The sequence below is a fragment of the Peribacillus sp. P4_C12 genome (genome assembly GCF_056402095.1).
On the sequence record NZ_JBFUIB010000001.1, the window covers coordinates 173,015 to 227,872 of the forward strand.

At 37.9% G+C, this 54,858-nt stretch carries 33 protein-coding genes and 3 pseudogenes (1 of these 36 running past the window's edge); 23 read left to right on the forward strand and 13 right to left on the reverse strand.

What is annotated here, in order from left to right:
* Positions 1–1,660, forward strand: the final stretch of a protein-coding gene (locus AC1DUW_RS00885) for a S8 family serine peptidase (protein WP_477641804.1). 2,075 nt of this gene lie to the left of the window's left edge; only the last 1,660 of its 3,735 coding nucleotides appear in the window; the start codon falls outside the window, past its left edge; it ends in the stop codon at positions 1,658–1,660.
* 253 nt (positions 1,661–1,913) lie between these two features.
* Positions 1,914–2,333, forward strand: a complete 420-nt coding sequence (locus tag AC1DUW_RS00890) for a hypothetical protein (protein ID WP_477641805.1) — start codon at positions 1,914–1,916, stop codon at positions 2,331–2,333.
* Between the two features lie 175 nt (positions 2,334–2,508).
* Here AC1DUW_RS00890 and AC1DUW_RS00895 read toward each other — a convergent pair whose 3' ends face one another.
* Entirely contained in the window at positions 2,509–3,954 is a 1,446-nt protein-coding gene (locus tag AC1DUW_RS00895; protein WP_053348520.1) for an aminotransferase-like domain-containing protein, read from the reverse strand.
* A gap of 125 nt (positions 3,955–4,079) precedes the next feature.
* On the opposite strand from AC1DUW_RS00895, the gene AC1DUW_RS00900 reads away from it, so the two are divergent.
* Positions 4,080–4,688, forward strand: coding sequence for a LysE/ArgO family amino acid transporter (locus AC1DUW_RS00900; RefSeq protein WP_477641806.1), 609 nt, complete (start codon positions 4,080–4,082; stop codon positions 4,686–4,688).
* A 260-nt stretch (positions 4,689–4,948) separates the two neighbouring features.
* Positions 4,949–5,086: pseudogene (locus tag AC1DUW_RS00905) on the forward strand (LysR family transcriptional regulator); the annotation flags it as partial.
* Positions 5,087–5,324: 238 nt separating this feature from the next.
* Here the strand turns inward: AC1DUW_RS00905 and AC1DUW_RS00910 are convergent.
* Together AC1DUW_RS00910 and AC1DUW_RS00915 are read right to left on the reverse strand one after the other, a co-directional pair.
* Positions 5,325–8,297 (reverse strand): DEAD/DEAH box helicase, encoded by a 2,973-nt coding sequence (locus tag AC1DUW_RS00910; RefSeq protein WP_328114406.1) that lies wholly within the window; start codon positions 8,295–8,297, stop codon positions 5,325–5,327.
* The gene (locus tag AC1DUW_RS00915; protein WP_053348523.1) at positions 8,290–9,915 is read right to left on the reverse strand and encodes a hypothetical protein; all 1,626 of its coding nucleotides are present in this window, start codon (positions 9,913–9,915) and stop codon (positions 8,290–8,292) included. Before AC1DUW_RS00915 ends, AC1DUW_RS00910 begins: the two co-directional genes overlap by 8 nt.
* Positions 9,916–10,047: 132 nt before the next feature.
* On the opposite strand from AC1DUW_RS00915, the gene AC1DUW_RS00920 reads away from it, so the two are divergent.
* Positions 10,048–10,596 (forward strand): REP-associated tyrosine transposase, encoded by a 549-nt coding sequence (locus AC1DUW_RS00920; protein WP_477641807.1) that lies wholly within the window; start codon positions 10,048–10,050, stop codon positions 10,594–10,596.
* Positions 10,597–10,831: 235 nt separating this feature from the next.
* Here AC1DUW_RS00920 and AC1DUW_RS00925 read toward each other — a convergent pair whose 3' ends face one another.
* Positions 10,832–11,725: a helix-turn-helix domain-containing protein gene (locus AC1DUW_RS00925; protein ID WP_053348525.1), complete on the reverse strand. Its 894-nt coding sequence runs from the start codon at positions 11,723–11,725 to the stop codon at positions 10,832–10,834.
* A 541-nt stretch (positions 11,726–12,266) separates the two neighbouring features.
* On the opposite strand from AC1DUW_RS00925, the gene AC1DUW_RS00930 reads away from it, so the two are divergent.
* From AC1DUW_RS00930 to AC1DUW_RS00955, 6 genes are all read left to right on the forward strand, one after another.
* On the forward strand, positions 12,267–12,584 hold the full coding sequence (locus AC1DUW_RS00930) for a hypothetical protein (protein ID WP_053348526.1): 318 nt from the start codon (positions 12,267–12,269) through the stop codon (positions 12,582–12,584).
* A 619-nt stretch (positions 12,585–13,203) separates the two neighbouring features.
* Complete coding sequence (locus tag AC1DUW_RS00935) at positions 13,204–14,646, forward strand: hypothetical protein (protein WP_477641808.1); 1,443 nt, start codon at positions 13,204–13,206, stop codon at positions 14,644–14,646.
* A gap of 155 nt (positions 14,647–14,801) precedes the next feature.
* Positions 14,802–16,808: a penicillin-binding transpeptidase domain-containing protein gene (locus AC1DUW_RS00940; protein ID WP_477641809.1), complete on the forward strand. Its 2,007-nt coding sequence runs from the start codon at positions 14,802–14,804 to the stop codon at positions 16,806–16,808.
* A 429-nt stretch (positions 16,809–17,237) separates the two neighbouring features.
* Entirely contained in the window at positions 17,238–20,534 is a 3,297-nt protein-coding gene (locus tag AC1DUW_RS00945) for a 5'-nucleotidase C-terminal domain-containing protein (protein WP_477641810.1), read from the forward strand.
* A 77-nt stretch (positions 20,535–20,611) separates the two neighbouring features.
* Entirely contained in the window at positions 20,612–25,150 is a 4,539-nt protein-coding gene (locus AC1DUW_RS00950) for an endonuclease (RefSeq protein WP_477641811.1), read from the forward strand.
* 415 nt (positions 25,151–25,565) lie between these two features.
* Positions 25,566–27,653: a SpoIID/LytB domain-containing protein gene (locus AC1DUW_RS00955; RefSeq protein ID WP_477641812.1), complete on the forward strand. Its 2,088-nt coding sequence runs from the start codon at positions 25,566–25,568 to the stop codon at positions 27,651–27,653.
* A gap of 310 nt (positions 27,654–27,963) precedes the next feature.
* Here AC1DUW_RS00955 and AC1DUW_RS00960 read toward each other — a convergent pair whose 3' ends face one another.
* Entirely contained in the window at positions 27,964–29,394 is a 1,431-nt protein-coding gene (locus AC1DUW_RS00960) for an alkaline phosphatase (protein ID WP_053348533.1), read from the reverse strand.
* Positions 29,395–29,711: 317 nt separating this feature from the next.
* On the opposite strand from AC1DUW_RS00960, the gene secA2 reads away from it, so the two are divergent.
* From secA2 to AC1DUW_RS00975, 3 genes are all read left to right on the forward strand, one after another.
* On the forward strand, positions 29,712–32,102 hold the full coding sequence (gene secA2, locus AC1DUW_RS00965) for an accessory Sec system translocase SecA2 (RefSeq protein WP_477641813.1): 2,391 nt from the start codon (positions 29,712–29,714) through the stop codon (positions 32,100–32,102).
* The gene (locus AC1DUW_RS00970) at positions 32,102–32,986 is read left to right on the forward strand and encodes an accessory Sec system S-layer assembly protein (RefSeq protein ID WP_053348535.1); all 885 of its coding nucleotides are present in this window, start codon (positions 32,102–32,104) and stop codon (positions 32,984–32,986) included. The genes secA2 and AC1DUW_RS00970 overlap by 1 nt, the downstream gene beginning before the upstream one ends.
* Positions 32,987–33,350: 364 nt before the next feature.
* Positions 33,351–35,114: an LTA synthase family protein gene (locus tag AC1DUW_RS00975; RefSeq protein ID WP_477641814.1), complete on the forward strand. Its 1,764-nt coding sequence runs from the start codon at positions 33,351–33,353 to the stop codon at positions 35,112–35,114.
* 74 nt (positions 35,115–35,188) lie between these two features.
* On the opposite strand, the gene AC1DUW_RS00980 is transcribed toward AC1DUW_RS00975, so the two are convergent.
* The 5 genes from AC1DUW_RS00980 to tagD all read right to left on the reverse strand — a co-directional run bounded on the left by AC1DUW_RS00980 (position 35,189) and on the right by tagD (position 41,319).
* Positions 35,189–36,115: an LCP family glycopolymer transferase gene (locus AC1DUW_RS00980; protein ID WP_477641815.1), complete on the reverse strand. Its 927-nt coding sequence runs from the start codon at positions 36,113–36,115 to the stop codon at positions 35,189–35,191.
* A 198-nt stretch (positions 36,116–36,313) separates the two neighbouring features.
* Entirely contained in the window at positions 36,314–38,080 is a 1,767-nt protein-coding gene (locus AC1DUW_RS00985) for a M14 family zinc carboxypeptidase (RefSeq protein ID WP_477641816.1), read from the reverse strand.
* 103 nt (positions 38,081–38,183) lie between these two features.
* The gene (locus tag AC1DUW_RS00990) at positions 38,184–39,233 is read right to left on the reverse strand and encodes a C40 family peptidase (protein ID WP_379146303.1); all 1,050 of its coding nucleotides are present in this window, start codon (positions 39,231–39,233) and stop codon (positions 38,184–38,186) included.
* A gap of 522 nt (positions 39,234–39,755) precedes the next feature.
* Positions 39,756–40,928, reverse strand: a complete 1,173-nt coding sequence (locus AC1DUW_RS00995) for a CDP-glycerol glycerophosphotransferase family protein (protein ID WP_053348540.1) — start codon at positions 40,926–40,928, stop codon at positions 39,756–39,758.
* A complete protein-coding gene (tagD, locus tag AC1DUW_RS01000) occupies positions 40,921–41,319 on the reverse strand; it encodes a glycerol-3-phosphate cytidylyltransferase (RefSeq protein ID WP_053348541.1) in 399 nt (132 codons plus the stop codon). Before tagD ends, AC1DUW_RS00995 begins: the two co-directional genes overlap by 8 nt.
* A 404-nt stretch (positions 41,320–41,723) precedes the next feature.
* On the opposite strand from tagD, the gene AC1DUW_RS01005 reads away from it, so the two are divergent.
* The 5 genes and pseudogenes from AC1DUW_RS01005 to tagH all read left to right on the forward strand — a co-directional run bounded on the left by AC1DUW_RS01005 (position 41,724) and on the right by tagH (position 46,750).
* On the forward strand, positions 41,724–42,155 hold the full coding sequence (locus AC1DUW_RS01005) for a hypothetical protein (RefSeq protein ID WP_477641817.1): 432 nt from the start codon (positions 41,724–41,726) through the stop codon (positions 42,153–42,155).
* A 387-nt stretch (positions 42,156–42,542) separates the two neighbouring features.
* Positions 42,543–43,843, forward strand: a pseudogene (locus AC1DUW_RS01010) (CDP-glycerol glycerophosphotransferase family protein); the annotation flags it as partial.
* A 127-nt stretch (positions 43,844–43,970) separates the two neighbouring features.
* Positions 43,971–45,131, forward strand: a pseudogene (locus AC1DUW_RS01015) (CDP-glycerol glycerophosphotransferase family protein); the annotation flags it as partial.
* Positions 45,132–45,134: 3 nt separating this feature from the next.
* On the forward strand, positions 45,135–45,935 hold the full coding sequence (locus tag AC1DUW_RS01020; RefSeq protein WP_477641818.1) for an ABC transporter permease: 801 nt from the start codon (positions 45,135–45,137) through the stop codon (positions 45,933–45,935).
* 17 nt (positions 45,936–45,952) lie between these two features.
* On the forward strand, positions 45,953–46,750 hold the full coding sequence (tagH, locus tag AC1DUW_RS01025) for a teichoic acids export ABC transporter ATP-binding subunit TagH (RefSeq protein WP_053348544.1): 798 nt from the start codon (positions 45,953–45,955) through the stop codon (positions 46,748–46,750).
* 15 nt (positions 46,751–46,765) lie between these two features.
* Here tagH and AC1DUW_RS01030 read toward each other — a convergent pair whose 3' ends face one another.
* From AC1DUW_RS01030 to AC1DUW_RS01040, 3 genes are read right to left on the reverse strand one after another with little or no spacing between them, the layout of a single operon-like run.
* Positions 46,766–47,956: a glycosyltransferase family 4 protein gene (locus AC1DUW_RS01030; protein WP_477641819.1), complete on the reverse strand. Its 1,191-nt coding sequence runs from the start codon at positions 47,954–47,956 to the stop codon at positions 46,766–46,768.
* Positions 47,957–47,981: 25 nt separating this feature from the next.
* The gene (murJ, locus tag AC1DUW_RS01035) at positions 47,982–49,505 is read right to left on the reverse strand and encodes a murein biosynthesis integral membrane protein MurJ (protein WP_477641820.1); all 1,524 of its coding nucleotides are present in this window, start codon (positions 49,503–49,505) and stop codon (positions 47,982–47,984) included.
* Positions 49,506–49,509: 4 nt separating this feature from the next.
* Positions 49,510–50,940, reverse strand: a complete 1,431-nt coding sequence (locus AC1DUW_RS01040) for an O-antigen ligase family protein (protein WP_477641821.1) — start codon at positions 50,938–50,940, stop codon at positions 49,510–49,512.
* A 110-nt stretch (positions 50,941–51,050) separates the two neighbouring features.
* Here AC1DUW_RS01040 and AC1DUW_RS01045 point away from each other — a divergent pair, with 110 nt between their 5' ends.
* The 4 genes from AC1DUW_RS01045 to AC1DUW_RS01060 form a co-directional block, all read left to right on the forward strand.
* A complete protein-coding gene (locus AC1DUW_RS01045; protein WP_477641822.1) occupies positions 51,051–51,794 on the forward strand; it encodes a WecB/TagA/CpsF family glycosyltransferase in 744 nt (247 codons plus the stop codon).
* Between the two features lie 27 nt (positions 51,795–51,821).
* Positions 51,822–52,916 (forward strand): glycosyltransferase family 4 protein, encoded by a 1,095-nt coding sequence (locus AC1DUW_RS01050; RefSeq protein WP_236695045.1) that lies wholly within the window; start codon positions 51,822–51,824, stop codon positions 52,914–52,916.
* 74 nt (positions 52,917–52,990) lie between these two features.
* On the forward strand, positions 52,991–54,040 hold the full coding sequence (locus AC1DUW_RS01055) for a glycosyltransferase family 4 protein (protein WP_053348550.1): 1,050 nt from the start codon (positions 52,991–52,993) through the stop codon (positions 54,038–54,040).
* A gap of 228 nt (positions 54,041–54,268) precedes the next feature.
* Positions 54,269–54,858 (forward strand): hypothetical protein (locus tag AC1DUW_RS01060; protein ID WP_477641823.1); only part of this gene is annotated, 590 nt, incomplete at its 3' end.

A 54,858-nucleotide genomic window follows, 5' to 3' on the forward strand; every position in this document is an offset into this window, starting at 1 on the left:
CTTCAGTAACAAAGCAGTCAAATATGATGTAAAAGGAAATATCCAAACAGACTATGCTATCCAGGGTCAACTGGGTTATTCCGCTAACCAATTAGAGGCACAGGAAATTCAGAACGCTTCGATTAAAATTAATAATAAAAATACAAACAAGATTACCGTACCTGCAAAAAAATCGGTTACATTTGAAGTGAAAGTGGACATATCCAATGCAAAAGTACTTGGCGATGATCTTCAGACACTTGTAGACATTGACAAGGTCTTCCCAAATGGATATTTTGTTGAAGGGTTCGTGACACTGAAGGATCCAACTGACACAAAACCAGAACTCCATGTTCCGTATGTAGGTTTTAAAGGAGAATGGGACAAGGCCCCGATCCTAGATGGAACTAAGTATGATAAAGAGTCGTTCTATGGCATGGCAGGAGGAGTCTCGACAGCAGATGAAGATTTCACATATCTTGGGTACGACCCTGCAGGAAAAACATTTAATAGTAAATATATTGCGATTTCCCCGAACGGTGATGGAGCACAGGATGACTTCGTGCCGATCCTATCATTCTTAAGGAATGCGAAAAAGGTAGAATTCAATATATTGAATGGTGAAAACAAATCAGTTCGGAAACTTCGAACTGAGAATAATGTGCGTAAGGACTATTATGATGGCGGAGAAGGGTCCTATTACTCTCTTGATCCTGCCCGTAAATGGGATGGTAAAATTAATAATGCACTCGCTAAAGATGGAGTCTATTATTTTGAAATCAAAGCGATGATAGATTACGAGGGTGCAAAATGGCAGACGTATAAAATGCCTATCAAAGTAGATACCTTAGAGCCGACAGTTAAGATTTCGAAAATAGGTAAGGTGTTAACCATCCAAGGTAAGGATAATTTAAATGGTTCAGGAATTGCCTATTACGATGTACAAATCGATGGTGAATCTATCCTTAAAGAGCCCCTTGCAGCGAATACGAAAAAATTCACTCTACCTGATGTAAGAGGGGAAAAGGTACAGGTCGTGGCAATAGACTTCGCTGGTAATGAAAAAGCAGCTGACACCGAATTGGCCACTGATTCAGCTCCAATCGATAATAATGCACCAGCAGTTAAGATCAAAAGTCCTGAAGCCTTAAGCGTGAACAATAAAAATAAAATCAAAATAACAGGTGAAATTGAAGAAGCGTCGGAAATAAAGGAATTTACAATCGACAATAAAAGGGTCCCTGTAACGTATAACAAAACGAAGAATAAGTATGAATTCTCTATTGAAAAGAAATTTGGGGATGGCGTCCAAAGCTTTACTGTTAAAGCAACAGACAAATGGGATAACACGGTTTCCTTTAAGCGGACGATAATGGTTGATGCGACAAAACCAGGTTTAAAGGTTAAAGGTGTGCCAGCAACTGTGGGAGTCAAAGGGTCAAATCCAAAAGTGGACGTGACAGTAGAGGATAATTTCGATGAGATCCGCCTTTATTTGAACGGAAGCGAAGTATTCTATAACGAATTCAAGGAACCATACAAAATGCGTTCCTATAAGAAGAAGATAGAGGATTTGGAACTACCGCTTAAACCAGGCAACAATAAGTTTGAATTTAAGATAACCGATCTTGCCGGAAATGAATCGAAGAAAGTATTCAACATTCAAAAAGCCAAAAAATAAACGTAAGGCAGCCCTCTTATCCAAGGGGGCTGTTTTTTCGTATTAGACCTATGATAAAAATTTCTGTGGAATTTTCAAAAGGTGAAGTTTGAGCAGCTTATTTCTTCGACAAGCTTTCAGTAGCTTTATGGTATTTTCACCATGCCAATAACGAAATCTATGAGAGAAAATATTTATTTTCGGGTTCTGGCAGGAATATAATAGAAGATAAAGGAATTAGGTATAAAGAACCAATCTAAATAGGAGGGTATCTATGAATTATAAAAAGGGTTTGAACAAAAAGGTATATAGTCGCGGAATTACCATTAAATTTGAAAAAAGAGCAAGTGACCAGTTATCAATTACAAAACCGAGTTTCTTTGATACACTTCAACATGTTAATTCTCCATTTGAAAAAGTACCCCGCACAGATTTAGCCTATCACGATTATCCGCTTTGTCAGGAGGTTACCCTTTCGCTATTTGAAAAGGGTATTGTTAAAACATCAATCAAATATGACCCTCATCAAGAAAAAATCACCATTGAGGAAATTTCAGAGGATTATCAGCTGAATAAGGGAGAGGCGCTTACTACAATTCTAGAGCATATAATGATCAATCATGGAAATTACCATTCTTTTTTCATAGTCAGGCCGAAAGAGTGGGACGCAAAAAGGAAAGCCACTACTCCATGATATCCTCTTCTTTAACTTTCTTAGTAAGCAGTGAAAGGTTAGTGACTTTCGAGAAGTAATTCGATAAGATTCCTTACCACTGCCTGTTGATTGTTCAGTCAATAAGAATGGGGCTGCAGGCAGCTCCCATTTATGTCTCAACATGATGAGTCGGCTTTCTGAATCCTTCAAGAATTTAAATCAACCGCCGAATGATCTTTGAGAGGGTTTGAATACCATAAGCTAATTGTTCCTCCGAGGCGTAAGAATATGAAAGCCGTAAATGTGTATTGTTATTTGGTTCATATATGTACCCCGGATTAAGGAGTATGTTCTCCTTTAGCGCTTGCTTGAAAAGGTTTGGATTCACAATTGGTTTACATAATTTTAACCATATATAAAATCCGCCTTGAGGTATTTGCCATTCAGCCAGTCCCTTAAAATATTGATTGAGAAGAGTTAATGTAAAATCTCTACGTACTATCAACTCATGCCTTAGCCACTCTAAATGCTTAGAATATTGATCACTTGCTAACCATTCTGCCACAAGGTGTTGGGAAAGAGCACTGGACCCGTAATCCATTTGCATTTTAATATCTGCTAAACGTTCAATCACAGTTATTGGACCAGCAATCCATCCGATGCGCAATCCGGGGCTTAATGTTTTGGACATACTGCCAATGTGCAATACAAGGCCATCTGTATCAAGGGATTTAATAGGTAGCGGCGGTTCCTTTTCAAACCACAAGTCACTATATACGTCATCTTCAATAATCGGAATCTGTTCTTTTTTACACATGGATAAGAGGTTTAGTCTTTCCTCTTTTGTCCATGTAGTATTGGTTGGATTGTTAAACGTTGGAACAGTATAAAACAGTGACGCTTTCTTCCTTCCATTGATGCGCTTTATTTGTGTGGGAATACTTTCTCGGCCTTGTTTTGATAAGCCTACTAAGTGCATACCCGCAGATTGAAAAGGATGAACAGAATTTATATAGGAAGGGGATTCATGTAAAACCATTGATCCCTTTTGAAGTAAACCAACTGAAATCAATTGGAGTGCTTGAAGCCCACCAGAAACGATCATGAGGGAGCTGGGGCTTGCGTTGACCCCTTTTGTTTCTAAATAAACACTTATACATTGGCGAAGCCTTTTATCACCCTTGGGTTCAGAATAACCTAATGAGTGGGCATCAAAAGAAGTGGATTGCAACGTCTTTTCGATTTTTTTTGTAGGCAATAGAGATGGAGAAAGTTCGCCTGTGCCTAATCTGATGATGGCAATGTCTGTTTCATACTGATTAATGTCCTGAATCGTTTTTAAATTAGGTTCATGAAGGCCATTCCGGACATAGTTTTTCCAGTCGGGCTGTTTGCTGGAGACGAGCACATTCCATGTGTTATTCGAAACGAATGTGCCAGACCCAACCTTAGTTTCTAATAGTCCGTCTGCAATCAACTCATCTATAGCTGTAATGATGGTACTTCGGTTTACGCCAAAAGAATCGGCCAATGAGCGTTGTGATGGAAGCTTGGTAGCAACTGGCCATTCCCCTCGTGTAATTTGTTGTTTCATCCAATCTACTATTTGTTGGTGAAGAGATTGGTTGGACGGCCGGTTTGGTCTCCATTCGATAAACATACGAAAACCACTCCTTTCATGTTCTATATTCATTATAAATTGGTTGGATTGAAAACCAACCAAATGGATGGTCAATCCCCTTGTTTTTTTCATTATACTGAATATGAATGGAGGGAGGTATTCGTATGGGACCATTTTTTCATGGATTGTTATTGGCATTAGGGCTGATACTGCCATTAGGAGTGCAAAATATATTTATTTTTAATCAAGGAGCAACCCAACTTACCTTAAAAAAAGCATTGCCTGCAACGATCACAGCTGCCATTTGTGATACAGTACTCATTCTGTTAGCTATTCTAGGTGTTTCGTTGATTGTCATGCAATATGATTGGTTGCGTCTTACATTAATCATAATCGGAGTTATATTTTTATTGTATATGGGTTTTCAGATTTGGTTCGCCAAAGCGAACTCACGGTCAGATGCTCAAACTATACAGATGTCCACCAAAAAACAAATTGTATTTGCTTTATCCGTATCACTACTGAATCCACATGCAATCTTAGATACGATAGGTGTAATCGGTTCGAGTTCACTTGTTTATTCCGGAACGGATAAAATGATTTTCACGGCAACATGCATCGTGGTATCATGGTGCTGGTTCCATGGATTATGTCTTGCGGGACGATTGCTAAAAAAGGTTGATACATCTGGAAAATTCCTTGAAATATTAAATAAAACCTCTGCAATCATCATCTGGATTACGGCTCTCTATATGGTGAAATCGATGTTTTGAAACAGATAAATGGCATCTGAATTCGAACTTAACTAATCTGGAAAAGAAGTAGATTACCCAGTTGGATAATCTATATTTAAGTAGGAAATGCAATTTCCCTTTCTTATTTGCAGTTAAAACTATGCAAATTCATGTATTAGCCTTACATGATAGTTTTGATCTGTTTTCATTATCTCCCTTTCCATTTCTGGTGATAACTCAAGCTCTTCTTTTTAAACGATATTCTTCTCTAGCCTTCGTGTTGCGAAAGAGAATTGTAAAAAAACCAATTTGCGTTCAAGCCAATCGAAGTACCAGGATTTATAAAGAGTCATGCTATCTATCATAGATCCAGATGTGTATATTCCGTGTTGCAATCATTCCTTACGCTATTAGGAGAAGGGTTCTTTGATGAATGAACAGGGTTAAAGCAAGGATTGCTTTAAATAAACTGGATCCGAGAAAGTTATAGACTAGTTTGCTAGCTATGAAAGGTTTTTAAGAGTTAAAAATTGCAGTATTAATCGGCGCTTTTTGAATGAAAAAGGAGAATACATCTCGAATATGTATTCTCCCTTTTTTTTATGTCTTAATAAGCTAACACCCTGCCCTCATTCATTCTTCGTATCGTGAGAGGTTTTTTTGAGTGTGAGTACATTATTGAAGTGCAACTAAGTCCTTTATTTCCTCTGTGGAAAGTTCAGTGATCCAGTTGTCACTACTGATAATTTCGTCGTTTAGTGCTTGCTTTTTATCAAGCATCTGGTCGATTTTTTCTTCCAGTGTCCCTGTGCATATTAACTTATGAACATGAACGAACCGCTGTTGTCCAATTCGATAGGCACGGTCTGTAGCTTGATTTTCAACAGCTGGATTCCACCAGCGATCATAGTGAATGACGTGGTTTGCTTCTGTTAAATTAAGTCCTGTGCCACCTGCTTTTAACGATAGAATGAAGATTGGAAAATCTCCATCTTGGAATCGAGTAATCATATCATCACGTTGCTTTTTGTTCGCACTCCCATTCAGGAAGGGAACTTCAAAGCCATACCGTTTTTCTAACAATTCCTTCATCATGTTGCCCATCCCAATATATTGTGTGAAAATGAGGCAGCTTTCATCTTGTTCGCGGACAGCGTCGACAAGCTCAGTCAGTTTCTCAAGTTTGCCAGAGCGGTTAGGTGCCTTCAGGATGTTTTCTTTTTCCGTCTCTTTTAAATAAAGAGCAGGGTGATTGCAAAGTTGCTTTAGTTTATTAAGCATTTGCAGTATGATGCCTTTTCGTTCAAAGGCCGACAGCTGTTCGATATCAGTAAAGGTATCCTTGATTAGCTGTTCATACAGTGATGCTTGCTCGGTGGTAAGCGGAACGAATTCCTTTTGCTCTTGCTTATCCGGAAGATTCAGAGCGACTTCTTTATCACGTTTTGTCCGGCGGAGCAAGAATGGTTGAATCAAGCGCTGTAATTCCTTAATTTTACCCTTCTGTTCTTCACGTTCGATGGTCGCCACATATTTTTCCTGGAATTGACCAAGTGTTCCAAGATAGCCTTTGTTAATAAAGTCAAAGATTGCCCATAATTCGCTTAAACGGTTTTCCATTGGCGTACCCGTTAAGGCGATATGATGACTGCCATTAAGCTTGCGAACCGCCTTGGATTGCTTTGTTTGGGCATTCTTGATATTCTGTGCTTCATCAAGGATGACACTGCTCCAATGGATGGAAGACAGTTCAGCCACATCTTGGTGGGTCAGGCCATATGAAGTTAAAACGATATCATGGCCCGCTGCTTTTTTAGCAAAGGCTTCACCTTTAGCTCGATTAGATCCGTAATGAAGATGAACCTTAAGTGTGGGCGCGAATTTTTCTAATTCTTTTTGCCAGTTGCCAAGAACGGATGTTGGACAGACGATAAGGGCTGATTGAACTGAAACAAGTTCTGGAATGGAGGTAATTATTTCTACCTCATCGCTGCTCTCCGTGTTACTTTCTTCGTCGACAATGATCGGTTCACTCTTTTGTTCATCCTTCGAGGCAATAGGGAGCTCCTTAAGGGCTCCTTCAGTGTCCTTCACATGAAGTAGGTAGGCAATCATCTGAACGGTTTTCCCGAGCCCCATATCGTCTGCAAGACAAGCTCCAAAACCATGCTCTCTTAAAAAAAGCAGCCAGCTCATGCCGAGTTTTTGATAGGGACGCAAATCGCCTTGAAGTGTCTTAGGAATGGGCAGGATGGAAATGTTTTTTGTTTCCTGCAGTCTTCCCACCATTTTACGAAGCTCCTGATTCAATTCAAATTGAATTCGGAGCATTTCGTCGTTTTCTGAATCATCATCGCCATCCACTTCTGTGCTGTTCAATAACTCTTGCTGAAGCAAATCCGACAATTGAATACCTTTTTCATTGGCTGTTTCCATCAGTTCCTGAATTTGCTTAATGAAAGCTGGGTCGAGTTTAACCCATTGGCCACGAATATAAACGAGTCTGCGTTTTTCATTGACGAGCTCCTCGAACTCCGCCTCAGTGAGCTCTTTACCATTCAGGGAGAACCGCCAATCAAAGTCCATTAAAGCTTTAAGGCCAACGTAAGAGGGGCCCCGATTCGATTGGCTTTTTACTTTTGCTTTCACCTTGAGAGTGGACTCTTTCAGGGCTAGCCACCAGGATGGAAGGAGAATTTCAACACCAAGAAACAGTAATTTTTCGCTAGCATCGGTCAAAAACTCCCATGCGTCGGTTTCCGAAAGCTCTCTTTTTAGACGACCATTCTCTCCAAGCCAGGGCACGACGAGTTGCCAGCGTTTAGTAGCACGCACCACATCGCTTGCGTACTTATTCCAGCCACGCGGCAGTTTTTTTCCTGTATATGTTTCGATGATATTCTCATCTCTTTTGGAACGAAGGGTGACATCGAGTATCCAAGGTCCATCACCATCCGGGGGCTCAGTTAACCGAAGTCCTATAGTGAATGGTTTAGGATCATGCTGGGCGCCGAGCCACTCCTGCCAGCTGTCTTTGTCGAAAAAGGCCTGCAATTCTTCAGGAGAAAGTCGTGAATCCTTTAATGCTCCGACAGCTTCGCTCCATTTATGCTGCATCGGTGAGTAGTTTTTTAAATACATATTCGCGGCACCATTATACCACTTCTCGATAAAAGTTCGATTGGTTTCCATTTCATGTGTAGGAAGGTCCAAGGAGATTTCTTCTTCCCAAAAGGAAGGAACAAATTCCTCCTCTACTTCTTCCGGCAGCTTCCAGCCGATTGAGTCCAACTGTAAATTAGTGAAATCCGGTACGGGAATTCCTGCTTCAATGGATTCATGGAGAACAGGTGCTGCAGACAGGCAAAGGGAGGAAATCTCGGACCATTCCCATTCAATGAAGGAGTTAAAGCTTTCCTTCGCAAAAAAATTGAGCAGACCCCAAGCGTCAAGAATGAAAACTGGATTTCCTTCTATCGTATCGGTCGTCATTTTAGTACCGTAAAAGCTGGCGTCATCCCAATTAAATAACAGTCTGCGAATATAATTCGTGTTGAGAAAGCTATTCTCTTCATTGACGACACCAAGGACGTAGGTTCCGTTTTCGAGAGCCGCTATTTTGATTTTTAATTTTCCTGGATTAAACATCGATTAGCTTACCCCTTTTTAGTTCTTCTTGGAAAGCGCGTAGCCGTTTCGTTGAATCGGCTACATATAGAATATAGCGTTCGAATACGTCTTCTTTTTTACTCTTTTTATAGATAGTGCGCATCTTTTTTAAATAGCGAACAGCTTGCTTATAGGCAGGACGGTTTTTCAAGGACACTTTTTCCTGAACCGCATGGTAATAAAGGGGCAGGATTAGTTCAGGTTCCTTAGAGACCACTTCTTTAATGGATTCACTGCTGATTAAATCAATGCTGATATCTGAGTAAATATGCATCTCCACCCATTTTTTATATTGTCCTTGTTCAAAAAGGAAATTTGCGTAGTTCCAATAGCTGTGTGGAAGGGTAGCCCGGTAAAATTTTTCAAGCAAATCGGTCCGCTTTAACTTATAGCAGCAGCTGCTAATCAAAGTCGTAAAGGTCCGAACGAAATCCACCCGCTGATAATAATCAGACAGATCCTCCAAAAACTCCTGTACATGAGCGATGATGAACTCAATGAAAGGAATGGCCCGTGAACGGTTGTCTGATTCAGACAGGAGAGTCAGCCAATAAAAGATATACGGACAGGCTTCCTTCTTCAATTCATGGAGAAGTTCAATCGCCTGATGATCCTGATTCTCTAGCAGGGATAGGTGAATCGCTGCTAGAGAATAGGAGGTACGCTCAGTCGTACCTAAATACTGTTCTGGAAGTTCTTTCTTGACCCGTTCGAGTTCCTTTTTACGCCATGAGGACGTGGTGAACAAAAAGCTCCAAATCTCCCGATAGAGATCGATCTTTTCATATTCTAGGCCTTCCCCGCCATTCAGTAGCTTCGCTACATCTTCTTTGATGCTGAAAACGAAAGGATCAAAGGCAAAGGGGCGTGCCTGTCGACTAAGCGGCTGTACCGTTTCATGCAGCTCTTCTGCAAGATCGACGGCCAGTGCATAAAAGACACGGATCGTTTGCGTCTGACTTTTATGTAACTGAATCATTCTCAGTGTCAGCTGCATTGTGCAAAATTGTGTAACAAAATGATAAAGTAGCTTCCATTCCCGTTCCATGGGGGCCTTGGAGCTGAGACGTTTAAAGTAGGTCTGTATGTGATTTTCAATCACATAAGTTGGTGCGCCTAAATGAGGCTCTACTTGTTCCGTGAAGGTATCGTTCACGAATTGCTTCCATGATGGATAGCTTTTATCTAAGATAATGGATTTCTCCTCTACTTGTTTAAGTAATTCACTTGCCCGCTTTACTTGCTGTAAAGCTTGGGCGGGTGTGGTATTCTTTGGTGCGTTCCATTCGCTTAACCAATCGGAAACACTAGCGTATTCCGAATACGCAGAAAAGAAAACCGCCATTTGATGCCGGCAAATAAACCTGGAATCACATGTACAGCTTCCATCCTGAGGGAAGAGAAGATTCAACCTTGCCTTATAGCGAGTGACATCCTGCACCTCAGCAGTAATTGTATCCACCGCTTCCTCTTTAAGATCAACAAGCCCCTGACGGTACAATTGAAGCCCTTGATTTACCACATCCGAATCATCCGAATTCCCGGCATCCAAAAATCCTGCCAGTCGCTCCCCAACAAACAACAACTCCCGCTCCATACTCTCCTCCTTTAGGGGTCAGACCCCATTTCCCGAAATTATATTTTTGTATTATCATTGATCTATCAGTACTTTAACAACACCGGATAGGGGTCAGACCCTATTTCCCGGAATAGGCAAGGATGATGTTTTATGCCTCGTAAACCGAGGATATGGTACCCTGGTGCGATGTACCATATTACAAGCCGTGGCAATCGCCACAGTAACATTTTTTTAGACGACAAGGACCGACTTCGTTATCTGCATCATTTAAAGGAAACGAAAGAAAAATATTTCTTCGAGCTTCATAGCTATTGCCTAATGACCAATCATGTTCATCTTCTCCTCGAAACGATGCAGCACCCCATCAGCGATATTATGCATAAGTTGAACTCCCGCTATGCTATCTCCTTCAATAGGCGTCATGACCACGATGGACACCTTTTCCAAGGCCGTTATCATTCCGTCTTAATCGAATCAATCGAACAATTCACTACTACAAGCCGTTATATTCATTTAAACCCTGTAAAAGCCAATATCGTCAAAAACCCCGCTGAATATAAGTGGAGCAGCTATAAAGCCTTCCAAATAGGGAAACCAAACATGCACGTCAACCCCACACAAATCCTTCATTACTTTCAAACCCCACAGAACTACGAAGAATACGTAATGAGGGGGTCAGACCCTATTTCCCATCCATAAAAAAGACCAGAAAACCTTTGAAAGTACAGGGTTTTTGAGCAATGGGACAGGGGTCAGACCCCATTTCCCGAGTGGTTTTTTGAAGCATCTCTTTATTATACTTCATTTTGGCTTGGAATTTGAAATGGAGGAATACAGGTTTTGGAATATGGACATGAGAGCTTGTGTATTTGCTTTGTGAATTCGTAAATGTGAAGAGCCATTCCCGTGTGGGGAATGGCCTTTTAATATAGTTTTAGTTTATTTTCATTTCATTCTTCCAACTATCCAGTCTTTTGTTGATAAACGTAGCAAATGTATGATTCTTTTGTAACGTGAAGAGAAATGCAGACTTTTCTAGATATTCTTTTGCTTCTTTATAGTTACCTACCAGTTCAAGGTTGTAGCCTAAATGGTAATGTAAATCGGCTAAAGCATATAATTGATCATGTTCCAAGCACCATTTTATCGCATCGCGGCAGCATGTAATAGACTCTTCGTATCGGACTAATCGTGTTAACACTCTACCAAAATTATAGGATAAACGTGTCTTTAGCGTCTTATCTGTTAGGATAGGAAGGGCTTTCAAATGATCAAGTGCCTTCTGAAGCAAGGCAAACGCATTTTCGTATTGTTCTTCGGCAACGTACATCACTCCGAGACTACTTAAAATTTCGAGCTCCCGTTCCGAATAAATTTTATCCGTAGTATGAGTAATAGCAATGGCTTGTTTAATAAATTCAATAGCTTTATCTAGATCTTTATTTTTTTCGTATTCATAGATGCCCTTGTGCCAAAGAATCAGCTGATGATTCTTTTTGTTCTGAAGAAATAGTGGACTGTTTTCCTCAGTCTTCACAATTTGTTGCATTTCCTCATAATTTCGGGTTCTTCTGGCTATTTTTAGTTGATGGATCACTTCTTCTACGTAATCCAGTCTAGGTGTCATGCCAATATCAAAAAAATAATTCACATCCACTCCTAAGCGTTGAGAAATTAGATAGAGAGTGGACGCGTATGGATAGACATCACCTTTTTCAATCTTGCTAATCTGTGCTTGTGTACAAATACCGGATGCTAACTCTTCCTGTGAAAGTCCGATTTGTTTGCGTAGTTCTTTTATTTTTTGTCCAACTGCAAAAAAATCCATTTTGATTCTCCTTAAAATATGCCTAGAGTTATATTTTGTTATGAAAAATCGGTAAAAGCTGTATATACCTGTCCTTAACGGTTTAAATAGATTCTGTAGTCGATATATATGATTTTAAGAAGTGTGGTTAAATATAACTATAGAATTAATTTCTATTTTAACCAATATTTTTTTGTAAAAAAGGAGGAATGACCTATGAAAAAAAGTACTAAAGCATTAGTCGTATCTTTTCTTATCATCGCTGCTTTTGTGATTGTTCCAAACGAATTACCAGGCCTATACGCAGAACTTCCAGGCTTATATAAATAAGAATCGAACTTTAATTTTGCTCTTTCTAGCATCTTCATTCGAAGATGTTTTTTTTGTTCTTTTGGAGATTATTCTTTTGCGCATATTCCTTTAGTTATAATTATCTACGGATTGGGAATAAAAGGTCCAATTGGTACGGGTAGAAGAAACGTAAGCGTAGTTTGGAACGCCTATTTCCTTTTATTAATTTTGTTATAGTATAAATAACAAAACGGAGAGAGGTGTAAGGTTAATGATTGATATTAATATGAAAGTTCAGCCCTCTTTTTACGATGAAGAATGTGCCATTGTGTTTTCTTTTTATTTTGATAAGGCAACCAAAAAGATCGGTGAAGCTGTGGTATACACATGCAAAAAATCAAACGAAAAAGGATACAACCAAGATAATATAGATACAGATATACAGGAAAAAATCGCTTATATTAAAGAATTTTCTATAGTAGATGAATATCAGGCAACATCTATGAAGAAAATTCAACATTTTTTGGACGTAATCGGTATCAAAAAGTGCGTAAGGCACAACCATCTTGGAAATGAAATTGCATTTTAAACAGTAAAAACTCATGACATATACGTGTCATGAGTTTTTACTGTTTAATTGAGAATTTTGACATTTTCACTCATTCGTTTTCTGTCACTTGTTTTTGAGGTATTTTTTTCAATTAATATGAATTGATGTTTGTTGTTATTAGATTTCATGATGTCGCTCCTTTTCTGGGTTTTTACCCTTTTTCATTTCATCTAAAACGTGAATTTAACGGATAAGTAGGACCGTATATAAAAGATAGGGTGGGGAAAACTTAAATATTCCTATAGTTATATTTTCGTCTGAAAACCTCAGTATAATAGAATTTATTACCATCCAATACGCTGTAATGCTTAAATAAGGTGCATTTTCGTGTTTTATTCTACTAAAAATAAATGCTAAAATGTTCCGAATATCGGATTTTCATTAGAAACATCAGTTTCTAGTACCCTAAAGTGAGGAGAGTTGAAAGACGCTCTTCGATGGCCCCCAGGCTCATGCTTGGGGGATCTTTTTTTTGTTGGCGGATACTTTGTCCACTTTATTTTTACAATATGTTTCGTTTTGTTTTTGTATGCCTGGGTAAAAATTAAGAAGCAAGATGAATTAAACCTGGACCATCCCGGTTTAAGCGGAGGAATAGATGATGAATGTGATAAATAATAAAAATGATCTTACGAAGTGTTCCTTTCAGCAGTTTATCTTTCCATTCACACTTGATGGAAATAAGATTGAAACTTTTGTGGAAAATTTGCTAGAGGACAATTTCGTATTTTTGAACTTGAAAGATATGAATCAGCAAGGTGGATTTTATGGAGACCACAAAGTTTTACACCGTAAATTAGAAAAATACTTTATGCCGTACATTGAGCCGATTTTGTTTCCAAGCAGTTCAAAGCAGAAGGAAGGATTGCGACGTTTTACAAAAAAACTGGATGTTGGGTGCACCTTCGAATCACCGTATTTAAATACCCCTTTTATTATTAACTCAATTGATATCTTTATATGCCCATTTCATATTGGCATGATGAATCTCCGTGTTACGTTGCCGGAGGGGCTTTCATACAATGATGTGCTCTATTTTGGCGACACGTTCCGAATCCTCGAACCAATTGCCGATGACGAAGAGAAAACGAAAATCGGCTGTATGAAAAATGAATATAAACAGGTGAAGGATTTTATCTTCAAAGAGTTACTTCCACCGCTGGAAGAGTATATAGACGAAGAACAAGCCGATCCGTCTTATTTCGGAAGCTTACCCTTTTTTATTGATGAAAGAATGTATGTAATTAGCTATATTGCACTCCCTGAGTATCGTAGTATTTCTAAAAATGATTTGTACCGTGCTAGTGAGCTGAATGGGTATGATAGTGATGGTGAGCCCTATATCGGTGCGTCAAATCCCGATTACATCGAACGGTATTGTCAGGATAGGGTATATGACAGGTGGGCGAAGGAAACCTATTTTGTAACAAGCGTGTATCATTTTGCCTGTGTCACGAAAGCGACAGGCAAGCTTGAACAGCAACTCGCAAGCGAAATGTACGGCCAGCACTTTTATGCGGTGTTGCTTTACTTCTATTATAAAATAGTCCTTCTGAAATTGGCACATGAACACTCCCGAATTGATGTGGAAAAAGACCAATCAAGTACAGAACAGCTAATCTTCATGATCACCGAGTTTTCCTCAAAATACTTATTTACCGAAGTCAACAGTACGGCCACTGGGAAAGAGCTATTTAAAATGACGGATGAAACCTTTAGGATTGCCCCGCTTTATAAAGAAGTAAAAGAAACACTTTCCTATCTCTATCAGAATCAGGATAAACTAGCTGGGAAAAGCAGTAATTATCTCTTGCAAATCCTCACGATTTACACCGTTATCTCCGGAATTTTCGGGATGAATCTATATATTGAAGATTGGAAAGGGAAATTAACATGGAAAGAGTATATGAATTACACCATATATGAATGGGTGGCCGTCTTTGTAACGACAACTGGTCTTGTTATTTCCAGTTTATTGGGCTTTTTCTTCCTGAAAAAATGGCTGCAAGAGAAAAGGAGTCGAAAAAAGAAAATGCTTTAATTGTAGGAGTCCTGTACTTAAGTACAGGACTTTTGCTTTAGCATAAACACGGGAAATTAGTAAAATGAAGAAATTAGTCATACAAATTCCCCCATTTCTCTAATATTTTGATAAACTATATGTGTACCATTCTAACTATTCATTAGGAGGAAATCATGAAGAAACTAGCATTATTTTCCAGCTTTTTGTTGATGAGCGTATTGTTTTTGGCAGGCTGCTCGGATGAGCCTAGTCCAGAAGAGCGCTTTTCGACTTACACGAAGCTTTGGAATAAACAGGATTATACGAAGATGTATGAGTATCTGTCATCTGATACAAAGGAAAAAGTCAGTGCAGATGAATTTGCGAAGCGCTATGAAAAAATCTATAAGGGCATTGAGGTCGACCAATTAAAAGTGGACTATAAACAGCCAAAAGAAGAAAAAAATCATAAAGATGCAAAAAAAGTAAATCTTGCCTATACAGTTGATATGGAAACAATGGCGGGAGCGATTAGCTCTGATCATAAGGCAACCCTTGTCAAAGAAGAGGGAGATGAGGAAGAAAATTGGTATGTCAAGTGGGATGAAAGCTATATCTTCCCTGAATTAGAAGCTAATGAAAAAATTTCAGTTGAATCGTACCCGGCAATACGCGGGGAAATTGTTGATCGAAATGAACGTGGTCTTGCAATGAATGGTAACGTTGCAGAAATAGGAATCGTACCAGAGAAAATGGCCAATGAAACTGAGACTGTTAAGAAGGTTGCTGGAATTCTCAACATGTCTACGGATGAAGTGAATCAGAAATTGAACCAATCATGGGTGCAGCCTAGCTATTTTGTGCCTATCAAGAAAATGTCATCCGATAACACCGCAACCTTGGAAAAACTGTTAAGCATTGCTGGGGTCTCGGTCAATAATACAGAGGATCGTATATATCCCTATAAAGATGCAACTGCCCACCTAATCGGATATGTCGGTGAGGCGTCAGCGGAAGACCTGGAAAGATTGAAAGGCAAGGGCTATACCGCAAGTGACGTTATCGGCAAGCGTGGTCTCGAGGAAATTTTAGAAGAACGTCTGAAAGGAAAGCCAGGCGGTAAAATCTATATTAAGACAGAAAATGGCGAAGAAAAAGTCATAGCTGAAAAGCCAGCTGAAGAAGGAGAAACAATTACATTAACCATTGACGCTGAGCTTCAAAAGGATATCTTTAAGCAATACGAAAAAGAAGCAGGGTCAGCTACAGCACTTGACCCAAAGACCGGCGAAACGCTGGCGCTTGTCTCAAGCCCGTCATTTGATCCTAACAAATATATATTCGGAATAACAAAAGCCGAACAAAAAGCGCTTGAAGAAGATCCGGATAAGCCGCTTCTGAATCGATTCAGTTCAACCTTTGCACCTGGTTCAACTATTAAGGCAATAACTGCGGCGATAGCTTTGAAAAATGGTGTGGATCCGAATGAGTCAATCAATATCCAAGGGAAAACGTGGGCCAAGTCGACTTGGAAAGACCATTCCATCACAAGAGTCGCTGATCCCGGTGTAGCAATCGATATGGAAAAAGCGTTAATTTATTCAGATAATATTTATTTTGCCCAAAAAGCACTTGGCCTTGGTAAGGACAAATTCACAAGTGGACTCAAAGCATTTGGCTTTGATGATGCATTGGACTACGACTACCCGATCAAGGCATCGAGCATTGGTAAAGTGGACAGTGAAGGGCGCCTGGCAGATGCTGGATATGGTCAAGCGCAAATTCAAATGAGTACGCTTCATTTGGCTATGACGTACTCAGCATTCTTAAATGAAGGAAACATCCTTAAGCCTTCGTTAATAACAGGCAATAAAACTGAAAAGAAAATATGGAAAGAAAAAGTCATATCAGCTGATCAAGCGAATCAGATCACTAAGATGTTGACACAAGTAGTGGAACATCCTAAGGGAAGCGGTCATGGCATAAATGATCTTGGCATCAAAATCGCAGCCAAAACAGGAACCGCTGAAATAAAGGCTTCCAAAAACTCCAACGGAACAGAAAACGGCTGGTTCGTCGCTATGGACACGGAAGATCCAGAACTTCTTATGGCATGGATGATTGAAGATGTAAAAGGACGCGGCGGGAGCCATTTAGCTGTCGATCAAATGAAACCGATCTTGAAGAAATACTTGAAATGAATAAGGAAAGGCACCTACTGGTAGTAGGTGCCTTTTTTATGTATCTATATTCCTATTACAAATTGATAACATATAAAAACAAAACTCTTTTAAATATTAATTAATGAAATAATAAATCATCACAAATTATAGTTGATTAATAAGAGAGATAATTGGAAGTAATAACAAAAACTTTAACTTAAAATTATTATAATAAAGGTAGAAATTTCAAAATAATTGTATTATTGTAGATTTACAAGGATAAATTGGTAAAAAAATGATTGTGTTTATATAGTTTTATAGAACTAGTTTTTAACATTGGTACTTAAAATAGGAGTTGTGAAGGGGTTAATTAGTGCTGAATTGTTTGTTTCGTAAGTCGTTGTTATTTTTTACTCTATTAGTACCTAGTGCACTATTTTAGATATTGGAAGGGAGAACACATTCTATATGAATAAGAAGAAAGCAATTAAACTAGCAACGGCAACTGCAATTGCCGCATCAGCATTCACTGCTGTTGCACCAATACAATCAGAGGCGTCTACTAGCATTGCGACTCAAGTTAAAAATGCAAAAGCAGCAATGAAAAAACCATTTAGCACTTACTTCGACGCTAAAAAATTAGCAAATGTGACAACTGTTGAAAAACAAATTAAATCTGCTAAAAAAGAATACACGAATGTGAAGAATTCAATAAAGAATTCAAGCAATAGCAAAGCTAAGAAAGATGCTTATTACAAAGAACTTAAAGGTTACGAAAAATATATCACACGTGCTGAAGGCTATGTAAAAGGCTACAAAGCAGCTGAAAAAGCCAAAAAAACGCTTAAAAGTGATCTTACTAAACTAAACGCTGCTGCGATTGCTCAAAAGCCAACAGATGTAAAGAATAAATACAATGCTCTTGATGCTTCTGTTAAAAAAACAGACAAAAATATTAAAGACACTGTATACGGTGCGAAAATTGAAAAACTTCTTTACGCTCAATTCACAGCAGCTACTAAAACTGCTTTGCAAGGAGAAATCAAAGCTTACTATTACTATGAAAAAGCAGAGTACTGGCTGAATAAAGGAGATACAAAAACAGCAGCGGATAGAATTAAAACTGCTTCGAAAATTAAAGTAGATACTAAAAAAGACTTAGGCAAAGCAATTAAAGACTATGCAAAAAAAGTTCAAACTAAATATGACCAAGCAACTGACAAAGAAGCACCAAAATTTACTTACAAAGGTGAAGTTAAATTCGAAGTAGAAATGGGAGAAAATTTCAAGCTTCCTAAAGTAACAGCAGAAGACAAGCTTAATAAAGTGTACGTAACATATAAAATTAAAGGGCCAAAAGGAGCGACTAAAATTGATACTAATGTTGCCGGAGTATACAAAGTAACTTACACAGCAACTGACTCTAATGGTAACAAAGCAAAAGACTTAGTAATTACAGTTGTAGTTAAAGAAGCTACAGTTAAAGTTGAGAAAGTGAGTGCGATCACTTCTAAAACCTTAGAAGTTAAATTCAACAAGGCTGTTGATGATACAAAAGCATTATTTGAGTTGAAAAAGGACGGACGTATAGTTAACGATTCAAAAGTAACTTTCAGCGAAGACAAGAAAACAGCAACAATCGAACTTACATCTAAAATTACAAAAGGTGAATACGTAGTTAACGTATCTGGTTTAGCTCAAGACAAAGTAGTTTCTGGTTCAGTTAAAACAGAAGATGAAAAAGTAAAAGGTATCGAAATCCTTTCTGAGAAAGCTCCAATTGAAGGTGGGCAAGTTAGCGTTGGATATAAGGTTGTTAACCAATATGGTGAAGATGTAACAAAATTTGAGACTGTTGAAGTAAGTGTTAAAGGAGCTAAAGAAGTTTCAAACACTGATGGTCAACTCGTATTAACAAAAGTTGATGGAGCGAATGACCTGAAAGCAGGAGACCAAATAGACGTAACATTAATTCACAAAGCTACTAAAACTTCGGCAACCAAAACAATTACTGTTACTAATGAGAACTTTGAATTAACGGTCATGCATACAAATGATACACATGCGCATTTGGATAATATCGCTAGGCGCATTACAGCAATTAAAGAAGTGAGAAAGGAAAACCAAAACTCATTGCTTTTAGATGCAGGAGATGTCTTTTCTGGAACACTATATTTCAACCAATATACTGGACAAGCTGATCTTGAGTTCATGAATTTAATTGGATATGATGCAATGACTTTTGGGAACCATGAATTTGATCTTGGTACAGAAAAGTTGGCTGATTTTGTTAAAAATGCAAAATTTCCATTTGTAAGTGCAAATGTTAACCTTTCAAATGATACGTATCTCAAATCTTACTTTAAGGGAGAAAGCACACAAACTGCAAAAAGCGGCGAAATATACAGTAGTATCGTGAAGAGTATTGATGGGGAAAAGGTTGGGATATTCGGTCTTACAACTGCTGAAACAAAAGATATCTCAAGCCCGGGAGCGGGGGTTGAGTTTGAAGAATATCTTGCAAAATCCCAGCAAACCGTTAATAGCTTAGAAGAACAAGGCGTTAATAAAGTCATTGCACTTACCCATCTTGGCTTTAACGATGGCGGTGGAGATAACGATTTGACTCTAGCAGAAAAAGTAAAAGGAATTGATGTAATTGTCGGCGGGCATTCCCATGATAAATTAGAAAAACCAACTGTTGTTAATACAGAAGCAGGAGAGGAGCCTACTGTCATTGTTCAGGCTAATGAATATAGCAATTATCTAGGGCAATTGGATGTAGAGTTCGATAAAGCTGGAAAGGTTATTGCTAATGATGGTAAGTTAATAGATTTAAATAAACAAAATGCAGATAAATCCTATGTTATTAAAGATGATGAGGAAGCCTTAAATATCCTTAATACTAAATACAAGCCAGCGGTCGAAGATATGCAGAAATTTGTAGTGGGCATTGCTGATGTAGACTTAATTGGTGGAAATCCGGCAGCCCGTACAGGGGAAACGAATCTGGGTGACTTTATTGCAGACGGAATGCTTGCAAAAGCACAACAATACAAACCAGGTACAGTTATTGCCCTTCAAAATGGAGGCGGCGTTCGTACAACAATTAAGGCTGGAAACATTACATTAGCAAACATTTTTGAGATTCTTCCTTTTGGTAACTCATTGGGAGTAATGGATTTAAAAGGTTCAGAGATTAAATCTGCCCTTGAATTAAGCGTGAAGGATGCTCCTTCTGCATTTGGCGGTTTTCTGCAGGTTTCCGGACTAAGGTTCACATATGACCACACAAAAGCCACCGGGTCTCGCGTGCAAAGTGTGGAAGTTTATAAAGATGGAATGTTTGAAGAATTAAAAGATGATGAAAATTATCAGGTTGCTACGAATATTTTCACTGCTAAAGGCGGTGATGGTTACACAATGTTTGCAAAAGCATACAGCGAAGGGCGTGTAAGTGAGCTAGGCTTTGTTGATTGGGAAGTATTGCAAGATTATATCAAAGTACAGAAAGACCAAAAAATTGCCCCAGCTCTTGAAGGACGTATCATCGATGAAGCTAAAACAGAAGTGAAAGCAAGTGAGTTCAATGGTACAGCAGAGGACCCTAAAACTCATAAAGGCAGTATAGTAGTCGATATAACAGGAGTATCTAGTCTCGAAAATGCTATAATCACAGGAAATCTTCACTTGAAGGGCACTGACGCTGATAAGGTAGTTCTTAAAAATGTAACTGTTCTTGGTAACACATATTTCATAGACTAATAGTTTTATGGAAGGCCTTCTAGCGGCTTTGCTGGAGGCTTTCCTTTGCTAAATATATTAATTATGGAGAGTGTTCAATGAAAAGAAAGAATTGGAAAATAAAGATAAACCTTATTCTAATTTCCACATTGATATTAAGCTTTTTTGCACCAATGAATTCTATCGTTACGAAAGCTGCTGAGCCAATTACTGTTGCAGAGGCGATTGCTAATAACTCGGGAACTGCTACTGTGCAGGGGTATATCGTGGGGTATACAACAGCAACAAACAAATATACTAAAGACCCGGCAAAATTTGCAGGAGATACAAATATAGCGATTGCCGATTCTCCTGACGAAACAGACCCAAGTAAAATAATACCGGTAGAATTGAAAAATAGCGGTACTTATCGGGCTACTTACGGACTAAAGACAAATCCAGGTAATTTGGGTAAGAAGGTGCTTTTCACCGGAACTCTCACAGCCTATTTCTCAGTACAGGGCCTAAAAGATTTATCTGCGGCGAACTTCATAGAAGAAGCTTCTCCTAATAAAGTAGAAGCTGTCAAAGCCAGTGTAGCTGCTGGCGGGGTGATAGATGGAACAAAAGTATCGCTCTCCTCAGGTACTGAAAATGCAACCATTTATTATACAATTGATGGTTCAACTCCTACGAGTTCAAGCACTCAATATACAGAATCGATAACTATTACAAAAGACATGACAATTAAAGCAATTGCTTTAGCATCAGGTTTGGATAATAGCGATATAGCATCGTTTGAATATAAAATTATATCACTTAAATCAATAGCCGAAGTAAGAAAAATGACCATTGGCAGTTCAGCCCTTACTTCTGGAGTCGTTACGGCAGTTTTTACATCAGGCACGAATAATACAGTCTATATCCAGGATGACACAGCAGGGATTGTTATTTATGGTTCAGACCTAGCAGTTGAGGCAGGAGATAAAATCAGCGCAAAAGGAACGCTGGCTGATTATAATACACTCTTGGAGTTAAATGTTCAAAAAGCAGATGTAACTATTCTTAAAAAAGAAAGTATTCCTGTTGCAGAAAAATTGACTGCTGCTCAATTTGAAGAGAGCAAGGAAGCTAAGCTTGTAACGGTGAAAGATGTAACAGTTGAGTCTGTTTCAAACGGAACCTTTATTGGAAAGGATGGGGAGGGAGAGTCCCTTACATTACGCCCTCAAGATGCAACGCTTCTTTCAGTCGGTACAACATATGATTCAATTACAGGTGTATTGGGATCATATAAAGGTGTATATCAATTAATTCCAAGAAGTACACTTGATATTATCCAAGATGCAAATAAAGTACAAACTGTAGTTGCAACACCTGGTACAGGATTTATTAAAGCAGGTGAAACTGTCACACTAACCTCAGGAACAGCAGATGCAACAATCTATTATACAACTGACGGACAGGAGCCTACGAAAAGCAGCGCTGTCTATACCAAACCAATTACAATCAATGAAGCTACGACATTAAAAACTTTTGCGGTAAAAAGTGGCTTAACGGATGGTAACATTTCGACTTTTACTTACACTATTTCAAAAGGTGATGTCCGAATTCATGATATTCAAGGAGCTGGACATACTTCTCCATATTTAAATCAAAATGTAACAGATATAGAGGGTATTGTCGTATCCACGATTGATAATAATAATTTCTTTATTCAGGATCAAAACCCTGATAATGATATAAACACTTCAGAGGGAATTCTTGTTTATAAAAGTGCTAATGGCGTTAAGATTGGCGATGTGGTCAAAGTAAGCGGAACGGTAAAAGAGTATGTGATGGAGGGATATTCCGAAAAAGCAACAACGGATCTTCCTGTAACAGAAATTAGTGCATCCGCTATTACGGTTGAAAAAAATGGACAGGCTTTACCTGACCCAATTGTAATTGGCAAAGACCGTACCCCGCCAACAGGGAAGATTGATAGTGATGGATTGACTGTTTTTAATCCAGCAGTTGACGGGATTGATTTTTACGAAAGTTTAGAGGGAATGCTTGTTCAGCTTGATAGTCCGAAGGTTGTGGCACCACAGGAGTATGGGGAAGTTGTTGTTATTCCTAAGAACATGGAAACTTCTACTTCTGCTGGTGGAGTCAAGTTTACAGAAACAGATACCCACCCAGAAAGAATTCATCTGAAATTTGATAACGATAAATATGTAGCGAAAACGGGTGATAGTTTTAATGGAAGTATTACGGGTGTTGTAAGCTACGGTTATAGTAACTTCAAAGTGTTGACAAATAAGGATAAGTTACCTGAACTACAAGATGGGGGAACGAAGCGTGAAGTTACTTCTATTGAACCGGATGCGAAGAAGCTGACAGTTGCCTCTTATAATGTGGAGAATTTCTCAACTAAAACTGACAATGAAAAACTAACGAAATTAGCTAAAGCCATTTTACAGAATCTGAAGACGCCAGATATTATCGGTTTAACAGAAATGCAGGATAATGATGGTGAGGCTGATAGTGGTACTACAGATGCGACTGAAAGCTTTAAAAAGCTGGTTGCCAAGATTCAAGCAGAAGGTGGACCAGAGTATCTATTTACTGATATAGCTCCAGAAGATAAGCAAGATGGTGGAGCACCAGGTGGAAATATCCGAGTAGGTTTCTTGTATAAAAAAGGTACTGTTTCGCTTACTGAAGGAACAAAGGGAAAAGCTACAGAGTCGGTCGGCTTTAACGATGGCAAGCTTACATTAAACCCAGGCCGAATCGATCCGACAAATGCAGCATTTGCTTCAAGCAGGAAGCCGTTAGCAGCCCAATTTGAATTCAACGGTGAAAGTGTTATTGTGGTTGCCAATCACTTTAATTCGAAGGGTGGAGATCAGCCACTATTTGGGAAAAATCAGCCGCCAGAATTAAAAAGTGAAGTTCAACGTCTTAAGATTGCAAGTATTGTTAACAGCTTTGTTAAGGATATTAAATCAAAAGATGCTAATGCAAATGTTGTTTTACTAGGAGATTTCAATGACTTTGAATTTTCTAAGACACTAACTGCATTAAAAGGCAGTGAATTAACAAACATGGTGGAGAAGGTTCCTTTTGAAGAAAGATATTCTTATACGTACCAAGGCAATTCTCAAGTTCTGGATCATATTCTTGTTTCTAATAATATTGCAGCAGAAACTAAGGTGAATATCGTCCATATAAATTCATCCTTTACAGAAGCTGATGGCCGCGCGAGTGACCATGATCCAGTCCTGATTCAAACAGAATTAAAACCAACACAAACACCACAGCCACAAAAAGTATATGACTTGGTCGGGTTCACAACAAAAAAATTGGTAGTTGAAACACCTAACTCATTGGTCAAACTTGATGCGACTTCGAATATCAAAGAAGGAATTTGGCTGAAGACAGATACGACTCTATCTGGTGAAGGTCTGAAGAAAACGAAAATCATAATCAGTCCAATAAAAAAGGAAACTGTCATTGATTTCTCAGGTGCCGAAGTCAAGGAAGTGTTGATTGATAACAGTAATGTAAAAGAAATCAGGGGAGCAGAAAATGTTCAAAAATGGATTTTTAAAGAAGGTATAGATGTTTCTGGTATAAAATTCTATAATGCAAAAGGAGAAGCGATCGCTTCTCCCTTTATTCCAAAAGAAAATCGTCCTCCAGTAATAATAAAGACTATCGATAATCTCTCCGTGAAAGTTGGAGAAGATGTAAGTTTAAACTTAAACAATCATTTTTCAGATCCAGATAGCGATTCACTTTCTTATTCCACAACAATTGGTACGGTCTCAGGGTCCATACTAACAATTCCAACTAGTACAAAAGGTTCCTATATTGTTGCTGTCACTGCAAGAGACAAGTGGGAATCGAAAACAATTGCTACTTTCTCAGTAAACGTTACTGCCGACGATCAGCTTGAAACCTATTATCAAAAAGCTGAAGGTAAGACCGGGTCTGAATTAAAGACGTCATTACATACTATTATTAAGTCACAAACGAAATTGACATACGCAAAGGTTTGGGATGCAATCAAAGATACAGACGAAGATCCTAAAAACCCAAACAATGTCATTTTACTTTACTCTGGTAAGTCTGTGGCAAAGTCGAATAATGGTGGAGGCAACGGTCAATGGAATCGTGAGCATGTCTGGGCAAAATCCCATGGTGATTTTGGTACCAGTGTAGGACCAGGAACAGATATTCATCATTTACGCCCCGAGGATGTTACCGTAAATAGTGTTAGGGGACATCTTGATTTTGATAATGGCGGCAAAAAATATAGTGGATGTGAATGTTATTATGATACTGACTCTTGGGAACCACCTAACCGTGTTAAAGGTGATGTTGCGAGAATGATATTCTATATGGCTGTCCGCTATGAAGGGGATAACGGAGAAATTGATTTAGAGCTGTCAGATACAGTTAATACCTATCCCAAAGCATTGCATGGAAAATTTTCCACTCTATTAGAGTGGAATGAATTAGACCCAGTTGATGACTTTGAACGCCGTCGAAACGATGTGATATATGAAAGATGGCAGCATAATCGCAATCCTTTTGTTGACCACCCTGAGTGGGCAAACGAAATCTGGAAAGCTGAGAAAATACAAGATATTAAAAAAGCAAGCTGATATATTTTTGCACAGCTCATCGTCAATACGGTGAGGTTTTTTTATACGTATGAGCTCAGCGATATTAAATTTTTTTCTCGTTAAGTAAAATCAGTTATTCTCTTATGCATCTCGCTATTCTGTGTATTAAAAGAAGCTCCAAATTCTTAGAGATAAAAAGTTAATTAAGTACTCCTAACCTGGGGTGATGATGAATTTTATCAGAAAAATACAGTTTGCTATTCAAATAGATTTACAGAAAATGAAGAAGCATATTTATGATTGCTATTACACTAAATATCACAATGTACAATGTCGCAAGAGCCATAGTTGATGTCAAAGTAAAATTGTTGTGACTAATAAATGGGTCAATATTAATATAAAAATCTTTTGAATATCAATCTAGAGGTTGGTAAAGAAATGAGGATGAACTAGAATGAGAAGTTTGAAGTATCTTTTTATTGCTTTCTTTATCATTTTTTCTACATTACTTGCACATGAAGCAGAGGCAGCCGAAGAGTATACATCGATGAAAGTGAAACTGGAAAATTTCTTAGGAAACCAAACAAGTGTTACACTAACGGCAACAGGGGACTATCAAACTTCTGATAAAGAGGTATTTATCAAGGCAGGTGAAGAGCTGACTGTGAAAGTAGAGTCAGGAAAACTCGTGGTGTACAAAAACTCCCAGAAGAAAGGGATATTTGCTTCCATTATGGTAACTCCGGTTAAACAAGATTCTTTACTTTCCATCAATAACCGTCCGTATCCTGGTTCCTTGGAATTTACAGTTGAGGGCAGTTTTATTCGCCCTATCAATCATGTTTATATTGAAGATTATCTAAAGGGTGTGGTTCCAAGGGAAATGCCGGCATTATGGCATATCGAAGCAGTAAAAGCACAGGCAATTGCGGCCCGTACTTATGCACTTCGCTATCAATCTAAGGTGATTAATGATACGGTTTCTTACCAGGTATATGGAGGGGCTGATGGTCACTCCCACTCTAATTTAGCCGTTGAACAGACAACGGGTATGGTAATCAAGCATGAGGGGAAATTAATCGAAGCACTCTTTTCCTCGAGCAATGGCGGCATGACGGAATTAAATTCTAATGTTTGGACAAGTGGAGAGCCTCTTGCTTATTTGTCAATTAAAGAAGATTCATATGATCCGAAATTAAAATGGATGATAGCTCTGGATAAAAAGCAAATAGATTTAACGAATCTCGATGTATCAAAGCCGGAAGATTGGTGGACAAGCGTACAAGAAGAGGACAAAACGATTATTCCTAATCTGAAGAATTGGCTTCAAAATAATGGATATGCTAAAAAGGATATTAAAATAACGGAAATTCCCGTTCTAACCTTAACGGATAAAACATCTGGAGGCCGGGTTACGAAAGGTTCAATCCAGATGAACTTTTATGTGAAGGATCTTACTGATGATAAGGGGAAATTAGTAATGCAAAATGTCACCCTTACGAATGTCGAGGCTTCAAAAATCCGGGCCATGGTGGGACTGGGTAATATGAAGAGTTACCTAGTCGATAATTCAACATCAACGGATCCAGCCAAGATTAAAATTGATGGATTTGGATACGGCCATGGAGTTGGACTAAGTCAGTATGGAGCAAAACACAGAGCAGAAGCGGGTCAAACATATCAGGGGATTTTAGAATTTTATTATCCGAATACAAGTATAGTGAGGGAATATAGTAACGCTGCGGCTGGATCTGAAACTGATCCTGTTGTGAATAAAGATATAACGGCACCGAGAATCACGAGCGTGAAGGCTAAGGAAGATTATCTAAATAGTAAGGTCAACTTCACGTATGCTATTGATGAAGATGCTACCGTATCCCTCACGATTAAAGATAAAAATAGCAAGGTGATAGCCACCCCAATTAGTAGGAAATCTATGAAAAAGGGAAGTCAGGTGGTTGCCTGGAACACGAAAGCCGTAAGTAATGGAAACTACACAGCGGAAATTACCGCAACTGATAGAGACGGAAATAAAGGTACTGTAACACAAGCGTTTAAAGTAAATAAGGATATAACAGCACCGAATATCACGAGTATTGATACATCAGGAAATTACAGTACAGAAAAAGCAAGCATTACGTATACCATAAGCGAAGCAGCTAAAGTTACGGTGCAAGTCAAGAACAGTAAAGAAAAAGTGATAGCCACCCCGACCGATACGGCATCGCTGAAGAAAGGTAGTCAATCAGCTACCTGGAGCTTTAAAAATGTGTCCAACGGTACGTATACAGTGACGATCACTGCCAAGGATGCAAGTAATAATCAAAGAACGGTTTCAAAGAAAATCTCTATCAAGAAGACAACCGGAAAAGTGACGGCTAGCGTACTTAATATTAGAGAGAAAACAAATACATCCTCTAAAATCGTCGGAAAGCTAAAGAAAAACCAAACTGTGACGATTCTGGCCCAACAAGGAGATTGGTATAAAATAAAGAATGGAAGCCAAATCGGGTATGTTTCAAAAGAATATGTGAAAAAGTAACTACTTGAGACGCCATATTTAAACTATATGGCGTCTTTTTGAATAAGTTGGTTTTATAGTAGCGGATTCGAGGGATCTTAGCCAGTAGAGCGACAAATCTGACATTCAAAAAATTTACCTTTCAAAAAGTGGGTCGAAACATTCAATTTAAGGTCTGGAAAAAATCTGGACAAGGTTCTTAACACGATATAAACAGGATCTAATGTTACGATAGGCAAAGCAGAAATATTTATCCGCAGAATATCCCTTGAACTCCGAAAAAATCTATCTTTTGACACAGTAGAATATCTGAACAGAGGGATGAATAAATTCATTCCTCTTTTGTATGATGCTGGCCAGGTGTAAATGGTACACGGGCGGCTTTTGTGATGATTTGCGATATATCTGTATTATCAATGACTCCATCAAAGTATTCACTGCCTGGGCCCGTTGCAAAAACAGGAATCATATTGGCGGTATGTCCTCCTGTTGTACTGGCTGCTCGTACGCTGCGGTCAGCTACTCCTGCTTTATAATAGTTGGCAATTGTGCTTCCGATTTCCCAATCTATTTGATGCTGTGGATAGACAAGGGTTCTATTCTTTCTTACGTTATCAATGAATTGATGGACCTCTTTATTGGTAAGAGATATATGAGCATACTTTTTAAATACGGAAACGACACTTTCGGGATTGATTTCATTATTTTTATCGAAAGTAAGTTGCTTGGACATATATTCAGAAGAAACGTTGATCCTTTTCAATGCACTGATATCCATTGTTTCAGAAGCAGAGGTACCCATTGTTTCATGGTCTGCAAGCACTACAATAAGGGTATCATTTCTGTTCTTAGCCCAGTCTACAACCTGTTTTACAGTCTGATCAAATTCGATTGTTTCCTTCCATATCCCAGTGATATCCGCAGCATGCTCCGTATGGTCAATTCGTGCACCTTCAGTCATTAAAAAGAATCCATTATCACCCTTAGACAAAATTTCGATTGCTTTGGTTGTCATTTCGGGTAGTGATGGCTCCTGTGAATGAAATTCTTCTTTATCAAGCTTGAAATTCATATAAGTAGGGTGAAACAGTCCCAGAAGTTTTTCTGATTTTTGAACCGAATCAAGTTCTTGCTTATTAGCCGTAACCCTATAGCCAGCTTCTTTAAATTTAGCGACTAAATCTACACCATTTTGCTTATCCGCTCCGAAATAACTGGCTCCACCGCCAAGAATAACATCGATACGATTATCAAAGAGTTGTCTCGCGATATGTGCGCCACCTGTCCAGCGGTTTGATACACTGGCACCAAAAGCAGCAGGGGTGGCATCGACAACCATATTGGTTGAGATAATCCCGACTTTTTTTCCGCTCATTTGAAAGGCATCCAGTATACTGTCTACTTCAGAACCATTTGAATCTACACCGATTGATTCATTGTTGGTTTTGACACCTGTGGCAATCGCTGAACCCCCAGCAGCCGAGTCAGTGACAAAATTATTAGCGGAATAGGTACGCATCAGTGCGACATGCTCTAACTTTTCCAAATGTAAAATTCCTGTTTTTCCATATTCAAATTGCCTGGCAATGTCTATTGCACCCAACCCCATGCCATCACCAATTAACAAAATGACATTTTTCGGAGTGTTTTGCGCTTCTGCATGAATAGGAGATGCTAAGCCAATAAGGCAGAAGAGAACGAGTAGTCCAAATTGATAAGGTCGTCTAGGTTTATGAATGAATTTTTTAGTTGTCTTATTCATATGTAATCCTCCATTTGGTGTAAGTCTTTCTATTATTTGTTGAAATCCATAAAAAAACTCTTCCTTAATATCAGGAAGGGTTTAATCTTATATGTGGCTATATCTGCATGATTTGCATTTCATCCAGATTTGAACCAGATTACAGCCTGGGATAAAGCAGCGAAAATTCCTGTTACGAGGGTCTTACAAAAATCGAAAAAATCCTTTCACACTGCTATTTGCTATGGATAGGTAATTATTGATAAAAGTTCAATATATACCTATATATGATATAATTTCTCTAGATCTACAATTGATATTATAGGAGAGAAAATCCTATGTTAACTAGTATGAAGAAGATATTTAATGAGAGTTCTAAAGACTTAAAAAGAATTTATAAGTTTGTAGATAATGTGAATCAATTAGAGATTAAATATAAAAAATATTCGGATGATGAATTGAGAGGCATGAAGGATACATTTAAAAGTCTCCTTGCTTCTGGTAAAACCTTGATGGATATACAAGTTGATGCCTTTGCTGTGGTGCGGGAAGCAACCAGACGTGTATTGGGACTTCGGCACTATGATGTTCAGCTTATAGGAGGTTTTGTCTTAAATGAGGGAGCCATAGCTCAAATGAACACAGGTGAGGGTAAAACACTTGTTGCAGCCTTACCTAGCTATTTACACTCATTGGAAGGAAAAGGTGTTCATATTATCACGGCGAATGAGTATCTGGCATGCAGAGATAAAGAATTAATGGGCCAGGTTCATGAATTTCTTGGCTTGTCGGTTGGCTTGAATATTTCTAAAATGCAGCCTTCAGCAAAGCGTGAAGCCTATGCAGCAGATATTACATATGGAACGGGAACGGAATTTGGTTTTGATTACCTGCGTGATAATATGGTTTTTCGAAAAGAGGAAAAGGTGCAAAAGGGCCACCAATTTGCGATTGTCGATGAAATTGATAGCATCTTGATTGATGAAGCAAGAACGCCTTTAATCATTGCTGGAAAATCAAGTGATGGGGCAGAGCTTTTTCATATTACAGCACAGATCATGAAGACATTAAATGAGGATGAAGATTATGAGATTTCTAACGAATCGAAAGCGACCTTTTTAACAGATCAAGGTGCGGCCAGGATTGAAAAAGCATTTGGAGTCAATAATTTGTATGACTTAGAGCATCAGGAGTTATTGCATAATGTGTCACAGGCACTTAAAGCTCATGCCATTATGAAATTAGATGTGGACTATATCGTCAAGGATGGAGAGATTTCTTTGATCGATAAATTCACAGGCAGAGTGATGGAAGGACGTAGTTTTAGTGAAGGGCTTCAGCAGGCAATTGAAGCAAAAGAAGGCTTGGAAATTTCCGAAGAGAACGAAACACAGGCTACAATTACCATCCAAAATTATTTCCGTTTATATAACTCGCTTTCAGGGATGACTGGAAGTGCTATGCCTTCAAAGTCAGAATTTTGGGAAACATATCAGCTGCCTGTTATTGAAATTCCAACGAATAAGCCTATTCAGCGTTGTGATGAACCGGATTTAATTTTTAAAGATGAAATAAGTAAAATCAATAAAGTTGTTTCGGAAGTAAAACGAATTCATGGAGAAGGAAGGCCAATTCTAATAGGTACGACTTCCATTGAAAAATCGGAAGCACTGTCCGTTCATTTAGAGAGGGAAAGAATTCAACATCAGATCCTTAATGCAAAAACGGAAGAAGGCGAAGCAGGAATTATCGCCAACGCCGGGAAAAAAAATCAAGTTATGCTTGCTACGAACATGGCTGGAAGAGGAACGGATATTTTACTTGATGAAGAAGTTAAGGAATTAGGTGGTCTTCATATTATCGGAACGGAGCGTCACGAAAGCAATCGGATTGATATGCAGCTCCGTGGACGGTCCGGACGACAAGGGGACCCAGGCTCTACACAATTTATCATTTCCCTGGAAGATGAATTGTTTGATTACTATGATGAAGAAGAAATTGAACGATATATGAAGAAAGTCAAAACGGATGTAAATGGTATGGTGGTAGGTCCCGCTCCAGAAAAATTTGTAAAAAAGGTGCAGGAAACGATTCAGCATATGTATCAATCAAGCCGTAACCACTTATTGAAATTAGAACATGCATTAAATGAGCAAAGTAAAATTATTTATTCGATGAGAGATAGAATCTTGAATCTCAATCCTGACCAAATGTTCACCATTATTTTTGAATATATTGAGAAATACATCCGTCAACTCGTTTTGAAATATTATCCTGAATATATGGAACAACCAAATTTAAAGGCTTTTATTGAAGAGCTCTCCCTTGTATTTTTTGCATTAGATTGGCAGGAAATTGACGTGCAAAATTTAGATGGGTCTAAAGTGAAAGCTAAAGCACTGGCTGCATTTGACGAGATAAAACCCATGATCTTAACATTTCAGGACAATGTTGATTGGGTAAGTCAGCTTAGCGCCTTTATGCTACAACAAATAGATATGAACTGGATAAGCCATGTAGGTGAAATGAATAGAGTGAAGGAAGGCATTGGTTTAAATGCCTACGGTCAACAGGACCCTTATATGTTGTTTGAAAAAGAAGCACTTGATCAATTTGAACAGCTATTAGTCGAAATTGAGTCAGGCACCAGTACAAACTTTATGGAATTTTATAAAAACCAATTGGATGATGAAGAGGAAGAACTTGAAGAAAAGGAGGATGAGAAGTAATGGGCCTATTTGGAAGAGGTGAGAAGATAAAAGAAGCATTGCAGAGTAACAAGGTAACAATGGAAGATTCCGTATCAACTGTTGATGCTGCAATTAATACTTCCTTGGTTTTTCATGAGGAAGCGGATTTTTCCAAACAGGAAAGATATGTACTTCAGTTTCATCATCAACAGTTGTCTTTGTTAAAACCGAATCAAATTTCTATCTCAGAAGTTCGGTTATCAAGGTTTGAAGAAGATGTAATAATTATGGCTTTTATTCGTAATACATTAGATAAGGCTGTAAGCTTTGAATTAGTGGATTTATTGTTGCTGGATGAAAATGGACAAGTTCTGGCGAAGAAGTCCTTCGATTTGACGGAAATGGGAGAAATACCAGCCCTTTCATGTATGCCGTGGAGCTTTATGTTTGAAGAGGAAGATATTCTAGTGGAGTCGATACCAGACAAAGGTTGGAAGATAGCATTTGAACTAAAGAATCAGGAATCTATGGAGCATGCATTGGATTTGGCACCGATCTGGATAGAACAGCTTTCCGAAGCTCAACGAGAGAATTTACAGCGGCTTGTTACCGGACTGCCAAAGATCAATCAAGGTGAAGTTAATTTTATGGGACTAGAAGCTACTTTGAAAGAAAATAATCAATTAGCAGTCACCGTTTTGGTTCGTAATGGCAGTGATAAACAGATTAAAATTGAAAAACTACCATTGATTGTAGAGGATGCAGATGGAGACCAGGTTTGCCAAGGTGGATTTTCTCTTGAAGACTTTGAAGTGAAGGCGAATACAAGCAAGCCATGGACGTTTATTTTTCCGGGTGAACTAGTAACAAAGAAAAATCCCGATTTGACAAGTTGGAAAGTATACCCACCAATTTCTAAATAGTGAAGTTGAAAAGCCCTCATCTGTGATGAGGGCTTTTTGTGTATGAGAAATGAAGTCATTATTATTTTATGAGTGTATTAATTATCGGACTAGGAGCTATTTATTGGAGTCAAGAAAAAAATAGGATATTTATTTTACTTTGATTTCCATCAATCTTTACTATAGTACGATAATTAAATGGTAAAGAAGATGGGTTACTTACTTTTCCATAAATTGAAAATCAAGATTTAATTTCAAAATATTCTAACTATATCATGTGTGTATTTTCTCATAAATGGTAACGATAAGTAATATCTATAAGTAATCTTATGCAAGCAGGCTTCTTAAAGAGCTTGGAAATAATGAAGAGGAAAGTGGCGGTAGCATGAAGCATAACAACCGGCGATTGAAGGAGAGATTATTGGAGGTCTTATCTATATCCATCGTGGCCATACTTTTTATTTATACGAATGAAATGATGGATAATAATCTTTCTATCGGTATATTTACGATTATTCTCGGTGTCGCTGGATTTTTGGTCTATCTTAAAGAATGGATAACGAAAAGATTCATAAAGGGTACTATTTTTACAGTCTTTCTTCTTATAATTATGGCCTTTTTTCTTGGTGATATATGGTTTTACCGTTACTATTCAACACCTATCAATTCCTATATGTGGATGCAAAAAAGCAATCTAAATGGGCTGGGTGAAAGCATACTCAGTATGGTGGAAGTGAAGGACGCTGTCTTTCTACTAGTGGGCGTTCCGATTGCTGAATCATTTGCAAAGAAAATATACCCGCTCAAAGCTATGGCACTTGTACCGGCTGTATTATTTCTGATGATAGCGGGGCTGAAGCCAGTAAAAAATATTTTTATCGATCAGGTGGATATAACTCGACGTTATGAGGCGAATACCTTTTTGCGAAGTTGGGGTCCAATTGGTCATCATGTATTGGATACGTATGCCTTCTTTGTTGATTCGGGAAAGAATGAAATGTCTCCAGAAGAAAGGAGAACCGTTTCTAATTACTTCGATAAAAAGAACAAGCAGGATAGTACATATTCTGGCTCATTAGCAGGTAAGAATGTCATCATCATCCAAGTAGAATCATTACAGGCCTTTCCGTTATTCCAAAAGAGTTCGGGACAAGAAGTCACGCCATTTATGAATAAACTAGCAAAAGACGGTTTATTCTTCCCACATGTATATCCACAGACGGTATTTGGAAACTCATCAGACGGTGAGTTGATTGTGAATACTGGGTTATATCCTTTAAAGCAAGGGGCGACCTTTTTCCGATTTCCTTACAACGATTTTCCGAGTCTTGCTAAAGAATTAAAGAAGATAGATTACCAAAGCTATGCTTTCCATGGTGATGAAGAAAACTTTTGGAACCGGCAGCATGCATATCCTGCTCTAGGTTTTGATGACTATATCTCCATTGAGGATATGCAGCAGGATGAGATTATATCGATGGGCTTGAGCGATCGTAGTTTTTTTAAACAAGGCTATGATTATTTAAAAGATAAACAAAATCCCTATTACGCTTTTTTCGTGACATTGACGAGTCATGTCCCGTTTTCGCTACCAGCGGATCAGATAACATTGAAACCTGAAGTAGGAAAAGAGGGAAGCTACCTTACGAAATATTATGAAGCGTTACATTATACAGACTCGGCCATAGAGGAATTTGTAAAGAATTTGAAGGAAAATGAAAAATTGAAGGACAGCGTGATTGTTATTTACGGAGATCATGATGGCCTATTTGTAAAAGATAAACATGAAGTTGAAGGGTACTACGGAATTAAAATTAGCGATGAAGAATGGATTGAAAAGTATATGCCCATTCCAGTGATTATTTATCAGGAGGATATTCAAGGGCGTACGATTGATAAGGTGGCCGGGCAAGTCGATATTTTACCAACATTATATGATTTGCTTGGCATTCAAAGCTCTTCTTTCTTTGGAGAGAACATGCTTAATGGTGAAGAGGGAGAAGCTCTGATATTAAAAGGGGATTATGGTGCCCAAATGAAAATAAATGGAAAGGGGAGAGTAGAAGAGTTTTTACCGGAAGACCAAAAAGAAGTGGATATGAGTGACCAAGTTATCCGTTCCGATTATTTTAATCAAACGATTGATTAATAAAGTAAACCTTGATTTAAAGCATTTTTTGATATCAGAAAAAGAGGATGACTAATAATAGCCATCCTCTTTCTTTATAATCCAAGATGTGTTTTCACACGGTTTTGGGCTTCAAGTTTTGTTTCCTCGGAAACAATGTTATACCAAACTCCATCGACTTTCTGATTGTCACCTTCAAGTGTATATTGTTCAATATTTTTAAGTGAAGATTTGTAGTTTTTTTGAATACTTAACATTTCATTGAAACTTAAATTGGTTTCAACGTTCTTACCAAGGGCTTCAAATATATCGTCATAATTGGTAAGTGTGGACAGGCTTGATCCTTTTTTCATGACGGCTTGTATAACTTGACGCTGCCTCATTTGGCGACCATAATCACCGCGAGGATCTTCTTTACGGATTCGGGAATAAATTAAAGCCTCTTTACCATCCAAGTCTATAGTGCCTTTTTTAAAGCTATATCCTTTATAGGCAAGGTCCATATCATTATCTACCGTGACGCCACCCACAGCATTTACAATATCCTGAAAGCCTTCCATATTCATTTTGACGTAATAATCAATCGGAATATCTAAATAGGCCTCCACTGTGTTTATCGACATATTCACGCCACCATATGCATAGGCATGGTTCATTTTATCATTCGTACCTTTACCGATTATTTCTGTACGTGTATCACGGGGCAAACTCAATAATTCGATAGATTCTTGTTTAGGGTTAATGGTCATAACAATCATCGTATCTGAACGGCCTTTGTCATTTTTTCTTTCATCTACTCCAAGTATAAGCAGTGAAAAAGGGTCCTGACTTTTAAATTTGATATCATCTACACGTTTGTCCGTTTTATGCGCCGCACCCTGCATAGTATGAATCGCACCTGCCAAGGATTGATAAACAGAGGCCGCATAAGCGCCACCACCGATGAAAAGGATAAGAAGGGTAAACCCTATTATTTTAAACGTTTTTCGTTTCTTTTTCTTTTTTTTATGTTCGGATCTCATATTAATTCCTCCCTGAACCATTCCACTAAAATGGAAAAGTATGAAAAAGTACCTAGTTGGTATGTTTAACTATACCTGTTTTTTGTTAAGAATAGAATAGTTTCTTTTTGTACTTACAGTGTATTTTTACCTATTTCCATTCAAAAAATCGAAGGAGTCCTAGTAACAAGATTCCTTCGATTTCCTGTTAGTGGAATATTAGTGGGCGGCTGAGTCGCCCTCTATAGCTTCAGGAGCTGTATCTGAATCTCCTGGTTCTTCAATTGGTGGTTCAGGTTGTTCAGGCTCTTCTGGTTCTAGTTGCAGAAGTTCATCTTTAATGGCTTGCAGCATGTTCGACAAACTACGCTCTGTGTTTTTGTAAGAGTAAGTAGAAAATAATTTTTCATAATTTGAAATATTAGCTTTAACTTCATCGTAATTTCCATTATTTAAATCATTTTCCATTATTAATAATAGTTCATATCTGGCTAAGTCATAGCCAATGTTTTTCTTGCTAGTATTAGCTGGGGTGACATATTTGCCTGTGGCAATTTTTTGGACATCTTTACTGTACATTTTCTTGATTTTACTTTCAACTATTGTTATCTGATTTATCAAGTTATTATAGAGAGTAAGCGTTGTATCGTTTAAAGTTCCTGCAATTAAATAACCGGTAAGCTTCTTGTTAGCTGAGACGAGATCGTCTCCTGCCTTAATTCCATTCATGTAGGCTAGGGAGTTATCACGATAGATTTTGGTCTTTTTTAATGCAGCATTTGGTTTTGTCCGATATTTTGCAGGAAGCTTGGCAATTGCTTTCTCTTGTTTTTTTATCTCTTTAACCGTTTTGTCATACAGTGCCTTATGGGCGCTCGTAACCGTCAATTTGTTTTGAGAGTAATAGTTTTTCAACTTAGCCGCTGTATTATTGTACTCTTTAATATTCTTCGTTACTTTATCACTGGCTTCAGTATTGCGAGTATCAAATAGCTTGTAGCCTTCTTGTGCTGTATATAGACCAATGCTTGCGTTTTGACTCCAAATTTTAGAATAATTTTTAAGAGGTACATTAGTTTCTCCAACAGCTGGAGAAACTTCAATGGTGAAGGCTGGTTTCTTTTCTACTTTGTTAAACCAATCACCGAAACCGCCTCCGGTCGATCTTGGTTTAACAAGGCTGTAGCCGGTTATTTTATTTAATTTACTGGCATACTTATAATCCTGAGTATAGCGGCTCCCTGTTTGCTGATACTTCCAGAAAATAATTTGCCCGCTTGAATGGTAGGAAATCGTCATTTCTGGATCGATTTTTTCAACAAATGAAAGTACGGCTTTAGTTTCGGACGCTGTCGCCACTTTAGCGCCCTTGTAATTTTTATATGAGGGTGCTTTAGGGCTTTCGAGATTCTTCCAATTTGCATTATATTGTCTGTTTAAATCTACTCCCTTTGCATTGGCTTTCCAACGTTTAAAGTTTTTGCTGCCATTATTCATTTTAATGATTTTTGAATGGTCTTTTGCAGGGAAGTATTTCAGACCAAATTGTTGCAAGGTTACTCCATCCGGATTGACCATTGGTATAAACCAAATGGTTGTATTATTGAGGAGCTTTTTGACATCATAGCCGTTGATTTTGGTGCCGCTTTTATAGGCAGCTGCATATTTGTCTATCATATTCATCGTGAGATTGGTGGTAATCCATTCACGGGCATGGTGAGATCCATTAATGAAAACAGTAGAATCCCCTTTTCCAAGAGAAACAGCATATATATTCCGCCCGTATTCAGATTTTCCAATAACTTCTTTTTTGATGAAACCGGGATAAGCTTGTTCGAGCTTCTTAATATCGTTTAGCATCTTAGCGGTAGAGTATGTTTGATTCGGATTTACAATCGATGATTGTGCAAAAGTAGATTCTGTGAAAAGTGATAAAGACCCGCAGAGGATGACGAAAGAAAATAAAAATATACGAAATATTAACATGCTGTGCCCCATTTCGAGATAATAATAACCATAGATTAATATAGAAAATACATATTTTTGCATAAAATTACCAGACTCTTAAAATGGAGTCTGGTAAAAAACACTATAAACTTCTATAACCAATGATTCTACTTTTGAAGTAAGAGTTTGAAACGGTATTGATTTCTATTCCCTTACTTGAGGAGGCATGAATGAACTGTCCATCTCCTAGGTAAATACCCATATGACTAACGACTGCTCTATTCGAACCAGTCGCAAAAAAGATAAGATCACCAGACTTTGGTGAAGTAACTTTTTTTCCCATATCATAATAAGTGGAAGAGGAAAGCCTCGAAACTTTATAACCAGCTTTTTTAAACGTATAGTAAATAAATCCGCTACAGTCGAAACCTGAGGGGGAAGCGCCAGCCCACGAATAAGGGGAACCAATTAACTTTTTTGCTTCAGAAACGAGTGTGTCTACCTTATTACCGGAATGTGGTGCATCTACTTTTTCATTGCTTTGATCTGTAGAGTCTGTATTGGCTGATTTAACTAGTTTTAGTTTCTGGCCTATTCTGATTAAATCGGACTTTAACGAGTTTATTGATTTAAGTTCAGCGACAGTTAAGTTAGTCTTTTTGGAAATTTTTGAAAGTGTGTCACCTTTTACCACAACGTATGTACCCGAAAGTTTTGGGGGCGATGTAACATTTGATGGTTTGGAACTGCTAGGTAAATCAATAGTAGTTGTAGTAGTGGAACTAGATACGATAAGCTTAGCACCGGCATAAATTCTATCGGATTTTAGGTTATTTAACTTCTTTAACTCAGCAAGTGTAAGGTTATGTTTGTTTGCTATTCTAGTTAAAGTATCACCAGAAACAATGGTATAAGTGGTTTTCTTTGTTTTTTCTACGGAAACTGAAGCAGGCTTTGCTGTTGTGGTTGTAGTTGTTTTGGAGTTGGGTGTAATTAATTTTTGATTAATCTTCAATAGGTCTGTTTTTAAGTTATTAAGAAGTTTTAAGTCTTTCACCGTAGTATTATGTTTTTGAGCGATCTTGCTTAAGGTATCGCCGCTTTTAACTGTATAGGTACTGGCAAGGGCAGGAGAAACAAACGTCGATGATAGAATAGCTAATGTCGAAAATGCGACAACACTCTTTTTCACGGTTTTCCACCTCAAATATGTCTTTTTCCCTATTCTATCAAATGAAATGGTGAAAATTATATTACATTTTTGTTACAAGGGGAAGATAGTAGTATTTTACTGGTTTATACTGGTGGGATTTGAGTATTGTAATCTACAATATTTTCTATTTTATGAGTCTTTTTTCACATTTTGCAGATAATGAAGAATTGTGCGTATATGAAGTTCTACATTATAAATAAAAACGAAAAAAGGGTTCCTGGACGGTATCCTTTTTTTCGTTTATTGGAAGAAGCGACATACCAAATGGCGGTGGATTCTGAAATTTGGATTTTATACCAGATTGAAACTGGCAGAATTATTTTCTTCTATAGAATTTGCTACAACCATAAATTTCATTCCTATTTTAAATGTTTGTTTATTTGAACTGATTGTCGATGGTTTATTTACATAAAAAACCACTCCGTGTGTTAGGGAGTGGTTGAATTTATGAATTACACAGCTCTATTTTTATCGAAAATCAGAATTTCTCTAATGATTTTCTTATTTTGAATTGTGAAAAAGAAAATCTACTAACTTTTCACTTGAATTTCCAGTCGAGTATTGATTCCACTTTTGCTTAAAAGGCTCAATTTTTTCTATAGAATAATCAGCGTTCCGGATTTTTTCAATGAGCTCTTCATTGGTAGATACGACCGGTCCGGGCATGGAAGAGGAATAATCCTCCCAAAATCCGCGCTCTTTCTCATACTTTTCTAAGTCATAAGCAAAGAAAATCATTGGTTTTTCTAAATAAGAAAATTCAAATGGAATCGAAGAGTAATCCGTTATTAAAAGATCCGTACTAATTAGCAGTTGGTTCACATGAAAATCACTATTGACTGGATATACGAATCCGGGAAATTTATGTTGTAAATCATGTTCAGCTTTTACAGCCGGATGCAGTTTCAGCAATAACGCGTAATTTTCGCTTTGCAGTTCTTTGTAGATTAATTCTAAATCGAGTGCAATTTCCCCGGTCTTTAAGCCATCATTTCGAAATGTAGGAGCATATAATATGATTTTTTTATACTCGAGCTCAGGAAACATGGCTAACAACGCTCTACGTGAAGTTTTTTTAGATTCATCATTAAAGAAGAAATCAGTCCGAGGTATCCCGGTCCTAAGAATATGGGATTTCGGTAATTGAAAACTTTCCTGAAAAATTTCTGCCATTTTCTCGGAACCTGTTGTGACATAATCAAATTTTTGATATACCTCTAAAAATCTTTTTCTTGCTCCAGCAGAACGACTTTGAATCGAAGGATCCTTTGACCCGAATTGCTTAATGGCACCGGCTGCATGCCATACTTGGACACAAGTCACTGTCTTTTTAAATGTAACGGTTGAAAGAAAACCAAAATAATTATCAATGATAATCCATTTTGATGTAGCCAGGTGATAAATCGACCGAATCATGGCGATGATATTTTTCGTTTCAAACGGAAGGACGATGGTTTTTCCATCGTCCTTCACTTGTATATGATTGCTCGATTTCATTAAAAATACTTTTTGAACAGAAATATCCTGCTTGTCCATTTCTTCTGCAATGTACTGGCAATTGTCTCCGAAGGATGTGACAAAGGTTGTTTTATCAGTTAATGGAAAAAGTTTAAAGATAGAGAATAGGGCTTTAAAACAAAATAGATAAATCCCTATCGCAAATTCTTTAGCCATTTGTAACTTTTAAAAGGTCATCTTTAATTTGAGAAGTAGAGATGCCGATTGTTCTTGGCAGGTAGACGACGTCACAAACTTCAGTTAGTTCATCGAATTGACCTTTCCAGTCATCTCCCATGACAAAAATATCTACACCTTCACGAACGATATCTTCTCTTTTTTGTGCCCAATTGTCTTCGGGGATGACTTCGTCCACGTATCGGATTGATTCAAGAATCATTTTCCTATTTTCAAAGCTATGATAAGCTTTTTTATCTTTTAAAGCATTAAATTCATCCGTTGAAATAGCAACGATTAGATAATCTCCAAGGTCCTTGGCACGTTTTAATAGATTGATATGGCCCCAATGAAGCAAATCAAAGGTTCCATAAGTGATTACTTTCTTCATATATTTATTCCTCCTGTATACATATATTTATATATTTACTCTTTAGGATCGATGCGGTATACCTAGTGAAAAGACTTATTTGTAAATGATAAGTTTAGAAGTCTTAACAATTATAACAAAAAAGAATTACAAATGAACCACAAAAATTTTACAATATTGTTTAAAATATAATATCTTTTGTTGTTTCTTGGAAATAATATTACAATTTTCGCAAAAACTATTCTAGAATTTCTATTGGGTTTGTTAAGACGAACTTGATGCAACTGTGTTTGTTTGGCTTATAATATAGAAAAGCTTTTTTATTACTTATCTGAAAATAATATCAATTTGAATTTATGATAGTGAAATCCTATAATAATAATACTTAGTTTTGGTTTGCAATTGGGAGGAGAAGTTTCTTCCATATGGATAATTATGTATTTAAGAATAGAAAGACGATGAATGTGAGCTTAGATAATGGAGTTTACTACATTGAAGTTGCCATTAAGCAGAGTTTTTTAGAAGGAATAGAAGAGTACTCTTTTGTTTTAACAAATAGGTATAACGAAGATGATATCGTTAACTTGAATTTTATGAAAAAAAATCAAACAGATGTTTATTATTTGTTTGAGATTACATTTCCGTTTTGCACAAATATAAATAGATTTATCGATGATGAAATGTGGGATCTACATATTTTAAGAAAGATAGAAGATAACACAGAAATTAAGTCTAGAATCACTACTCGAGACCGCCAACTAAACTTTCATACCATTGTTCAGGAAGACCAGGGGAAAATGATCTATCCATTTGCAACAAAAAAAGGTAATCTTTCTTTTTATGCTAATGACTATTAACTTTTTTCCATGTTCGATGAACTGAATTTACAAAAGGATGGCATGCTCCAATTCTCTGGTTATTTTAACTATCCACCCTTATTTCAATTAGAAGGGTTCAAGTTCGGTCAGGTGAGCTTGCTCGTTAGAAATAACTTAACAGAAGATGAGCGGATTGTCCCAATCAAGAGTGTAGACCGCGATGATTTGGTAGAAAAGTATGCTGATAGCAATTTGCCAAAGAATATCGTTTTCAAAGGTGAAATTAATCTCTTGGATGAGATTGACTTCGATCAATCAAAGTACTTTATGTTTTATATAGTTCTTGATTACCAAATCAATGGTTCTCAGGAGCAACTTACCAGTTTGAGAATGAAATGCAGTTCACTTGAAAACCTTCCTAGCAAAAGCATTCTGAAGGTGAAACAAAAAAGGGTACAAGTGAAAGTTAAAGCCACAAAAATTTCGAAATCCTTGTCTCTTTCAGTCTCACGTTACAACTTCAAAACAGAGGTTGTTAAAGGCTTAAGAAAAAGATGGGTGAAAACCCGCAGAAGCAAGCGACTTAGAAAATGGTATAAGTCAGCTTTTGCAATTATAAGCTTGATTATTCCAGCCAATAAAAAATTGGCAGTATTCGAAAGTTACCATGGCAAGCAGTATAGTGACAGCCCAAGGGCCATATATGAATACATGAAAGAACATTATCCAGATTATAAATTAGTGTGGAGTGTCGACCGCGCCTCTATGAATTATTTTGCTCAAAAAGACGTTGAGTATGTTAGACGGTTTTCCATCCGATGGCTGTTGATCATGACGAGGGCGAAGTACTGGATAAACAATGTCCGCTTCCCGCTGTGGATTCCAAAGCCAAAACACACGATATATGTACAAACATGGCATGGCACGCCTCTAAAACGCCTTGCGATGGACATGGATGAAGTGCATAAGCCTGGAACGAATACAAACAAATATAAAAGGAATTTCTTGAGAGAAGCAAGCAACTGGGATTATCTAGTTTCGCCAAACGCTTATTCAACGGAGATTTTTGAGCGGGCGTTTCAATTTGATCGGAAGATGATTGAGTCAGGTTATCCGCGTAATGATTTCCTGCAAAACTCAAATAATGAAGAAACGATAAATGAGCTTAAAACAAATTCAATCTTCCTCTTGAAAAGAAGCTTATTCTGTATGCACCGACCTGGAGAGACAATCAGTTTTACAGGAAAGGGAAGTATAAGTTTAATTTGGAGCTGGACTTAGCAAGAATGCAGGAAGAACTTGGTGACTCCTATATTGTCATCATGAGAATGCATTATTTAGTGGCCCAAAATATGGATCTTACTGAATTTGAAGGCTTTGCCTACGATTTCTCCCACTTAGAAGACATTCGGGAACTGTATTTGATATCGGATATACTAGTAACAGATTATTCTTCCGTATTCTTCGATTATGCGAACTTAAGAAGGCCGATGATTTTCTTTACGTATGATATAGAAGACTATCGTGATAACTTAAGGGGCTTTTATTTTGATTTTAAAGAGAAGGCACCGGGTCTTTTGACCAAAGTGACAGAAGAACTTATTGAAGAGGTTAAAAATATCGAAAGAAAACAATTCCAGTTGAGTGAACGATTCGAAGAATTTTATCAGAAGTTTTGTTACTTAGAATGCGGTCAATCCGCTAATCGTGTTGTGGATGAAGTGTTTCTAAAGAAGACGATTCCTGTTAAGAAAGTGGTATCGAATGAGGATTATGAATATATCGGCTGTTTAACAGTCGGTTCTTTTTTGAAAGGAGAATCATATGGCATCAATAGTAACAAATGGGAAAGCATTGCTCACAAGCGCCTATAAATTCATTTTTGGCATAGCAGCGAAAGTGCTTCCGGTCGATAAAAAGCTTGTTATTTTTGAAAGTTTTTTAGGGAAGCAATACAGTTGTAATCCTCGTGCAATATATGAATACTTGCAGTGTCACCATTCTGAATATAAAATGTATTGGAGTGTAGATAAAAGGTATACTGCTCAATTTGATGAGGCAGGTATTCCTTATCTCAAACGTTTTTCACTTAGTTGGCTACTTAAAATGACACGCGCTCGTTACTGGGTAACGAACAGCAGGTTACCGCTTTGGATTCCAAAGCCGAATCACACGGTTTATTTGCAAACGTGGCATGGAACTCCTTTGAAGAAACTTGCCTCAGATATGAAGGAAGTTCATATGCCTGGAACGACAACGGAAAGTTATAAAGAAAATTTCCATGCCGAATCAAGTAAATGGGATTATTTAATTTCTCCGAATGCTTATTCAAGTGAAATTTTTGCTCGTGCCTTTCAAGTTGAACCTTCTAAAATACTGGAAACGGGTTATCCGCGTAATGATTTGCTGTACAATGGGAATAATCGTGATACAATCGACTCATTGAAACGGAAGTTGGGTATACCATTAGAGAAAAAGGTTATTTTATATGCCCCTACGTGGAGAGACGATGAGTTTTATAGCAAGGGAAAATATAAGTTTGAAATAAAACTGGATTTGGATCAAATGAAACAGGAATTAGGGGATGAGTATGTTATTTTGCTCCGTCTACATTATTTAATTTCTGAGAACTTGGATGTATCTGCTTATCAAGGTTTTGTCTACAATTTATCCAGCTATGAAGATATCAATCATTTGTATCTTATTTCAGATTTATTAATAACTGATTATTCATCAGTTTTCTTTGATTACGCAAATTTAAAGCGTCCGATGTTGTTCTATGTATATGATATTGAAAATTACAGGGACAGGCTTCGCGGGTTTTACTTTGATTTTGAAGCGATGGCACCAGGTTCGTTAGTAAAAACGTCTGATGAGGTCATTGATAGCATCAAGGCTATGGAGTTTGGAAATGTTGTAGGATCTAATCAATTTCATGAGAAGTTTTGTGCGCTCGAGGATGGCCATGCTTCGCGTCGTGTCGTAGAAAAAGTGTTTTTAGGAAGGTCTGTGTAATATATGAGTTCAGCTTTGACCGTTTTAAAAGAACAAATCAACAATTTTTATTTGATAAGACGTTTGTCTGCTTACGAGATGAAAAGCGCTAACAGCAGTAACTACCTAGGAATCCTGTGGGAAATCATCAATCCGATGATTCAAATTTCGATTTATTGGTTTGTATTCGGGTTTATAATGGTTAATCGTGGCGAGGAGTTCCTTCCATGGCTGATGGCAGGGATCGTTGTTTGGTTCTTTGTGAATCCGACAATAACCCAGACGTCTAAATCTGTCTATTCCCGGATGAATATGGTGTCCAAGATGAGTTTTCCAATGAGTGTTATTCCTTCTTATGTTATTTTTGCTAAGTTGTATCAACATCTCATGCTGCTTGGTATCATCATCATACTTTTAGCGTTTACGGGTGGTTATCTCCCGACGTTTTACATCATACAACTGCCTTACTATATTGTTGCGACAGTGGCTCTGTTATTTTCATTTGGATTAATTTCTTCCACCTTATCAACCATTATTCGTGATGTTCACAATATAATACTGTCTTTAATGAAAGTCTTGTTTTATTTAACACCAATCCTTTGGGTATTAGATGCTAAAGATCATCCAGTAATCGTTAATATCATGAAGCTAAATCCTCTATATTATATTGTTGAAGGGTATCGAGCTTCGTTATTGGGGGAATCATGGTACCTAATAGTGAATTGGGAATATACGCTTTATTTCTGGGCAGTCGTAATCGTCTTATTTTTGATAGGTTCCTCGCTGCATGTTAGATTTAGAGATCGCTTTGTTGACTTTAAGTAAACTGGAAGTGAGAATAGATGGAAAAATCGGTAGTTGTCAAAAACGTAACGAAAAAATATAAATTATATAATAAAAACTCAGAAAAATTGATGGATCTTCTTTTGCCTAAAAGCTATGGAGAAGAGTATTATGCCCTTAGAAATGTAAGCTTTGAAGCGGAAAAGGGAGATGTAATCGGATTTGTCGGGGTCAATGGTTCCGGGAAATCCACATTGTCCAACATTATTGCTGGTATTATCCCGCCCACGGATGGAAATGTCCAAGCTAACGGGAAAACAGCATTAATCGCTGTTTCATCAGGTCTTAACAATCAATTGACAGGTAGAGAAAATATCGAATTGAAAATGTTGATGCTCGGATTCGATAAAAAGCAGATTCGCGAACTAGAACCTGAAATCATTGAGTTTTCAGAGCTTGGTAAGTTCATTAACCAACCGGTGAAATCTTATTCAAGCGGGATGAAGTCAAGGCTTGGATTTGCCATTTCCGTTCATATCGATCCAGATATCCTGATTATTGATGAAGCCTTATCAGTTGGGGATAAAAACTTTGCTGAAAAGTGTTTAGAGAAGATGAATGAATTTAAGGAAAGAGGCAAAACGATGTTCTTCGTCAGCCATTCAATCGGTCAGATGAAGAAATTCTGTCAAAAGGCGTTATGGCTTGAATATGGAGAAGTAAAAGCGTACGGCCCCATCGAGGAAGTTATGCCGCAATATGAAGCATTCTTGAAAGAATATAAAGCAATGTCTAAAAAAGAACAGAAAAAATACCGCGAAGATCAAATGAACAAGCGTAGTTCTACAACGGTATAAAAGTGACAGGCAGACTCAAGTATTGGGTCTGCCTGTTTTTGAATTCAGCACTTCTTGGTAAGCCTTCTCAAACCGCTCGGCTGCGGCTAGATGTGAATACTCATTTTCAATTTTATATCTTGCCTTTTCGGCTAGTTTTGCAGCTCGTATTGGGTCACTAAGCAGAGAAGAGATGGCTTGAGATAGTGCTTTGATGTTTTTCTCCTCCACGAGCAAACCATCTTCTCCATCAGAGAGAATTTCCTTGAGGCCTCCGACTGCACTTGCAATAACAGGTGAGCCGGAACTCATCGCTTCTAACGCAGATATGGAGGTCGCTTCTTCTACCCCATGAGAATGAACGCTTGGGATGAGTACGATATCTGAAGCACCATACAGGTTTTGCATTTTTTCGAAAGGCACTGAACCTAGGAATAGTACTGAATCTGTTAATTTGAGCTTGGCTATCGTTTCTTCAAGTTGGGCTTGCTGTTCTCCTGTCCCGGCATAGACTAATACAGTGTCATGATGATTTTTCAGTACCTCGGGAAGAGCCTTTATCGGATAAATAACGCCGTTTTTTTCTGTCATTCTTCTAGGAACAAAGAGCATCTTTTTATGTAAGGGGATTTGAAAGACTTGTCGAGTTTCATTCCGGTCGGTGGTTTCGGGTTTGAAAGCAGCCACGTCAATGAAATTCTTAATTGTTTCCGCTTCGATATGTGCTAAATGTTTAATATAGTCTTTAATTCGGCGATCGACGGTCACGACTTTTGCAACAGACTGATAGGCTTTTCTTTCAAAATCACGAATGATTAAATCTTCCATACTGTCAGGGGAAATGGCCCCCCTGCTAACCGCCTCAAATGAATAATACCCATGGACTGTTTCCACCGTTGGGATTCCTGATTCAATGGAGGCAAGCGTTGCGAAAATATCCTGTGCATTAATGACATCATACTTTTTTTTCAAACTTTTAATAGAAGAGGTCAATAACTTCAGACGTTGTCTGTCATTGAACAGCTGCCCGCTCCCGTGTTTTACTTTATTTAATAAAAAACCTGGAGCCTGGGCGAGCAACTTTTTCTTGAATGAGGGTAATTGTGAGAAAGATAAAATGTCCACGCTATGACCTCGTGACTTCAATCCCTTTTTTAATGTGGTGATATGACTTGATAGACCCCCTTCATGAGGGTAGGAAAATATCGTTGTAATTAAAATATTCATATCCGCACTCCGTTCTTTTAAATGACTACTTTGATCTAATCTTCCTCAATGCTTGTAGACTACTTACTTTAAAAAGCATAGAAAATAGGATATATAACCCGAATACCATAAGGGAGACGATAACTAATTCCACAAAAATGTGGAACTTTAGCGTAATAGGATGGATCCATAAAGCGAGTCCATAGATGATAGCTCCGATGATGATTAGTTTGCTGCTTTCTTGAAAAACATCAGTAAATACAGCTTTGTCACTTTTTTGGGTTTTTAGCCACAAGAAGCTGAATAGGAAAAGAGACTGCAGGAACATGGATATACCTGAGGCTAAGGCGATTCCGCCGACACCGAGAAAACGTGAAAGTCCCCAGCTGAGCAGGACATTTAGTAAAACAGCAATCAGGCAGGAATACATAGCTACTTTCGTTTTTTTTAAGGCATAAAAGGCGTTCATCAAATAATCTCGTAGTGCAAAAAACGGGAGACAAGCTGAATAAAAGAAAAATGCTGCATAAGTTGTTTCTGTAGCAGACGCATCAAAGGCACCGCGTTGAAAAGCCAGAGCGATTAAGCTGTTTCCACTGATCAACATGACAATCATAAAAGGAACGGCTAAGAATAAAAGGGACTTCAATCCTTTTAAGGTTAAAGTAAGGAAAGATTGATATCCTTCAATAGCGCGTTCCACAATCGATGGATATAAAACGGTAATCAGCGGTGTGAGGACAATGCTTAGTGGCAACCACAATAGCCGATTCGCATAGTTCAGGGCCGATACACTTCCAGTCTCGAGCGAGGTGGCAATAATCCGGTCGACGACACTATTTAATTGGATGGCCAATGCCGCGATGATAATAGGATAAAAGGTGATAAGCGTATTATTAATTTGCTGTTTGTAAGGACGAAAGGAAAAAATCGGACGGATCTGGTATTTTTTCAATGACGGATATTGAATGATAAATTGGCTGGCGGCACCAAACACAAATCCCCAGGCCAATCCTTTCACCCCAAAGGGAGCAGCGAATAATACGGTGGCTACAATAATGACTATGTTTTGGGCTGTTGAAGTAAAAGCTGGGAGTAGAAAACGCTGATTCGCATTCAAGACTCCAGTCGCCATGTATGCAAGCGTGAAAAAAAGTAAACTCGGCAGCATAATTCTGGTTAGAACCTCTGTTAAAGCAAGTTCGGAACCTGAAAAACCAGGGGCCACCATCATAACGAGCGGCTTTGTGAAAAACAGGCAGACAATGGTCATTACGACGGCTACTAGCGTAAAAAAGGAACCTAAAACGCTGATGAATTCATCAGCTTTCCTTGGATTTTCCGCTTTTTTCTCCAGGTAAATAGGAATGACACCGGCCTGAAGACCGCTGCCGAGAGCTGTAAAAAGAATAGTGGGAATTAGGCTCGCCACGAAAAAGATGTCTGCCGTTGATGATGCTCCGAAATAGGCGGCAATGATTGATTCCCTGCCGAAGCCAAGGACTTTTCCAACGGCTGCAATGATAGTGACGAGCCCAACCGATTTAACAACATGTGAAAGAGTAGGCATATGTTCATTCCTTTAAAAAGATGTCCTTTTGTAAACAAAATCCTAAACAACTATAAAAAATAAGGGTAAACGTTTTATCCTCAAGAATATTGTAAAAAAGTCCTGCTATTAACGCTGCTAGCATTAAGCAGATAGTGAAGACTGCTGTAGTACCATTGCTTGTTTTAATGATTTTACGAAAGGTTAAAAGAATAAATACGAAAACTGATAAAAAACCGAGCAACCCTGTTTGGACAAGAATCTGAATGTATTGATTATCAGTATACATCCTTTCACCAATCTGGTATTCCTGATAAATCGGTGAGGGGAAGGAAAGAGTGGCCGAATCCCCAAATGTAGCAAGACCCGTACCAGCTATTGGATGATCCATAAAAATTTCAAGCCCTTTAAAAACAACAAATAACCGGCCCCATTCTGTACTTTGGTGAAGAGTCTTATCAGAGAACATGTCAGAGAATCGATCGGAGAGGGCATGTTCGCGTTCGGCAATAGGAGTACTGCCAATCCTCATATTTTCCATTGGAACTGAAGCTGAAAGCTCCACTTTGCTTGAAGTGAATAGAACCGGGTAATATATGAGAAACAGGCCGCAAACAAATGACCCTAAAGCAAATTTAAAAAATGTTTTATTTTTAGTCCAGATGGTAAAGACAAGCGTTGCGATTCCGAAAGCGATCATCGTCCCCCGTGAATAGGTGAGCAGTAAAGTTCCGAACATTAAGCTGGATGCTAGAAAGACCGAGAACTTATATTTCTTTAACGCTTGAAAGAGGAAGAAGCTAAAAAACAACTGGATGCTTAAAAATAAAGCAAAGACATTAGGATTGGCAGCTGCACCATAAATCCTCATTCGATTTGTTGAGGAAAGAGTCCACATTTCCCAAGCCTGAGGCAGAAAAATAGAACGAGAAAAGATTTTCTCCAATAAGCCGTGAAGGCAAAGGACGATTGTAAATAGTAGAGTTACCTTCAAAAAGCGAAAGATATCCTTTCTTTCTAGATTTAATTCACCGATAATATAGAGAAGCAAGAAAGTCACAAGTATAGCTCGTAGTTCAAACAGAATTGGAATGAGCCCCACCCCTGTTAAGAGCGCGGCAACAACACCAACTAAACAATACAGCCAGAATGGTAAAGTAAAATGATACTTCGCAGTTGACCATTCTTTCTTCTTAAACTTTTCAATAAGCAAAGAAATAAATAGGAAAAGGATAATCAGGTCTCCTGTATAGGTTAAGCCGCTATTCAGTTCCATAAATAAGGGACGGGCTGGGAAGTAAATGAATAGAATTAATAGCAGGTTTTTTTTATTTATAACGATAAAAATAAGCATCAATGCCGTCGCAGTGTAGCCGACGATAGGGTGAGGTACTGCTATTGAAAAGAGCAGGCACACAATTAAAATGGGTAACGAAAGTTTTTCAAGAAGCTTCAATTGTTCAACCACCTTTGAATCAAAATTACTTTATATGATTTGTATGAAAAAAATTCTTGAATAATACCCGACCCTATAGATGTATAGTACATATGAAAGGCTGAAGAGATATGACTGAGAAATATGTGGAGATATTGTCCATACCATTTATTGATAGCACTATGGATGAATTTATAAATCAGGTGATTTACCCAAGATTAATGAATCAAGAAAAAACGTTTGTCGTTACGGCAAATCCTGAAATTGTTGAGTATGCAAATGAACATCAGGATTATAAGGACATCATTACATCGGCTGATTACATTACACCGGATGGCGTTGGTATTATTATGGCCTCAAAATGGCTGAACCAACCATTACAGGAGCGGATTACTGGGTTCGATTTGATGAATGAACTATTTCGGATTGCTGATGAGCAGGCTCTAAAGGTATATCTGCTTGGAGCGGAAGAAGCTGTGATTGAAACAGCTGCCTTAAAGGTTCAAGAGAAATATCCGGGTATCGAACTCGTAGGATACAACCATGGCTACATTGATATCAAGGACGAGTACTTGGCAAAGTCCATAGCGGAACTCGAACCCGACATTATTTTGACAGCCTTGGGCTTCCCTAGGCAGGAAAAGTGGGTTTCTATGCACTATCCCTTATTTAAAAAGGGGTTTTTTATGGGAGTTGGAGGGAGCTTTGATGTTCTCGCAGGAAAGGTGAACCGCGCTCCTGACATATGGCAGAGGGTGCGTCTTGAATGGTTGTACCGACTAATCCAACAGCCTTCCCGATGGAAACGGATGCTTGTGCTGCCAAAATTCGTATTAAAGGTTAGAAGGAAAAGGAAGAGGTTACAGCGTTCCTAAACATAAGGAGTGAACTAGGTGAAAATCATGCACTTAAACGCTGGTAATGAAACTGGCGGCGGTATGTTTCATATTCTGTCCTTACTTAACCAACTAAATAAAGAGGAATGCCTTCTTGGCGTGTTTGAAAAAGGTGCTCTGTACCGGCAGGCTGTGGCATCTGGGATTCAAACTGAAATTTTCAAGCAACATTCTAAGTATGACCTTTCGATATTGAAACCTTTACGGGACTTTATCCGTCTAAATAATATAGAGATCATCCACACTCATGGTCCGCGTGCGAATATTTATGGAGCTTTATTAAAACGTCTCGTAAAACGCCCCTGGGTTCTTACTGTCCACAGTTCCCCTCAGCATGATTTTTTAGGTATGGGTGTAAAAGGGAAACTATTTACGAGCTTGCATTTAAAGTCATTTCAGCATACTGATCATATACTGGCGGTTTCAGATCGATTTAAGCAAGACTTAATTAGTCAAGGGATTCCCTCAACCAAGATCACCAAGATTTTAAATGGTATTAACTTTGAAAAGAAATTAGAGGAACCCTTTCAAAGAGAAGACTTTGGGTTTGTGGCTGATGATTTTGTTATTATTATGCCTGCTAGGCTTGAACCTGTAAAAGGCCATGAATTTGCCTTAGAGGCATTAAGTCAAGTGATATCGGAGTTTCCCCATGTAAAGCTGTTGCTTGTGGGTGAGGGAAGCAGAAGACTGGCTTTAGAAAAGATGGTTTTGGAAAAAAATTTAACTAATCACGTGTTCTTTTTAGGGTATCGTAAAGATATAGAGAAGCTCTATCCCTTGGCTGATGTCACATTGTTAACGTCTTTAAGCGAGAGTTTCCCACTTGTTTTACTTGAAGGGGCAAGGGCAGGTTTGCCTGCGATTACAAGTGATGTTGGCGGTGTGAAAGAATTAATTCCGGATGAGAAATTTGGCTGGATAACAGAGATTGGGCATGTAACCCAATTGAAAAGGGCTATCTGTAAAGCAGTAGAATTAAAAAAATCCGGAAACCTGACAAGGTTAGGGACAGATTTACAAAAATTTGCAAAAAACAACTTTTCTATAGAGATTTTAGCCGAAAACGTATATAATGTTTATTTGAGGATGAAAAAATAAATAAGTTATTATAAATACGTTTTCTTATTGATTGTTAAGGGTATTAGATTTATGTTGAATAGAGGTGGTTCTTGATGTTAATAGGGGCCTTGTTGGTAGCATTTTTATTGTCCATTTTTTTGACTCCTTTTGTCGGAAAATTGGCCGTTAAATTAGGGGCTACCGATAAACCAAATGAGCGAAAAGTGCATATTAAAATTATGCCGCGCATGGGCGGTTTAGCTATATTTTTGAGTTTTTTCATTACATTCTTAATTTTTACGAATGACTTTTGGGAGCAATTGCCTCTGCTAGTAGGTGCTCTTGTCATCATATTAATTGGGATGGCGGATGATATATATGAATTAAGAGCTGCACCCAAGTTTTTGGGACAGATTTTAGCTGCTCTCATTATCGTGTTATGGGGCGGTCTTGAAGTTGAATTTATCAACTTACCATTTTTTACCGACACACTTCAGTTTGGCATTTTCAGTATCCCTATTACCATTTTGTGGATTGTAGCGATTATTAATGCCATTAATTTAATAGATGGCCTAGATGGTCTTGCGGGTGGAGTCTCCACAATTGCATTAGTGACGATTGCTACGATGGCCCTTATTAAAGGGGATATATTTGTAGCGATGGTTGCATTGACTGTGATTGGAAGTACCCTTGGCTTTTTGAAATATAATTTCCATCCTGCAAAGATTTTTATGGGAGATACAGGAGCATTGTTCCTAGGTTACATCATCGCAGTTCTGTCCCTGCTTGGATTTAAAAACGTTACGATGATTTCCTTAATTGTACCGATTATCATTTTAGGGGTTCCTATTTCGGATACATTTTTTGCGATTATCCGCAGGATTGTAAATAAACAACCGATATCAGCTGCTGACAAATCACATTTACATCACTGCTTGTTAAACCTAGGATTTACTCATAAGCAGACTGTACTTCTTATTTACGCTTTAGCTGCTTGCTTTGGTTTAGCTGCCATAATCTTTTCATTTGCAACAATGTGGGGAGCTTTGATTCTTGTAGCTGGCCTCTTATTGATTATAGAAATTTTTGTGGAAAAAATTGGGCTGGTCAATTCGGATTATCAACCTTTGTTGAAGATGCTAAATTTTAAAAACAAACCATAATTGCTTTAGTGCATAGAATACTAGATTATTATTCTCTATGCAAAGCCCAATAAATATGTTTACTGCCTCCATACCGTATTTACTAATACGTATGGAGGTTTTTTATATTGTTTTGGTAAGGTATAACCTTCCATAGTAGGCGTTAAACTAGTATGTATCGAATATTATTAGAATGGAAGGGTGTTTTCACGTGTTCAATTCCTATTTGAGTAAAATAAAGGATAAAATATGAGTCAAGCTATTCCGGATATTCCACCAGAAGCTTACTTAACGAAGGTATTAGATCATCCTAATCAGGTTGAGTTTTATGTGAGTATTACCAAAGAATCTGTTCCAAAGCCTAAGAAAACAACCGTATTACTTGAGTTTTATAATAGGAAGAAAGAAAAAGTGTTTCAGGAAACAGGACAGATGATGGAAAAGAATGCAAACCATAATCTTTATATATTTACAATTAATAAAGTTGACATTCAGCTAGAAAAGAAAAAAAGGAATTATGATTTGTTTGTCGTTGTAGAGGGGAAATCATCTAGCCTTAACTTAAACGAAGATTTTCAGGTTGATCATTCAAATTCATTTTTTGAATCGAAAGACTTTATGTTTCTTTTGAGTAAGAGCAAAGAAAATTCCGCTTTTTTACGTGCGGGCTATAAACATAAAATCAATACGGTTTATGATATTCCCAATCATATTCATTCGATTGATTTTAATGGGAAGGAAATCCTTGTAGAAGGGGAAATCCATCATCGCTTTTTCAAAGAGAAATTTCCGGAGGCCACCTATTTTTTCACTATCAAAAAGAAGAATGGGATGTATTT

What these genes read in the sequence shown, in the direction of transcription:
- AC1DUW_RS00890 (WP_477641805.1), top strand. Translation starts at nt 1,914, where the DNA reads ATGAATTATAAAAAGGGTTTGAACAAAAAGGTATATAGTCGCGGAATT.
- AC1DUW_RS00895 (WP_053348520.1), bottom strand. Translation starts at nt 3,954, where the DNA reads ATGTTTATCGAATGGAGACCAAACCGGCCGTCCAACCAATCTCTTCAC.
- AC1DUW_RS00900 (WP_477641806.1), top strand. Translation starts at nt 4,080, where the DNA reads ATGGGACCATTTTTTCATGGATTGTTATTGGCATTAGGGCTGATACTG.
- AC1DUW_RS00910 (WP_328114406.1), bottom strand. Translation starts at nt 8,297, where the DNA reads ATGTTTAATCCAGGAAAATTAAAAATCAAAATAGCGGCTCTCGAAAAC.
- AC1DUW_RS00915 (WP_053348523.1), bottom strand. Translation starts at nt 9,915, where the DNA reads ATGGAGCGGGAGTTGTTGTTTGTTGGGGAGCGACTGGCAGGATTTTTG.
- AC1DUW_RS00920 (WP_477641807.1), top strand. Translation starts at nt 10,048, where the DNA reads ATGCCTCGTAAACCGAGGATATGGTACCCTGGTGCGATGTACCATATT.
- AC1DUW_RS00925 (WP_053348525.1), bottom strand. Translation starts at nt 11,725, where the DNA reads ATGGATTTTTTTGCAGTTGGACAAAAAATAAAAGAACTACGCAAACAA.
- AC1DUW_RS00930 (WP_053348526.1), top strand. Translation starts at nt 12,267, where the DNA reads ATGATTGATATTAATATGAAAGTTCAGCCCTCTTTTTACGATGAAGAA.
- AC1DUW_RS00935 (WP_477641808.1), top strand. Translation starts at nt 13,204, where the DNA reads ATGATGAATGTGATAAATAATAAAAATGATCTTACGAAGTGTTCCTTT.
- AC1DUW_RS00940 (WP_477641809.1), top strand. Translation starts at nt 14,802, where the DNA reads ATGAAGAAACTAGCATTATTTTCCAGCTTTTTGTTGATGAGCGTATTG.
- AC1DUW_RS00945 (WP_477641810.1), top strand. Translation starts at nt 17,238, where the DNA reads ATGAATAAGAAGAAAGCAATTAAACTAGCAACGGCAACTGCAATTGCC.
- AC1DUW_RS00950 (WP_477641811.1), top strand. Translation starts at nt 20,612, where the DNA reads ATGAAAAGAAAGAATTGGAAAATAAAGATAAACCTTATTCTAATTTCC.
- AC1DUW_RS00955 (WP_477641812.1), top strand. Translation starts at nt 25,566, where the DNA reads ATGAGAAGTTTGAAGTATCTTTTTATTGCTTTCTTTATCATTTTTTCT.
- AC1DUW_RS00960 (WP_053348533.1), bottom strand. Translation starts at nt 29,394, where the DNA reads ATGAATAAGACAACTAAAAAATTCATTCATAAACCTAGACGACCTTAT.
- secA2 (WP_477641813.1), top strand. Translation starts at nt 29,712, where the DNA reads ATGTTAACTAGTATGAAGAAGATATTTAATGAGAGTTCTAAAGACTTA.
- AC1DUW_RS00970 (WP_053348535.1), top strand. Translation starts at nt 32,102, where the DNA reads ATGGGCCTATTTGGAAGAGGTGAGAAGATAAAAGAAGCATTGCAGAGT.
- AC1DUW_RS00975 (WP_477641814.1), top strand. Translation starts at nt 33,351, where the DNA reads ATGAAGCATAACAACCGGCGATTGAAGGAGAGATTATTGGAGGTCTTA.
- AC1DUW_RS00980 (WP_477641815.1), bottom strand. Translation starts at nt 36,115, where the DNA reads ATGAGATCCGAACATAAAAAAAAGAAAAAGAAACGAAAAACGTTTAAA.
- AC1DUW_RS00985 (WP_477641816.1), bottom strand. Translation starts at nt 38,080, where the DNA reads ATGTTAATATTTCGTATATTTTTATTTTCTTTCGTCATCCTCTGCGGG.
- AC1DUW_RS00995 (WP_053348540.1), bottom strand. Translation starts at nt 40,928, where the DNA reads ATGGCTAAAGAATTTGCGATAGGGATTTATCTATTTTGTTTTAAAGCC.
- tagD (WP_053348541.1), bottom strand. Translation starts at nt 41,319, where the DNA reads ATGAAGAAAGTAATCACTTATGGAACCTTTGATTTGCTTCATTGGGGC.
- AC1DUW_RS01005 (WP_477641817.1), top strand. Translation starts at nt 41,724, where the DNA reads ATGGATAATTATGTATTTAAGAATAGAAAGACGATGAATGTGAGCTTA.
- AC1DUW_RS01020 (WP_477641818.1), top strand. Translation starts at nt 45,135, where the DNA reads ATGAGTTCAGCTTTGACCGTTTTAAAAGAACAAATCAACAATTTTTAT.
- tagH (WP_053348544.1), top strand. Translation starts at nt 45,953, where the DNA reads ATGGAAAAATCGGTAGTTGTCAAAAACGTAACGAAAAAATATAAATTA.
- AC1DUW_RS01030 (WP_477641819.1), bottom strand. Translation starts at nt 47,956, where the DNA reads ATGAATATTTTAATTACAACGATATTTTCCTACCCTCATGAAGGGGGT.
- murJ (WP_477641820.1), bottom strand. Translation starts at nt 49,505, where the DNA reads ATGCCTACTCTTTCACATGTTGTTAAATCGGTTGGGCTCGTCACTATC.
- AC1DUW_RS01045 (WP_477641822.1), top strand. Translation starts at nt 51,051, where the DNA reads ATGACTGAGAAATATGTGGAGATATTGTCCATACCATTTATTGATAGC.
- AC1DUW_RS01050 (WP_236695045.1), top strand. Translation starts at nt 51,822, where the DNA reads ATGCACTTAAACGCTGGTAATGAAACTGGCGGCGGTATGTTTCATATT.
- AC1DUW_RS01055 (WP_053348550.1), top strand. Translation starts at nt 52,991, where the DNA reads ATGTTAATAGGGGCCTTGTTGGTAGCATTTTTATTGTCCATTTTTTTG.